The 47,622-nt window shown below is 61.5% G+C and carries 41 protein-coding genes and 1 pseudogene (1 of these 42 cut by a window edge); 12 read left to right on the top strand and 30 right to left on the bottom strand.

What is annotated here, in order from left to right; translation table 11 throughout:
- Together HMPREF2674_RS01325 and HMPREF2674_RS01320 are read right to left on the bottom strand one after the other, a co-directional pair.
- Positions 1-335: pseudogene (locus HMPREF2674_RS01325) on the bottom strand (MurR/RpiR family transcriptional regulator); the annotation flags it as partial.
- A gap of 239 nt (positions 336-574) precedes the next feature.
- Positions 575-2,215, bottom strand: coding sequence for an alpha-glucoside-specific PTS transporter subunit IIBC (locus HMPREF2674_RS01320; protein ID WP_275042415.1), 1,641 nt, complete (start codon positions 2,213-2,215; stop codon positions 575-577).
- A 428-nt stretch (positions 2,216-2,643) separates the two neighbouring features.
- On the opposite strand from HMPREF2674_RS01320, the gene HMPREF2674_RS01315 reads away from it, so the two are divergent.
- From HMPREF2674_RS01315 to HMPREF2674_RS01305, 3 genes are all read left to right on the top strand, one after another.
- Entirely contained in the window at positions 2,644-3,522 is an 879-nt protein-coding gene (locus HMPREF2674_RS01315) for an endonuclease/exonuclease/phosphatase family protein (RefSeq protein WP_070824600.1), read from the top strand.
- Positions 3,523-3,593: 71 nt separating this feature from the next.
- Complete coding sequence (locus HMPREF2674_RS01310; protein ID WP_049343366.1) at positions 3,594-5,408, top strand: glycoside hydrolase family 13 protein; 1,815 nt, start codon at positions 3,594-3,596, stop codon at positions 5,406-5,408.
- Positions 5,409-5,534: 126 nt separating this feature from the next.
- Complete coding sequence (locus HMPREF2674_RS01305) at positions 5,535-7,340, top strand: glycoside hydrolase family 13 protein (protein WP_070824599.1); 1,806 nt, start codon at positions 5,535-5,537, stop codon at positions 7,338-7,340.
- 121 nt (positions 7,341-7,461) lie between these two features.
- Here HMPREF2674_RS01305 and HMPREF2674_RS01300 read toward each other — a convergent pair whose 3' ends face one another.
- Complete coding sequence (locus HMPREF2674_RS01300; RefSeq protein ID WP_070824598.1) at positions 7,462-8,430, bottom strand: AEC family transporter; 969 nt, start codon at positions 8,428-8,430, stop codon at positions 7,462-7,464.
- Positions 8,431-8,808: 378 nt separating this feature from the next.
- Here HMPREF2674_RS01300 and HMPREF2674_RS01295 point away from each other — a divergent pair, with 378 nt between their 5' ends.
- Positions 8,809-9,285 carry a hypothetical protein gene (locus tag HMPREF2674_RS01295; protein ID WP_070824597.1) on the top strand — a complete coding sequence of 159 codons (477 nt, stop codon included), beginning with the start codon at positions 8,809-8,811 and terminating at the stop codon, positions 9,283-9,285.
- Positions 9,286-9,478: 193 nt separating this feature from the next.
- Here the strand turns inward: HMPREF2674_RS01295 and HMPREF2674_RS09355 are convergent, their stop codons facing one another.
- From HMPREF2674_RS09355 to groES, 6 genes are all read right to left on the bottom strand, one after another.
- Positions 9,479-9,643, bottom strand: a complete 165-nt coding sequence (locus HMPREF2674_RS09355) for a hypothetical protein (protein WP_160310624.1) — start codon at positions 9,641-9,643, stop codon at positions 9,479-9,481.
- Between the two features lie 204 nt (positions 9,644-9,847).
- Entirely contained in the window at positions 9,848-11,440 is a 1,593-nt protein-coding gene (guaA, locus tag HMPREF2674_RS01290) for a glutamine-hydrolyzing GMP synthase (protein ID WP_070824596.1), read from the bottom strand.
- 205 nt (positions 11,441-11,645) lie between these two features.
- Positions 11,646-12,776 carry a GuaB3 family IMP dehydrogenase-related protein gene (locus HMPREF2674_RS01285; RefSeq protein WP_049331984.1) on the bottom strand — a complete coding sequence of 377 codons (1,131 nt, stop codon included), beginning with the start codon at positions 12,774-12,776 and terminating at the stop codon, positions 11,646-11,648.
- A 145-nt stretch (positions 12,777-12,921) separates the two neighbouring features.
- A complete protein-coding gene (gene guaB, locus HMPREF2674_RS01280) occupies positions 12,922-14,439 on the bottom strand; it encodes an IMP dehydrogenase (protein WP_070824595.1) in 1,518 nt (505 codons plus the stop codon).
- 351 nt (positions 14,440-14,790) lie between these two features.
- A complete protein-coding gene (gene groL / locus HMPREF2674_RS01275) occupies positions 14,791-16,377 on the bottom strand; it encodes a chaperonin GroEL (RefSeq protein ID WP_070824594.1) in 1,587 nt (528 codons plus the stop codon).
- A gap of 103 nt (positions 16,378-16,480) precedes the next feature.
- The gene (groES, locus tag HMPREF2674_RS01270) at positions 16,481-16,768 is read right to left on the bottom strand and encodes a co-chaperone GroES (RefSeq protein ID WP_005505066.1); all 288 of its coding nucleotides are present in this window, start codon (positions 16,766-16,768) and stop codon (positions 16,481-16,483) included.
- Between the two features lie 246 nt (positions 16,769-17,014).
- Between groES and HMPREF2674_RS01265 the strand changes: the two genes are divergently transcribed.
- On the top strand, positions 17,015-18,514 hold the full coding sequence (locus HMPREF2674_RS01265) for a THUMP-like domain-containing protein (protein WP_070824593.1): 1,500 nt from the start codon (positions 17,015-17,017) through the stop codon (positions 18,512-18,514).
- Between the two features lie 293 nt (positions 18,515-18,807).
- Positions 18,808-19,956, top strand: coding sequence for a glutamate--cysteine ligase (locus tag HMPREF2674_RS01260; RefSeq protein WP_049331974.1), 1,149 nt, complete (start codon positions 18,808-18,810; stop codon positions 19,954-19,956).
- A gap of 100 nt (positions 19,957-20,056) precedes the next feature.
- Here HMPREF2674_RS01260 and tsaD read toward each other — a convergent pair whose 3' ends face one another.
- The 5 genes from tsaD to alr form a co-directional block, all read right to left on the bottom strand.
- Complete coding sequence (gene tsaD, locus HMPREF2674_RS01255) at positions 20,057-21,157, bottom strand: tRNA (adenosine(37)-N6)-threonylcarbamoyltransferase complex transferase subunit TsaD (protein WP_049345721.1); 1,101 nt, start codon at positions 21,155-21,157, stop codon at positions 20,057-20,059.
- Positions 21,158-21,252: 95 nt separating this feature from the next.
- A complete protein-coding gene (gene rimI, locus HMPREF2674_RS01250; RefSeq protein ID WP_070824592.1) occupies positions 21,253-21,822 on the bottom strand; it encodes a ribosomal protein S18-alanine N-acetyltransferase in 570 nt (189 codons plus the stop codon).
- Positions 21,823-22,611 (bottom strand): tRNA (adenosine(37)-N6)-threonylcarbamoyltransferase complex dimerization subunit type 1 TsaB, encoded by a 789-nt coding sequence (tsaB, locus tag HMPREF2674_RS01245; protein WP_070824591.1) that lies wholly within the window; start codon positions 22,609-22,611, stop codon positions 21,823-21,825.
- A 123-nt stretch (positions 22,612-22,734) separates the two neighbouring features.
- Positions 22,735-23,352, bottom strand: coding sequence for a tRNA (adenosine(37)-N6)-threonylcarbamoyltransferase complex ATPase subunit type 1 TsaE (tsaE, locus tag HMPREF2674_RS01240; protein ID WP_070824590.1), 618 nt, complete (start codon positions 23,350-23,352; stop codon positions 22,735-22,737).
- Positions 23,353-23,354: 2 nt separating this feature from the next.
- Positions 23,355-24,689: an alanine racemase gene (gene alr, locus HMPREF2674_RS01235; RefSeq protein WP_070824589.1), complete on the bottom strand. Its 1,335-nt coding sequence runs from the start codon at positions 24,687-24,689 to the stop codon at positions 23,355-23,357.
- 154 nt (positions 24,690-24,843) lie between these two features.
- On the opposite strand from alr, the gene HMPREF2674_RS01230 reads away from it, so the two are divergent.
- The 3 genes from HMPREF2674_RS01230 to HMPREF2674_RS01220 all read left to right on the top strand — a co-directional run bounded on the left by HMPREF2674_RS01230 (position 24,844) and on the right by HMPREF2674_RS01220 (position 29,102).
- Positions 24,844-26,181: a glycosyltransferase gene (locus HMPREF2674_RS01230; RefSeq protein ID WP_070824588.1), complete on the top strand. Its 1,338-nt coding sequence runs from the start codon at positions 24,844-24,846 to the stop codon at positions 26,179-26,181.
- A 65-nt stretch (positions 26,182-26,246) separates the two neighbouring features.
- Positions 26,247-27,029: a phosphatase gene (locus HMPREF2674_RS01225; RefSeq protein ID WP_070824587.1), complete on the top strand. Its 783-nt coding sequence runs from the start codon at positions 26,247-26,249 to the stop codon at positions 27,027-27,029.
- Positions 27,030-27,620: 591 nt separating this feature from the next.
- The gene (locus tag HMPREF2674_RS01220; RefSeq protein WP_070824586.1) at positions 27,621-29,102 is read left to right on the top strand and encodes a sugar transferase; all 1,482 of its coding nucleotides are present in this window, start codon (positions 27,621-27,623) and stop codon (positions 29,100-29,102) included.
- Positions 29,103-29,313: 211 nt separating this feature from the next.
- Here the strand turns inward: HMPREF2674_RS01220 and HMPREF2674_RS01215 are convergent, their stop codons facing one another.
- The 3 genes from HMPREF2674_RS01215 to glmS all read right to left on the bottom strand — a co-directional run bounded on the left by HMPREF2674_RS01215 (position 29,314) and on the right by glmS (position 33,568).
- Positions 29,314-30,900, bottom strand: coding sequence for a bifunctional ADP-dependent NAD(P)H-hydrate dehydratase/NAD(P)H-hydrate epimerase (locus HMPREF2674_RS01215; protein ID WP_049345681.1), 1,587 nt, complete (start codon positions 30,898-30,900; stop codon positions 29,314-29,316).
- A gap of 92 nt (positions 30,901-30,992) precedes the next feature.
- Entirely contained in the window at positions 30,993-31,433 is a 441-nt protein-coding gene (locus HMPREF2674_RS01210; RefSeq protein ID WP_049331954.1) for a holo-ACP synthase, read from the bottom strand.
- Positions 31,434-31,684: 251 nt separating this feature from the next.
- Positions 31,685-33,568, bottom strand: a complete 1,884-nt coding sequence (glmS, locus tag HMPREF2674_RS01205) for a glutamine--fructose-6-phosphate transaminase (isomerizing) (RefSeq protein ID WP_049331952.1) — start codon at positions 33,566-33,568, stop codon at positions 31,685-31,687.
- Between the two features lie 195 nt (positions 33,569-33,763).
- Between glmS and coaA the strand changes: the two genes are divergently transcribed.
- The 3 genes from coaA to mscL all read left to right on the top strand — a co-directional run bounded on the left by coaA (position 33,764) and on the right by mscL (position 36,355).
- On the top strand, positions 33,764-34,720 hold the full coding sequence (coaA, locus tag HMPREF2674_RS01200; protein WP_049331950.1) for a type I pantothenate kinase: 957 nt from the start codon (positions 33,764-33,766) through the stop codon (positions 34,718-34,720).
- 50 nt (positions 34,721-34,770) lie between these two features.
- Positions 34,771-35,682 (top strand): M15 family metallopeptidase, encoded by a 912-nt coding sequence (locus tag HMPREF2674_RS01195; protein ID WP_049331948.1) that lies wholly within the window; start codon positions 34,771-34,773, stop codon positions 35,680-35,682.
- A gap of 292 nt (positions 35,683-35,974) precedes the next feature.
- A complete protein-coding gene (mscL, locus tag HMPREF2674_RS01190) occupies positions 35,975-36,355 on the top strand; it encodes a large conductance mechanosensitive channel protein MscL (protein WP_049331947.1) in 381 nt (126 codons plus the stop codon).
- 178 nt (positions 36,356-36,533) lie between these two features.
- Here mscL and glmM read toward each other — a convergent pair whose 3' ends face one another.
- From glmM to map, 13 genes are all read right to left on the bottom strand, one after another.
- Positions 36,534-37,892 (bottom strand): phosphoglucosamine mutase, encoded by a 1,359-nt coding sequence (glmM, locus tag HMPREF2674_RS01185; RefSeq protein WP_049331945.1) that lies wholly within the window; start codon positions 37,890-37,892, stop codon positions 36,534-36,536.
- Between the two features lie 309 nt (positions 37,893-38,201).
- Positions 38,202-39,269, bottom strand: coding sequence for a polyphosphate kinase 2 (ppk2, locus tag HMPREF2674_RS01180; protein ID WP_049331943.1), 1,068 nt, complete (start codon positions 39,267-39,269; stop codon positions 38,202-38,204).
- A 235-nt stretch (positions 39,270-39,504) separates the two neighbouring features.
- Positions 39,505-39,996 (bottom strand): 30S ribosomal protein S9, encoded by a 492-nt coding sequence (gene rpsI / locus HMPREF2674_RS01175; RefSeq protein WP_049331941.1) that lies wholly within the window; start codon positions 39,994-39,996, stop codon positions 39,505-39,507.
- Positions 39,997-40,027: 31 nt separating this feature from the next.
- The gene (gene rplM / locus HMPREF2674_RS01170) at positions 40,028-40,471 is read right to left on the bottom strand and encodes a 50S ribosomal protein L13 (RefSeq protein WP_070824585.1); all 444 of its coding nucleotides are present in this window, start codon (positions 40,469-40,471) and stop codon (positions 40,028-40,030) included.
- A gap of 366 nt (positions 40,472-40,837) precedes the next feature.
- Entirely contained in the window at positions 40,838-41,806 is a 969-nt protein-coding gene (gene truA / locus HMPREF2674_RS01165; protein WP_070824584.1) for a tRNA pseudouridine(38-40) synthase TruA, read from the bottom strand.
- Between the two features lie 141 nt (positions 41,807-41,947).
- The gene (gene rplQ / locus HMPREF2674_RS01160) at positions 41,948-42,616 is read right to left on the bottom strand and encodes a 50S ribosomal protein L17, sunset domain variant (protein ID WP_049331938.1); all 669 of its coding nucleotides are present in this window, start codon (positions 42,614-42,616) and stop codon (positions 41,948-41,950) included.
- Positions 42,617-42,721: 105 nt separating this feature from the next.
- Positions 42,722-43,714, bottom strand: coding sequence for a DNA-directed RNA polymerase subunit alpha (locus HMPREF2674_RS01155; protein ID WP_049343386.1), 993 nt, complete (start codon positions 43,712-43,714; stop codon positions 42,722-42,724).
- Between the two features lie 136 nt (positions 43,715-43,850).
- Entirely contained in the window at positions 43,851-44,258 is a 408-nt protein-coding gene (rpsK, locus tag HMPREF2674_RS01150; protein WP_005505028.1) for a 30S ribosomal protein S11, read from the bottom strand.
- A gap of 68 nt (positions 44,259-44,326) precedes the next feature.
- Entirely contained in the window at positions 44,327-44,695 is a 369-nt protein-coding gene (rpsM, locus tag HMPREF2674_RS01145; RefSeq protein ID WP_005505026.1) for a 30S ribosomal protein S13, read from the bottom strand.
- Positions 44,696-44,870: 175 nt separating this feature from the next.
- Complete coding sequence (gene rpmJ / locus HMPREF2674_RS01140) at positions 44,871-44,984, bottom strand: 50S ribosomal protein L36 (RefSeq protein WP_004005257.1); 114 nt, start codon at positions 44,982-44,984, stop codon at positions 44,871-44,873.
- A gap of 124 nt (positions 44,985-45,108) precedes the next feature.
- Positions 45,109-45,330, bottom strand: a complete 222-nt coding sequence (gene infA, locus HMPREF2674_RS01135) for a translation initiation factor IF-1 (RefSeq protein WP_005505018.1) — start codon at positions 45,328-45,330, stop codon at positions 45,109-45,111.
- Between the two features lie 339 nt (positions 45,331-45,669).
- Positions 45,670-46,890 carry a dual-specificity RNA methyltransferase RlmN gene (gene rlmN / locus HMPREF2674_RS01130; protein ID WP_049343387.1) on the bottom strand — a complete coding sequence of 407 codons (1,221 nt, stop codon included), beginning with the start codon at positions 46,888-46,890 and terminating at the stop codon, positions 45,670-45,672.
- 67 nt (positions 46,891-46,957) lie between these two features.
- Positions 46,958-47,622: the 3' portion of a type I methionyl aminopeptidase gene (gene map, locus HMPREF2674_RS01125; RefSeq protein WP_080974911.1), read on the bottom strand. Its footprint extends 172 nt past the window's final position; 665 of the gene's 837 nt are visible here — the last part of the coding sequence; the start codon falls outside the window, past its right edge; the stop codon is at positions 46,958-46,960.

Genomic DNA, 47,622 nt, shown 5'->3' with positions numbered 1-47,622 from the left:
TAGATGCGTTTAAGCAGACCGCTCAACTCCATGTGGTCGAGGTAGTCGTAGGTGCGCTGAATATCCTCGCGGCCGCTCTCGATGAAGCGGGGGTTGAAGGGCTCACTACGGCTAAGAGAAGACTTGATGAAGTACTTCAGCTCAGCGAATCCTGAAAAGTTCAGCTTCTTCGTCAGTCGAATAATCGAACTGGTCGAGGTGTAGGTTTTGTGCGCCAAAGAATTAATCGTCGACTCCGCGACGAATTCCTCGTTCTCCAGCATGAAGGCCAAAATTTCCCGTTCAGTTTCGCTGAACCGGTGCTGATTCGCATTCACGACGTCTTGTAAATCCACTCAGAGCTCCTGAATCCGATGGTGAGCAATATATAAATATTACACGCTTCGGATTCCACAGCCCGGTTCTGCCGTATTGTTCCCGCTCACGCAGAACCTTTCGAGAGAGGCCCACAACCGGGGCCAAGGATACCCAAGATACAGCTTCGCCGGCGGCACCGGATGTATCCGGTACCGCCGGCGAAGCGGATTATTCACTGCCCGATGCGCGAACTACGCGGTGAGCAGAGGGGAGAGCTCTAGACGTTGGTCTTGGAGCTGTTCACCATGGTCTCGAAACGCTCACGGACCTGGGGAACATCCATACCGACGATCACCTGGAAGGCCTTGCCCTTGCGGACGACACCCAGGGCGCCAGCACTCTTGAACTCCGCATCCGAGGTGCTGACCAGGGACTCATCGGCCACGGAGACACGCAGGCGGGTTGCACAGTTGTTCACGGTGGTGATGTTGTCTGCGCCGCCGAGCAGCTCGAGGAAGCCAGCCGCACGGGGTGCGTACAGGTCGGCGCCTTCGGCGTCACCGGCAGCGGCTGCGCCGCCGTCCTTCTCAGCAGCCTTAGCAGCCTTGTACTCTGCCTTGCTGTAGAGCTTGGTCTCGCCGCCGTCTTCTTCACGACCGGGGGTCTTGAAGTCGAACTTCAGAATCATGAAGCGGAAGATCACGAAGTACAGGACGGTGAAGCACAGGCCCACACCAATCTGCATGAGGTAGGTGCCGGAGTGGTTTGCCCACAGCGGAATCCAGTTCTGGAACAGGAAGTCGAGCAGACCGCCACCCATGTAACCAACCAGACCCAGCTGGTACATGATTGCTGCCATGGATGCTGCCAGGATTGCGTGGACCAGGAACAGCGGGGGTGCCAGGAACAGGAAGGTGAACTCGAGGGGCTCGGTGATACCGATCAGGATCGCGGTGAGGCAGACGGGAATCATCAGAGCGAGAACTTCCTTGCGCTTCTCGGGACGAGCAGTGGTGTAGAACGCCGCTGCGATACCGATGGGTGCGAAGACCTTGGAGTTACCGTGCAGTGCGAAGCCGCCGCCGGGGAACAGTTCCTTCAGGGGCTTGTCGCTCTTTGCGAACTCGGTCAGGTGGGTCGGCCAGTCCTTAGCGATACCGTTCGGGGTAACAACGTTACCGAAGACGAACGGGGAGTAGATGAAGTGGTGCAGACCGGTCGGAATCAGGAAGCGCTCGAGGAAGGTGTAAACCCACACGCCGAGTGCGCCGGATGCGATGAAGAAGCCCTGCAGGGAGGAGATGCCGTGCTGAGCGTAGGGCCACAGCCAGGAGAACAGGAAGGCGATGGGCATCATCAGGAAGAAGCAGACGCCGTAGACGAACTGGGAACCCTGGAAGATACCGAGGAAGTCGGGCAGCTTCTTGTCGAACCAGCGGTTGTGTGCCCACACCACGATTGCGGAGATGATGATGGCACCGAAGATACCGGTGTCCATGGTCTTGATACCGGCGATCATCTTCAGACCGGTACCTGCCGCGCTCTCAGAGATGTCGGTGGTGTAGTCCAGGTCGAAGAAACCGGTGCCGCCCTTGCCCCATACCTTGAGCATGGTGCCGACGAAGTAGTTGAAGGTCAGGTAGACCATTGCAGCTTCCATCACTGCACGTGCGTTAGCGGTCTTTGCCAGTGCAATGGGCAGACCGATCACGAAGAGCAGTTCCATCTGGTTGAAGACGGTCCACGCACCGGACTCCCATACGGCCCAGAACTGGGACCAGAGGTTGTTCTTATCGGCGGCCAGGCCAATCAGCTGGTCGTTCTGCGCGATGATCGCGATACCGACCGCGAGGCCAGCGAATGCGAAGAGAAGAACGGGTGCCAGCATGGCAGAGCCGAACCTCTGTACTTTTTCCATCATGAGGCTATACGCCCTTTCGGGTATCGAGTGAGCGGGCGCAAGGGGCGGGCGGTCTTTGCCCGCCTGGGCTAACGCATCTTTATAAACACCCTTGAAAGTGTATGAGATGCACACCACACGACCTGCGCGCGCTAAGTGTCGAATGTGTTTTAGACAGAAATAATAATGCCACTTCATTCCGACCCATAGGCGCCCGAAGGACAGTTCTGAAAGAGTTTTTCACAACCTGAAACATATCCCGGCACCGGGTAAAAATACTGGGGAATAATCAAGCTTTTCCCCTGTCTGCCGGGGCCCAGACTCGATAGCATGAACATACTTGCGCGGCCGGAGACTGCCCTCCACCACTCAGAGCTTCCACAGGGAGAGCCATCCGACGCGCCCACCCCGTACCCCTACCCGAAACCCAATCGAAACTTATATATATGCGTTTCCTCACCCTCAACACCCACAGCTGGTGCGAAATCCATCAGATTGACAAGATCCGCACCCTCGCGCAGTTCATCGTTGATCAGCAGGTGGACGTTATCGCCCTCCAGGAGGTCAACCAGCTGACCTCCACCCCCGTGGTGGAACATCCCCTCCACTTCCGCGGCGGCGCGGGTATTCCGGTCCGTGAAGACAACTACGCCCTGCTCCTCGTGCGCGCGCTGGAGGCGCTCGGCGCCCGCTACGAGTGGACCCTCACCGAGACCCACCTCGGGTGGGAGCGCTACGACGAGTGCGTGGCCGTCCTCTCGCGCATGCCGATCCGCGGCATCAGGCCCATCGACATGTCCCCCGACTACACCTACTTCCAGGTGCAGCGCCGCGCCGCGCAGGCCGCCCTCATCGAGACCCCCTCCGATCCTTTCTGGTGCGCCACCACCCACATGTCTTGGTGGGACTTCGACGGTGAGCCCCTCTTCGCTCAGGAATTCACCCGCCTCTCGCAGGCTCTGGCCGAATGTGCCGAAACCGCCCCCGTACTGCTCGGCGGCGACTTCAACTCCGCCGCGCACCTGCCCGACGAGGGCTACGCCTTCGTGACCTCTACCGGCCTGATCGATACCCGCACCATCGCGAAGCACACCAAGGGTGAGAACACTGTGCACCGCGAGATTGCCGGCTGGGAGGGCTCCTCGGATGCCAAGCGCATCGATTTCGTGTTCACCGACCGCCTCGTCGACGTGGCTTCCCACACGGTGGTCTTCCGGGATAACTCCCCCGAGGCGATTTCCGATCACAGCGGCCTGCTCCTGGAGATTGACCCCGCAAGCTGGGCCCCTCAGAGCCTCCTGACGCCCCTCACCACCCAGCACTAAGGGCATCAGACTTTAGCCGCCCACAGAGCGGCCCCACACAACACTCATCCATACCAAGGAAAGGAAGAACAATGACGACCCAGATCCAGTGGTGGCAGGAACCCGTTGTCTACCAGATTTACCCCCGCTCCTTCAACGACTCCAACGGCGACGGCATCGGCGATCTGCCCGGCATTACCGAGAAGATTCCGTACCTGGCAGACCTCGGCATCGAAGTACTGTGGCTCTCCCCCATCTACGCTTCCCCGAACGATGACAACGGCTACGACATCTCCGACTACCGCGCCATCATGACCGAGTTCGGCACCATGGAAGACTTCGATGAGCTACTCGAAACCGCACACAAGCACGGCATCAAGCTCATGATGGACCTGGTCGTCAACCACAGCTCCGACGAGCACGAGTGGTTCAAGCAGGCACGCTCCTCCAAGGACAACCCCTACCGCGACTACTACATCTGGCGCGACCCCAAGGGCTTCGACGAGGACGGCAAGCCTATTCCGCCGAACAACTGGATTTCCTGCTTCAGCCCCTCCGTGTGGGAGTGGGATGAGGCAACCGGCCAGTTCTACCTGCACTACTTCTCCGTCAAGCAGCCCGACCTGAACTGGGAGAACCCGAAGGTCCGCGAAGAGGTCTACGACATCATGCGTTTCTGGCTGGACAAGGGCGTGGACGGCTTCCGCATGGACGTCATCAACCTGATTTCCAAGGACCTCTCCTTCCCCGAGGATCCGGCAGTTCTGGCTGGCGGCCTCGACAACTCCCTGGCTGTCGCAGCCAACGGCCCGCGCGTGCACGAATTCCTGCAGGAAATGAACCGTGAGGTCCTCAGCAAGTACCCGGTCATGACCGTGGGCGAAACCCCCTGCGTGACCGTCGACGACGCCGCGCTCTACACCGGTTTCGACCGCAACGAGCTGCAGATGGTGTTCCAGTTCGAGCACATGGACGTGGATGCCTCCGAGGGTGGCGTGACCGGCAAGTGGTCCGACCGCCGCTTCGACCTGGTGGACCTGAAGAAGGTGCTCACCCACTGGCAGGAGGGTCTGCACGGCCGCGGCTGGAACTCCCTGTACTGGAACAACCACGACCAGCCGCGCACCGTCTCCCGCTTCGGTAACGACTCCCCCGAGTACCGCACCGTCAGCGCCAAGATGCTCGGCACCGTTCTGCACCTGATGCAGGGTACCCCCTACATCTACCAGGGCGAAGAGCTGGGCATGACCAACGTCTTCTTCGACGATGTCAAGGACTACAACGACCTGGAGATTCACGACTCCTGGCGCAAGTACGTTGAGGAGTCCGGCCGCGTCTCCCCCGAGGACATGCTGCGCTACATCAGCGCCTCCGGTCGCGATAACGCCCGCACCCCCATGCAGTGGACCGCTGGCGAGAACGCAGGCTTCACCTCCGGCACCCCGTGGCTGAAGCTGAACCCGCGTTACACCGAAATCAACGCGGAGTCCGAGCTGGCTGACCCGGATTCGGTGTTCTACCACTACCGCGACCTGATTAAGCTGCGTCACGAGCACCCGATTGTCCTGACCGGCGAGTACCGCCTGCTGGATGAAGAGGACGACCAGGTCTACGCCTACCTGCGCGTGAACTCCGACGAGGACGCAGCCGCAACCGGCGAGCGCGCACTGCTGGTCGTCGCGAACTTCACCGATGACACCGTTCAGCTGAACTACGCGGGTGGCAACCTGGATTCGGTGGTGCTGACCAACTCGCAGGCACTCTCCCCGACCGAGCTGAAGGCTATCTCGAACGTTCCGCAGCTGATTAGCTCGAACTACCGCGATGAGAACCGCGAGTTCACCGACGAGGGAACCCTGCTGCGCCCCTACGAGGCGAAGGTGTACCTCTTCGGTAACGCCAAGTAGGCACGCCCCAAAATAATGGTGCGCGAGGGGGACCAGACGCGGACGTTCCGGTCCCCCTCGCCCTATACTTCAATCACAGACTCCTTTTTTCTCTTCGGCGTAACCCGCCGGTACAGAAAGGCAATTATGAGCAATTCCGAGGCATACGAGGTTCCCTCCTACGAAGGCCGCCAGTGGTGGAAGGAAGCCGTGGTGTACCAGGTGTACCCCCGTTCCTTCAACGACGCAAACGGCGACGGCATCGGTGATCTGAAGGGCATCACCGAGAAGCTGCCCTACCTGGCTAAGCTGGGCATCAACGTCATCTGGCTCTCCCCCGTGTTCGACTCGCCGAACGTGGATAACGGCTACGACATCTCTGACTACTTCGCCATCATGAGTGACTTCGGCACCATGGAAGACTTTGACGAGATGCTCGAAACCGCTCACAAGCACGGCATCAAGATCCTGATGGACCTGGTCGCTAACCACACCTCCGATGAGCACCCCTGGTTCAAGGAGTCCCGCTCGTCTAAGGACAACCCCTACCGCGACTACTACATTTGGAAGGACCCGAAGGGCTTCGACGAGGATGGCAAACCGATTCCTCCGAACAACTGGGCGTCCGAGTTTGGCGGCCCGGCATGGGAGTGGGACGAGGCGACTGGCCAGTTCTACCTGCACATCTTCTTCAAGGAACAGCCCGACCTGAACTGGGAGAACGAGAAGGTTCGCGAGGATCTGTACTCCATGGTCCGCTGGTGGCTGGACAAGGGCGTTGACGGCTTCCGTCTGGACGCTATCAACATCATCTCCAAGCCCGAGGGCTTCCCGGATGACCCCTCCACCGACTTCGAGAAGCACACCTCCTCGATTCCGTTCGTCATCACGAACGGCACCATGGTGCACCCGTGGATGAAGGAACTGACCCGCGAGACCTTCAGCCGCTACGATGTGATGACCGTGGGCGAGACCAGCGCAACCAGCCCCGAGGACGCTAAGCTGTGGGCTGGCTACCACACCGGTGAGCTGAACATGATCTTCCACTTCGATCACATGGGCGTGGATAACGACCCGAACGGCTCTCTGGGCGGCAAGTGGTCCTACGCGCCGTACAAGCTGACCGAGCTCAAGAGCATCCTGAACGACTGGCAGACCACCCTGGAGGGTAATGCTTGGGGTTCGCTGTACTGGAACAACCACGACCAGCCGCGTGTGGTCTCCCGTTTCGGTAACGATTCGGATGAGTTCCGCACCCTGTCCGCTAAGCAGCTGGCGACCACTCTGCACTTCATGCAGGGCACCCCGTACATTTACCAGGGTGAAGAAATTGGCATGACCAACGTGAAGTTCGATTCGATTGAGGACTACCGCGATGGTGACTCGATCCGTTTCTACGAGGACATGCACGTGGACCACAAGCGTCTGAGCCACGAAGAGGCAATGCAGGCGATCTACATCAAGGGCCGCGATAACGCTCGTACCCCGGTTCAGTGGGATGCTTCGGCAAACGCCGGCTTCAGCCCCGAGGGCGTGACCACCTGGATTAACGTGAACCCGAACTACCCGGCGATTAACGCTGAGGCTGTTCTGGCGGATGAGGATTCGATCTTCTACCACTACCAGCAGCTGGTGGCTCTGCGCCGCGGTGAGCTGAAGGATCTGATGGTTTACGCCTCCTTCGCTCCGGTGGATTCGCTCCAGGTTCCGCACGATGAGGACGAGGCCGTGTACGCCTACACCCGTACCGGTGGCGCGGATGGTTCCCCCGCTAACGAGTCTCTGCTGGTGATTTCGAACTTCACTGCCGAGAAGCAGGAGCGCGACTTCGCGGTGCTTGCTGAGGCACGCGAGTCGGGCGCCCGCGTCGAGCTGGTGAGCTCGAACTACAAGGACGATGCGGGTTCGACCCTGCGCCCCTACGAGGCAAAGGTCTACCACATCGTTCGATAGCGAAAGCTGTCCGACGGCTGCTGACCTCTAGGTCGGCGTAGAACCGCGGGAGGGCGGGGATTGTACGATCCCCGCCCTCCTTTTGCTGTACCCGCTCGTTGTGTGCTCGTTTCGGCTCCGGCTAACCGGAGAACGCAAGCTGAAGAATCGGCACCGCCAGCGCGATAAGACCGACGCTGACGACCGCCCCTGCGGCGATGACGGGGGCTGCGGTGCCCTCGTGCCGGTAGTGGGTCTCAAGGATCACGATATTGGCGGCAGGCGGCAGGACTCCCAGGATGAAGAGCACCTGCGGGTAGGCCAGTAGCTGGTCGAAGTGTACGCCCGCCGCGTCGTGCGCCCAACGGGCGAGCGCCAGCACGCCGAGGCTGTAAACGCTCACGAGCGCGGCGCGGAGCACCGCCCATCCGGCGGCCCGGGTCAGGTCTGCGCGGTGCAGCTTGGCGGCCCCGAGCCACATGCCCAGAACGATCATTCCGATAAAGCTGAAGACCCAGGTCAGCACCCGGTAGAACCCGGCCCCGTGAACGCTTAGGAAGTGCCCTGCGGGCAGGCAGAGCAGGCCGATTACCACGGCGATAACGGGCGGGCTCGTGCGCAGCCCTCGCAGTACCCTGCGGATGGTTGCGCCGCGGCTCGCGGCGGTAGCCGTACGGGGTGGGGAACCTTCACCCGATTCGGCCCTCGAGTCGCCCCGTAGCAGCGAGGTACCCAGAATATTGCCCATGATGGAGTTGCCGATATACGCGCCGATGTAGACGCGCACGGCCTCATCGCCCCAGATGCCCGCGACCACGGGGATGCCGAAGAGCCCGGCGTTTAGGTACACGAAGGCGAGCTTCTGCACGGGATCTCGGGTAATCCGCCCGGCACCGAGCACACCGAGGAGCATCATAACCATGGTGGACGCGGCAACAAAGAACAGCTCGGGGCGGCTGGTGGCAACCGTGTAGATGATGACGGCGGGAATAATCCAGCGGGTCAGCAGGGCCGAGGCCCATTCCTTGAGCCGTCTGCCCCGGTGCTCGGGCAGGGTGAGGGCCAGCGTCAGCCCTGCAACCAGGTAGATGAGGGGCAGGATGATTCCCACAAGACGCTCCTTCGGTCACCGCGTTGGCCCTTATTTTGGATGCGCACCGCGCCGTTGCGCTAAGCCGCCTTTCCATGGTCTCACGTTCGGGCACCGAGGACGGGCCGGCGAGGAATATTCTCGGGAATGTGAGCCTGTCTAATATCGCCCGCCTATACATTCAGATTAAGGTTGAGCATTTCACGGGATGCCATTTCGAAATTTTCGCGTCATATTGCATCATATTTGCCGAAACCCTCGTATTTTTTATACATCAAATTTACTCTAGAAATACGCAGAGATTGCATTTCCTACCGTATGAACTCGTCTGCCGTCCATACCCTCACGAAGCGAACTCAGCAGGATTAGTTCCCTTCAAGATCTCGCCGGGAGCACGCAATGCAGCAGCCTTACCTCTCCAACCCTTCCGACTCCGGGGGTGTCCCCTCCCCCAAGGTAGCGCGTCAGAAAACCCCGCACCGCGCCGCTCACCCCCACGCCGGGGTGCGTATCCCGTGGCGTTCCGCGTCCGCCGCTACGAGCGCCTCAGCGGTTACCCCCGCATCCCGTGTTACACCCTCAGAAGCCCTTGTCGAGGAGCGCACGTTCAGGGTCCCGCACCCGGTACTGAGCCTACTGTCCTGGTTGATTGCGGTGGCAAGCGTCGTATGGTTTGCCGTTCTGGGCGTGAACCTGACGCACCTGGTGTTCTCCGGTCTGGAACACGACTCCGATTTCTTGGTGCTGACCTACGGCGTGTACATGGCCTGCGCTTTTGGGTTCCTGTGTTTTGGGGCCTTCTTTGGTCTGCATTTTGGCCTGGGCTCGAGCGCGCATTGGCGTAGTTCGATTCGCCACCCGAATCGGCCGTATTAAATATTTCTGTCCCGCTTAGTTTTGCGGAATTTTCCGGAGTGTATTTCTTTTATTTAGACTCGCAGTTTAAAAAAATAAGCGGTTTTCTTTAATTTCGAAGAAAATATCCGTTTCGCATTAATATTTCTCTGCCCCATAGCTAAAGCCGCCCGGCGCATCCACAGCAGGATGCACCGGGCGGTTCCTTCCTAATCTAAAACTCTGGAGAAGGACGCTGCAAAGCAGAGCGTGCCACCAAGGGGAATTCTTCAGGATTTTCTACGTCATCTGAAGAGCTGGGTAAGCTGGCGAAAAATTCATATAAGGAAGATTTAGTCTCCTGCTTTTGAGCGTGCTCTTCATCGATTTTCGACGTCATCGGTCCCTCCTTATGATGTTAGGCCAGCGCTCAGCATGTATCAGGCCAACATGCATATACACATTATATTTCCATTCATCCTCGGCATCCGTAACACACATACGTATATAAGAAGCCGCCCGGCGCATCCACAGCAGGATGCACCGGGCGGCTTCTTCACGGGAGGAGCTTCACTCCCACTCGGGGATCACTCCCACGCAGGGATTACTCCCACTCAATGGTTCCCGGGGGCTTGGAGGTAACGTCCAGCACCACTCGGTTAACGTCCTTGACCTCGTTCGTAATGCGGTTCGAGATCTTAGCCAGCAGGTCGTAGGGCAGGCGCGACCAGTCAGCGGTCATCGCGTCCTCAGACGAGACCGGGCGCAGAACAATCGGGTGACCGTAGGTACGGCCGTCGCCCTGAACGCCCACGGAGCGAACGCCAGCCAGCAGAACCACGGGGCACTGCCAGATGTGCTCGTCCTGGCCAGCCGCGGTCAGCTCTTCACGCACGATAGCGTCAGCGGCACGCAGGGTTTCCAGGTTCTCGCGGTTAACCTCGCCGACGATGCGGATGCCCAGGCCGGGGCCGGGGAACGGCTGACGTGCCACAATCTTCTCGGGAACGCCGAGCTCACGACCGATGGCGCGGACCTCGTCCTTGAACAGGGTGCGCAGCGGCTCAACCAGTTCGAAGGTCAGGTCGTCGGGGAGGCCGCCCACGTTGTGGTGGCTCTTGATGTTTGCGGTGCCGTCGCCGCCGCCGGACTCGACAACGTCCGGGTACAGGGTGCCCTGGACCAGGAACTTGATGTCTGCGCCCTCTTCGCCGGCCTCTGCAATCAGCTTGCGCTGTGCCTCCTCGAAGGAGCGGATGAACTCGCGGCCGATAGCCTTACGCTTCGCCTCGGGCTCGGTAACACCCTCGAGTGCGGAGAGGAAACGCTCCGACTCGTCGATGGTGATGACCTTGATGCCCATGGATGCTGCGTAGTCCTGCTCGACCTGTTCACGCTCGCCCTCACGGAGCAGACCGTGGTCGATGAAGAAGCAGGTGAGCTGGTCGCCAACAGCCTTGTGCACAAGCGCTGCCGCCACGGAGGAGTCAACGCCGCCGGAGAGCGCACAGATAACGCGGTCGCTACCGACCTGCTCGCGGATCTTTGCGACCTGCTCTTCGATGATGTTGTTGGTGGACCAGGTGGGCTTCAGGCCTGCCACGTTGTAGAGGAAGTTCTCCAGGGCGACCTGGCCGTAGTCGGAGTGCTTCACCTCGGGGTGCCACTGCACACCGCCGAGCTTGCGGGACTCGTCCACGAATGCTGCCACGGAGGCGCCGGGGGTCTTGGCCAGAACCTCGAAGCCCTCGGGGGCCTCGGTCACGGAGTCACCGTGAGACATCCACACGTTCTGGGTGGTGGGGGTGCCGGTCAGGAAGGAGGAGTTCTCAGCGCAGACGACGGCGTCGGTTGCGCCGTATTCGCGCTGGCCGGTCTGGGCCACGGTACCGCCGAGGGTCTGGGCCATGACCTGGAAGCCGTAGCAGATACCGAAGATCGGCACGCCGGATTCGAAGAGGGCCTTATCACCCTTGGGGGCGCCGTCGGCGTAAACCGAGGAGGGGCCGCCGGAAAGCACGATGGCTGCCGGGTTCTTGGCGAGCATCTTCTCGGTGCTCATGGAGTGGGGGACGATTTCGGAGTAGATGCCGGCCTCACGCACGCGTCGAGCAATGAGCTGCGCGTACTGAGCACCGTAATCCACCACCAGGACGGGACGCTCTTCGAGCTGGTCCAGGTTCACAGAATTGGTCACGAAAATTACCTCAACGTGTTGGTGCTAATCCGCGCACTTGCGCGGGGATATATCTATTTTACGCTATCGCGGTGTGAGCTTGAACGCCCGTGGCGCGGGGACTATTCCGCCTACGACCGTTCTTTTTACGCTACAGATAGAAGGCACCGCCCGGCGGCCGCGGGGATAGCCCCGTAGCCGCCGAGCGGTGATTCATGACGCTACATTAGCCGCGGTAGGAAGGGACCACGGTCAGTTCGGCCTTCTGGAACTTCTTCAGCTCCAGGTAGCCGCAGTTAGCCATCGCGCGCTTGAGCGCACCGACAATGTTGCTGGTTCCGTCCACGTGGTGCGAAGGACCGTACAGGACCTCCTCCAGCGTGCCGACGACGCCCAGCGGGGTGCGCACGCCGCGCGGGAAGTCCAGCGAGTGCGCCTCGTTGCCCCAGTACAGGCCCTGACCGGGCGCCTCGGAGGCGCGAGCCAGCGGAGCGCCCAGCATCACGGCGTCAGCACCCAGTGCAAGCGCCTTCACCATATCGCCGGAGCGGCCCAGGGAACCGTCAGCAATCACGTGCACGTAGCGGCCGCCGGACTCGTCCAGGTAGTCCGAACGTGCCGCAGCCACATCGGCTATGGCGGTTGCCATCGGTGCGGAAATGCCCAGGCCCTGGCGGGTGGTCTGAGCGGAACCGCCGCCGAAGCCCACCAGCACACCGGCGGCGCCGGTGCGCATCAGGTGCTTAGCCTGCGAGTAACCAGCCACGCCACCGACGATGACGGGAACGTCTAGCTCGTAGATGAACTTCTTCAGGTTCAGCGGCTCGTGCGAGGTCGAAAGGTGCTCGGCAGAGACGGATGCACCGCGGATAACGAACAGCTCAACGCCGGCCTTCACCACGGTCTCGTAGTGCTCCTGAGTATTCTGCGGGCTCAGCGAACCGGCAACCACCACGCCGGAATCGCGAATCTCTTCCAGGCGTGCGGTAATCAGCTCCGGCTTGATCGGCTCGGAGTAAATCTGCTGCATGCGGGTGGTTGCGGAGGCGGGGTCCGCCTCGGGCAGCTCAACGATCTCGTCGAGCAGCGGCTGCGGGTCCTCGTAGCGGGTCCACAGGCCCTCGAGGTTCAGCACACCCAGACCGCCCAGCTTGCCCAGGGCAATAGCGGTCGCCGGGGACATGACCGAGTCCATGGGCGCACCAATAATCGGGGTGTCGAACTTGAAAGCGTCAATCTGCCAGGAGGTGTCGACATCGCGGCGATCGCGGGTACGGCGGGTGGGTACCAGCGCCACATCGTCCAGGGAGTAGGTGGGTCGGGCGCTCTTGGAGAGGCCAATCTGAATTTCAGACATGGGTGAATCCTTTCGAATTCGGTTTGAGGGGTGCCGCCGGGCGTTATTCGCACCGATGCCCGCCCCGGCACCCGGGAGGGTACGGGACGGGCTCAACGGCGCGCGGTGTGCACGCCGTGCGGCGAATCATCGTTGGTGATGCGTCTTAGCGGCGGTAGTTCGGTGCCTCAACGGTCATCGTGATGTCGTGCGGGTGCGATTCCTTCAGGCCCGCGGGGGTGATGCGCACGAACTGTCCCTTGTTCTTGAGCTCTTCGATGGTGCGCGAACCGACGTAGAACATGGTCTGGCGCAGGCCACCTTCGAGCTGGTGAATCACGGCGGAGAGCGGGCCGCGGAAGGGAACCTGACCCTCGATACCCTCGGGAATCAGCTTCTCCTCGCTGGAAACATCGGCCTGGAAGTAACGGTCCTTCGAGAAGGACTTGTGGCGGCCGCGGGTCTGCATAGCGCCCAGCGAACCCATGCCGCGGTACGCCTTGAACTGCTTGCCGTTCACGAGAATCAGGTCGCCGGGGGATTCGGTGGTGCCGGCCAGCAGGGAGCCGAGCATCACGGAGTCAGCGCCGGCCACCAGGGCCTTGCCAATCTCACCGGAGTACTGCATACCGCCGTCGGCAATCACGGGAACACCGGCGGGGATAGCTGCCTTAGCGGCCTCGTTGACCGCGGTCACCTGGGGCACGCCCACGCCCGCAATAATGCGGGTGGTGCAGATGGAGCCGGGGCCCACGCCAACCTTCACGGCGTCGGCGCCGGCGTCGATGATGGCCTGAGCACCCTGGCGGGTTGCGGCCTGACCGCCGATAACGTCCACGTGTGCGGCGGCGGGGTCCTTCTTCAGGCGGGCAATCATGTCCAGCACGCCCTGGGAGTGGCCGTTTGCGGTATCCACGAAGAGGGCGTCCACGCCGGCCTCGACCAGGGTCATGGCGCGCTCGTAGCCGTCACCGAAGAAGCCGATAGCGGCACCCGCGCGCAGGCGGCCATCCTCGTCCTTGGTGGCGAGGGGGTACTGCTCGGTCTTCACGAAGTCCTTGAGGGTGATCAGACCGGCCAGCTTGCCTGCCTCGTCCACGAGGGGCAGACGCTCAATCTTGTTGTGGGAGAGCAGGGCGAAAGCCTCGTCCTTGGAAACGCCGGGGCGGGCGGTCACCAGCGGCATGGGGGTCATGATGTCGCGAACGCGGATGTTCTCGAAGTCGCCGCGGGACATGTAGCGGATATCGCGGTTGGTGATGATGCCTTCCAGCACGCCCTCTTCGCTCACGACGGGCAGGCCGGAGACGCGGTAGTAACCGCACACCTCGTCGTACTCGGCGATGGTGGCGTCCGCACCGATGGTCACGGGGTTGATAATCATGCCGGATTCGGAACGCTTCACGCGGTCCACGTGTGCGGCCTGGTCCTCGATGGAAAGGTTACGGTGAATCACGCCGAGACCACCCAGGCGCGCCATGGCGATGGCCATAGCGGAATCGGTCACGGTGTCCATTGCCGCAGAAATGATGGGGATGTTCAGGTTAATGCGCTTGGACAGGCGAGTGGAGGTGTCAGCCTCGGAAGGAATGACGTCGGTGTTGCCGGGCAGCAGCAGCACATCGTCGTAGGTCAGGCCGGTGAAGCCGAAGGGATCCTCGGACAGAGCGGTGGGGATGGTCATTGTCTACCTTTCGGATGGTGTGCTTCGCCGGTGCGATTTTGCCGTGGGGAAGCGCTTTATACGGTGTCGCGGTATGTACCCCACTCCCCCGGCGCGAGTACCGGGCGGAGGCCCACGCGGGTTCTGAGCGGGCGCGTCCGCCGGATGCTCCGGAGGGTGCGGAAACGGACAGTCTACCTTCTATGATAAGCCGCTTAGGGTTTCTTCGCTCGGAAGATACCGAGCCGCCCGAAGAATGGCGGCGGGCACCGGGTTCTTGCACTCGAAGACACCGATGCTGCGGCGTTGAGGGGATAGCTAGTGCCCGGTACCGCCTCCAGTTCAGGGGGCAGTACCGGGCACACACACTATTTAGTCTTCTTCAGTTTCTTCGGGCTTCTCAACCACCAGGGTCTCGGTGGTCAGCACCAGAGCCGCGATGGAGGAGGCGTTCTGCAGGGCCGAACGAGTCACCTTCACCGGGTCAATCACGCCTGCCTCAATCAGGTCGCCGTACTCGCCGGTCTTGGCGTTGTAGCCATGACCCACGGGCAGCTCGGAGACCTTGGAGACGATGACGTAGCCGTCCTCGCCGGCGTTCTCCGCAATCCAGCGCAGCGGCTGGACCAGGGCGCGGCGAACGATCTGCACGCCCACGTTTGCGTCGTGGTTATCCAGCTCCAGGCCGTCCAGCGCCTTCAGTGCGTGGACCAGCGCAGAACCGCCACCGGAGACGATGCCCTCTTCCAGAGCGGCACGGGTGGAGGACACAGCGTCCTCGATGCGGTGCTTGCGTTCCTTCGCCTCAACCTCGGTTGCGGCGCCGACCTTGATGACGCCCACGCCGCCGGCGAGCTTAGCCAGGCGCTCCTTGAGCTTCTCGCGATCCCATTCGGAGTCCACGCGCTCGATTTCGCGGCGCAGCTGCTGCACACGGTCCTCGATGGCCTCGGGGTCGCCGCCGCCGTCCACGATGGTGGTGTGGGACTTGGTCACGGTCACGCGGCGTGCCGAGCCCAGGTGCTCCAGGGTGACCTGCGGCAGGTCAATGCCGAGCTCACCGGTCACGACGGTGCCGCCGGTCAGGATCGCGAGGTCCTGCATGATTGCCTTGCGGCGGTCACCGAAACCGGGGGCCTTCAGAGCAACCACGTTGATGGTGCCGCGCAGCTTGTTCACGACCAGGGCGGAGAGCGCCTCACCGTCAACGTCTTCTGCGATGATGGTCAGCGGCTTCTTCGCCTGAACGATCTTCTCGAGCACGGGCATGATCTCTGCGATGGTGGAAATCTTGCCCTGGTAGAGCAGCACCAGGGTGTTCTCCAGCACTGCTTCGCCGCGCTCAGCGTCGGTCACGAAGGAGGGCGAGAGGTAGCCCTTGTCGAACTGCATGCCCTCGGTGATCTCCAGCTCAATCTCGGTGGAGGAACCGTCTTCAATGGTGATGACGCCGTCCTGGCCGACCTTCTCGAAGGCGCGAGCCAGCAGCTCACCGATCTGCTCGGACTGGGCGGAGATAGCGGCGACGTGCGCCACCTCGGGACCCTGCACGGGACGTGCGTTCTCGAGCAGGCGTGCGGAGACAGCCTCCACGGCCGCCTCGATGCCGCGCTTGACGTCGGCGGGAGCCGCACCGCTGGTCACGTTGCGCAGGCCCTCGTTCACCAGCGCCTGCGCGAGCACGGTTGCGGTGGTGGTGCCGTCACCGGCAACGTCATTGGTCTTGGTGGCGACTTCCTTCGCCAGCTGGGCACCCAGGTTCTCGTACGGGTCGTCCAGTTCAATCTCGCGGGCAATGGACACGCCGTCGTTGGTGATGACGGGCGCACCCCACTGCTTATCGAGCACAACATTGCGCCCGCGCGGGCCAAGGGTTACCTTGACCGCGTTTGCCAGCTTATCGACGCCGGCCTGCAGGGACTTGCGGGCTGCATCGTTGAATTCAAGCTGCTTAGCCATGTGTTCGCTACTCCTAGTGCGTCACAGAAAGAAAATGAGGGGGCAGATGATAGCTCATGCGCCGTACCGGATGAGCGGTACGGCGCATGAGCATCTGAAAGTATTAGTCGACGATTGCCAGAACGTCACGTGCGGAGAGAATCAGGTACTCCTCGCCCTGGTACTTGACCTCGGTGCCACCGTAGCGGGAGAACACGACAACGTCGCCTTCCTTGATGTCAACGGGGATGCGGTTGCCCTTCTCATCCACGCGGCCGGGGCCAACGGCGACAACGCGTGCTTCCTGCGGCTTTTCCTTCGCAGTCTCGGGGATGACCAGACCGGATGCGGTGGTCTGCTCAGCCTGTTCGATCTTGATAACGACGCGGTCTTCCAGCGGCTTGATGGCCATAATCGGTTCCTCCGGATTGTGGATTAACGTTTGGTGCGAGACGGCGGCGCGGTGATGCGCCAGAAGGCCGCCTCGAGTGCTACCTCAACTCTAGTTTCACCGGTGCTTTCGGTCAAGAAAACCCGCCCTCCGCCGGAGCGTTTCACCGCAAGGCGAACAGGGGTCGGCACCGGGTCTGGGGCGGCCCGGCGGGCGGGCTCCGGCAGGGGGCGTACTTCCCCGGGCGAAGGCCCGTAAAATGGGGATATGCCCCACAGCCCTAACGCATCCCCCGGAGCTCTTCCTGCAGGAGAATCCCCGTTCGGTTTTTCTCCCGCTCCTCCGCTGCCCCTCAACGACAACGCGCTCGCGGCGGCCGATGAGCTCTACCCGCTGGGCTCCGATACCCTCGGCGCCGTCACGTCCCTGCGTTCACGCGGGTTCAGCCCCGAGGACTCCTCTGCCATCATCTCCCTGGCGCAGGCCCGTACCCGTGCGCGCACCAAGTTCGGCGAGCGCGCCCGAACCCTCATGCTCACACAGGAGGCCTCCGAGCAGGCCACCCGCCCGGTGATTGCGCACTACCGCGCCGACCGCCTCGCGCGGGTTCCAGGACTCGTGGCCGATCTGGGGTGCGGTATCGGCTCGGATACCGCCGTCTACGCCGCGGCTCGCGGTTCCGTCGTGGCGGTGGAGCTCGATCCGCTGACCGCCTCGTTCGCCGCGGCAAACCTGGCGTTCTGCCCGCGGGCACGTGTGTACTCGGGCGATGTCACCGCCTACAACCCCGCCAGCGGTGCGGGCTCGGAGGCTCCCCTCACCGATAGCGCGGGCGCCTCCCCCGCCATTCTGTGGTTGGACCCGGCCCGCCGTGAGCTGCGAGGGGCCAGGAAGGCGCAGACGGAACGCCTCTTCGACCCGGAGGCGTTCTCGCCCCCGTTCTCGTTCGTGCTGAATCTGGCGCGCACCGGCATGCCGATGGGTGTGAAGCTGGGGCCCGGTTTTCCGCACGAGGGTATCCCCTCCCCGGAGAACATTGCCTCGGAGGCGAACCCCGCACCGCGCGTTGAAGCGGAGTGGATCCAGTCGGAGGGTTCCCTCGCCGAGCTCGTCCTCTGGTTTAATGCGCTGGCCCAGGAGGGCGTGGCCCGCACCGCGACCTCGGTGCGCGAGCTGCCCGCCGACACGGCATCGCCCGCGACCGAGGCGACCGGCGAGGTTGCCGACCTGCTGCCACCCTACGAGGCGGTGAGCTTCCGTAGCGCCCTCACGGCGGCCGAGGCCGAGCGGAGCGTGGAGGTTCCCATGTCTCTGCCTCAACCCGGCGAGTACCTGCTGGAGCCCGCCCCGGCAATTGTGCGCTCGCATCTGGTCGCTGAGTTTGCGCAGAGCATCGGCGCGCGGCTGCTGGACGAGCACCTGGCCTACCTGCGTTCCGCTGAGCCGGTGGAGCATCCGCTGGTCGCCTGCTACGAGGTGCTGGAGGAGATCCCCCTGCAGGAGAAGCAGTTGAAGCGGTGGGTGCGCGAGCAGGGTTTTACCGCGCTAACGATTAAGAAGCGCGGCGTAGATATTGTTCCCGAGCAGTTGCGTGCGCGACTGCTGGGTTCGGCGGGCTCTAAGCTTTCTAAGAAGAAACAGAAAAAGAACGCTAATTCTTCCGCTGGTGCGCAGGAGTCCTCGTACCGCCCGGCAACGCTGGTCTTCACGCGCATCGGCGCGGGCAGAGATTCCCGCCGAGTTGGCTGGCACGTGCGTCCGCTCTAGCCTCGCCCAACCCCGACTGCCCAGTACCGTACTCGGTTACCGTTCGTGACGATTCGTTACGGTACCGGTTCCGGATTCTGCGCTCGACAGGGCGTTGAGCACCGCCAGACCGTACACTAGATACGGTGCCTAATAAAGATACGGGGCCTGATAAAGACATGCTGCCCAGTAGAGGTACTCCCCCGCGGAGTAGGCTCTCACCAGCTAGTCCCCTGCCGGGCAGATCTCACCGATAGCAAACTTCCGTAGTCGGCACTGTGCACGACACTATTTCCAGACGCAGGAAAGGTCCTATGATCGACTTTGCTTCCTCCCCTCAGTCTACCCTCGGCGTGGAATGGGAGATTGCACTCATCGACCGTGAAAGCGGCGAACTGACCCAGCGCGCCGCAGAGGTGCTCGGCATCCTGCGCGAGCGCCGCCCCGAACTGCTGGAGCCCGCCTCCGACCGGGCACACGTGACCGGGGAATTCCTGGAGAACACCATCGAGGTCATTACCGGCGTCTGCACGACCGTGGCGCAGGCCTGCCGCCAGCTGCAGGAGTTGACCGACACCATTCGCGAGATTACCGACGGGCTGGGTATCGAGTTCTACCCGGCGGGCACGCACCCGTTCTCCCGCTGGTCCGAGCAGCCCGTCGTGGCCAAAGAACGCTATCGGCGCGTCGTGGAGCGCGCCCAGTATTGGGGCCGCCACATGGTCATCTACGGCGTGCACGTGCACGTGGGTGTGGATTCTCGCGATAAGGTTCTGCCGCTCGTTGACGCGCTCACCAACTACGGGCCGCACCTGCTGGCGCTCTCCTGCTCCTCCCCATACTGGGAGGGCATCGACACCGGTTACGCCTCGCACCGCACCCAGCTCTACCAGCAGCTGCCGACCAACGGCCTGCCCTTCCACTTCGACACCTGGGAGCAGTACAGCGAGTACCTGGATTCACTCGTGGCGACCGACGTGATTAACGACCCGAGTGAGGACCGTTGGGATGTTCGCCCGGTTCCGCGCTACGGCACCATCGAGATGCGCTATTGCGACGGCCTGGCCTCCCTGCCGGATGTTGCCGCGGTTGTGGCGTTCACCCAGTGCCTGGTGGAGTACTTCTCCCGCCGCATTGAGGCCGGCGACAAGCCCGAGGTGCTGGCCCCCTGGCACGCGCAGGAGAATAAGTGGCGCGTGGCCCGCTACGGCCTGGAGGCAAAGATCGTGGTTTCCAACGCGCCGGAGCAGCGCACCTTGCGCGAGGACTTTGAACTGCTGCTGCCCGAGCTGGAGCCGGTGGCCCGCGACCTGGACTGCGAGGTGGAGCTGGCACAGGTGCGCCGCATCCTTGCGGAAGGTACGGGAGCCGACCGCCAGCGTGCAGTGTTCGAGCGCACCGGCTCGATGCGTGAGGTGGCGCTAGACGTTGCCGCGCAGTCTCGTGCGCGAGCGCTGCGCTAACCCCTCGCGGGAAGAAAACTTAGATACGTAAAATGCCTCGGCGCAGTCATCATGAGACTGTGCCGAGGCATTTCTACGAGCTTTTTTAGAAGCAGGCAGTTTAGAAGCAGACGGTGGTCACCGGCAGCGAGGAGTCCGTCGTGAAGTCCACGCCCGAGGGCTCGCGGCCCGCGGCGACCAGGCGGGCGCCCAGGGCGGCAACCATCGCGCCGTTGTCGGTGCACAGGGTGAACTTCGGAATGATTAGGCGCACACCCTCGGAGGCGCATCGGGCGGCCAGCAGCTCGCGCAGACGCGAGTTTGCCGCCACGCCACCGCCGAGTAGCAGGGTCTTCATGCCCTGCTCGCGGCAGGCGAGCATCGCCTTCTTGGTGATGACGTCCACGACCGCCTCCTGGAAGGAGGCGGCGATATCAGCAACCGGGACCTCTTCACCGGCGGCTTCGAAGCTCTCAATCACGCGCGCCACTGCGGTCTTCAGGCCTGAGAAGGAGAAGTCGTAGCGATGCTCTCCGGGGTTCTCGGCGGTGCCCATGAATTTGCGGTTCGACAGGCCGCGCGGGAACACGAAGGCGTTGCGGTTGCCCTCTGCGGCGGCGCGGTCGATGGCGGGGCCGCCCGGGTAGTTGAGGCCGAGCAGGCGGGCGACCTTGTCGTAGGCCTCGCCGGCGGCGTCATCCAGGGTCGCGCCGAGCAGGCGCACATCGGAGGTAATGTCGCGCACCTGCAGGATTTCGGTGTGACCACCAGAAACCAGAAGCGCGCCCAGGCCGCCCGAGCCGGCGTTGGCCAGCAGGTCGGAGCCGTCCTCGGTGCCGTTGTCCTCGAGCAGGCCAACGCCAACGTGCGCGACCAGGTGGTTAATGCCGTAGAGGGGCTTGCCGGTGGCGATGGCGAGCGCCTTTGCCGCGGAAACACCCACCATGAGGGCACCGGCCAGACCGGGACCCGCGGTCACGGCGATGGCGTCCACTTCGTCGAGGGTAATGTCCGCTTCGGCGAGTGCCGCCTTGAGGGCGGGAATCATCGCATCCAGGTGGGCGCGAGAGGCGATCTCAGGAATCACGCCGCCGAAGCGCACGTGCTCCTCCATCGAGGAGGAGATGGTGTTGCTCAGCAGCTGCGCGCCGCGCACAATGCCGATTCCGGTCTCGTCGCAGGAGGATTCAATGCCCAACACGAGGGGTTCGCGAGTGCTCATAGTTCGTCTTTCTGTCGCGCGGCCTCACGTCGGCCGCGCGTAGTAATGCTGTGGTGAAGAAAATGGCTGAGGAATGAGGGGGAATACCGTGCTATCTAGAACGCACATTCCATGATAATGGCGTCGGTCCCGTCATCGTAGTAGCGGCGGCGCACGTGAATCTGGCGGTAGCCGTTACGTTCGTAGAGGCGCTGGGCGCGCGGGTTGTCGGCACGCACCTCCAGCAGGATGCGCTCGGCCCCCAGCTCGCTGGCTCTCGCGTGCATCTGCTCGAGCATGGCCCGGCCGAAGCCGTGCCCCTCGTACTCGGGAAGCACACCGATGGTCTGCACGTCAGCGGTATCGGCGACCACCATGGTGCCGCAATAGCCGATAGCGAGCCAGGTATCTTCCCCATCGGTGAAGTACCGTTCGGTAACGGCCTCCGGGCCATCACCCACCGCGTTCTTCGCGGGGATCTCCAGCAGGTAGTACGTGCGGGTCGGGTGGGTGATTTCCGCCAGGAACATGTCGATGTGCCAGGCGTCGGCGGGGAATAGGGTGGTCTCCATGGCATGCATGGCCTGCACATCGGGCAGCTCAGCCACGCGCAGGCGAGCACCTATGGCCAGACCGTCCCGCACGATGTTTTCAGAGTTCTCAGTGGAGTTCTCGGCTGCGCTCATTTAGCCCTCCTTCTGCCCGACAGTTTGTGCGGTAGCCCGTGCGGCCTGCTTCTGCTGGCGGGCCAGCATCGCGGCGGGGATCTTCGCATCGGAGTCACGCAGGTACAGAGCTGAGGTGTCGGGGCTCAGGGCGTCAAGGCCCCGTCGTGCCGCGGCAGCCAGCAGGTACTCGGCGTGGGGGTGGATTCCCTCCCCCGCTTCCACAAGATCCCAGCCCAATTCGCGCAGGGTTTCGGCGTACAGGCCGGCACCGTAGCCGTAGGCGTAGGAGGGGCCCTCACCGGGCAGAATTTCGGAGGCGGGGCTCACGGTCGGCCCGTCCACCAGGCTGTAGCCCTCGGCGTTGACGCGGTAGCGTGCGGAGTAGACCTCGCGGCGGCGCGCATCGGAGGCGACCAGCAGCTCAGCGCCTTCCGCCTCGCCGGCTCCCCCGCCCTGAGCGAATACCCGTTCTTGATAGGCACGCTCGGCCAGAGCGGTCAGACTCATCATGCCGTACACGGGCACGGACCAAGCAAATCCCAGGGCGCGTGCGGTGACAATACCGGCGCGCAGGCCGGTGAAGGGGCCGGGCCCGGTACCGGTCAGAATCGCGTCCAGCTCCTCACCGCGCACGCCGGCCTCCTGCAGGGCGGCGCGGGCGAAGGGGGCCATGACTTCGGCGTGGGAGCGGGTATCTTCGCTCTCGAAGCGGGCCAGGATATCAAAGGACGCACCGGCTTCGGAGCCGTGCACGCGGGCGAGCGCCACGGATGCGGTGGCGGATGAATCAAGGGCAAGTACTAGCACCCTCCCATTCTAACGCGCACCCGCCGAGGCCCCCGGCGGGTGCGCCGGGAGCGATACGCGGTACCCGAGGGGCTCCGGGAGGCTTATCCCTCAGCGGGCCGCCCGCCATATCTGTGCGGGGGGCTACGCCTCGCGGAGTCGGTCGGCGAGCTCCTCGAAGGTACCCTCCCAGCGGGGGCCGAAGGCGCGCACGCGCAGCAGGCGAGGCTCGGGCACATCCGCCTCGAGGTCCTCACCATCCGAGCCGTCCTCGGCTACGCTCTCAGCTTCGTCGTCCCAGCTGAATTCCTCCGAGTAGGCAAAGCGCGCATCGGCACCGGTCAGGCGGGTAAAGTCCAGCTCTAGGCGGGAATCGCTCAGGTGCTCGGCCTTGCCGCGACCCCACTCGATGACGGTCACCGAGCGCGGCAGGGAGAACTCCAGGTCCAGGTCGTCGAGCTCCTCGGCGCTGGAGAGGCGGTAGGCGTCCACGTGCACCAGGTCGGGGCCGCCGGGCCGGGGGCCCTCCGGCAGGTTCGGGTGCACGCGGGAGAGCACGAAGGTCGGGGAGATAACGCCCTCGCGCACGCCCAGCCCCTCCCCCAGGGAGCGGGTGAACGTGGTCTTGCCCGCGCCAAGCTCACCGGAGAGTAGGAGCACGTCCCCGGCCTTGAGGTATTCCGCCAGGGCGAGCGCCAGGCGGCGCGTGTGCTCGGGCCCGGTCACGTCCAGGTCGAGGGCGGCGGAGACATACTCAGACATCTTTACCCCTCGCGCTCTTCGTTTGCGGTCTCGGCGGTCTCGGTGCCCCAGAGCCCGTCGAGTTCGGCCTCCACCCAGGAGCCGCCCACGTACACGCGGGGCACGCGGTACGAAATGCGGGTCACGATTTCGTAGTTAATGGTCTGCGCGGCCTCGGCCCATTCTTCGACGGGAGGGTTCTCGCCGGCTCCGAAGAGAACCACCGGGGCTCCCAGGTAGCCCAGAGCGGGGTCGCTCAGGCCCGCCTCGCCCAGGTCGACAACCATCTGGTCCATGGCGATGCGACCCACCACTCGGTAGTTCTTACCCTCCGGTCCCGCGGGGATACGCCCGGCCGCTTCGTCCTGTGCGCCGGGGTAGATGCGCACCGGCGCGTTCTCCGCGATGCGGGGCACGCCGTCGGCGTAGCCGAGGGGCACCAGAGCCAGGGTCGTGGGCTTCTCGGTGTGGTAGCGCAGCCCGTAGGAAACGCCCTGACCTGCGGGAACTTCCTTCACGTTGGCGATGTAGCTGCTCACCGTCATGGCCGGTTCAAGCCCCAGGTCCGCGGAGGTCGCCTCGGGAAGCGGAGAGAGGCCGTAGAGGGCCAGGCCGCAACGCACGCCGTCGACGAGCAGGCTCTCGTCGGCCTGCCAGCCGTCCAGGGCGGCGGTCAGGGTTGCGGGAGAGTTGGCCAGGTGCACGAGCTCGGGAGTCAAACCCGCATCCTTCGCCCGTGCGACGAAGCCCTCCAGAACCTTCAGCTGCTCCGCGGTTTCGGAGCGGAGGGGTTCGTCGGCCACGGCCAGGTGGCTGAAGATTCCCTCCACGCGGACCAGGCCCTCGCGTTCCAGCTGGGCGGCGCGGGCCACGAGGGCCGGCCACTCTTCGACCGTGGCGCCGTTGCGGCCCAGGCCGGTATCGGCCGCCAGATGCACGATGGCGCGCTCGCCGGTGCGTTCGGCGGCGGCGGCAACCGCCTCCAGGTCCCAGCCGGAGACGCCCAGGCGAACGCCCTCGCGCAGGGCCGCGTCAAAGTCGGTGGAGGGGGTGTGCAGCCAGGCGATGAGGGGGGCTTCGATACCGTCGGCACGCAGCTCCAGGGCCTCGTTGACGTGCACGAGACCGAGCATGTCGGCGCCGGCGGCCAGAGCGGAACGAGCCACCGGGTAGGCACCGTGGCCGTAGGCGTCCGCCTTGACGATGGCGATGAGCACGCGGGGGCCAATCAGCTCCTTGAGGCGGCACACGTTGTGCTCGATGGCGTCGAGGTCAATGTACGCGGTGCGTTCCTCACGCTCGGGGGTGCAGGGCGGGCAGTACAGCGGTGCGGCCTGTTGCTCGGAGGGGTGGGTCATGTCCGTCGAGGTCTTTCTCGTGGTGAGTTCTTTCGTGGGCCGCCGTGGGGCGGCCGGTCTGTACTAAATTCTAGACCTCCCGACGTGCGAAAGTCCTGTCGCGATACACTAGGCGGGTAGGTCTTTGCGCTGTGCTATAGAGAGGAAAGCGTCGATGAGTAGCCCCGAGGCAGTCCGAACGGTTCACGTGTACTCTATGCACACCGACCCCTTTGCACAGCCCGGTAGTGGGGATGCGGGCGGCATGAACGTCTACATCGCGCAGTCCGTGCGGGCCATGCTCACCATCAATCCTCAGCTGAAGGTCGAGGTTTTTACGCTGAACCGCACCCCGCAGGCTCCCGAACGGGCGCACGTCGAGGACCCCGAGTGGGGTTCGCGCCTGGTACGTCACTACATTGACGTTCCCGCGGCGCGCGAAGCGACAAAGAACGATCTTGCCGAATACCTGGAGGACTTCGCCCAATCCTGCGTCACCCACGCCATGAATGTTCCCGATGTGATTCACGCGCACTATTGGCTCTCCGGCTGGGCTGCGGTGCAGGCAGAGGGCGCGTGGAGCCGCAGGCTCTTTCCCGGGCGGGTTCCCAACGGAGCCGACGACTCCGGTAGCTCCGATGGTTCCGGCGAGCATCGCCTCTCGACCAGGGCCGTCGCAATTTTCTTCACCCCGCACACCACCGCGGCCGCCAAGGATGCGCGGCGCGGCCCGGGCGAGCCCGCCGAACCGCGTATTCGCCACAGCATCGAGAACCGGTTACCGGCCTTCGTGGACGGGTACATTGTGAACACCCCGCTGGAGGCCGAGGAACTGGCGCAAAGCCACCCCAGCCTCTCCGGGCGAATCAGCATTATCACCCCGGGAGTTGATACCGATATCTTCCGCCCGCTCCCCGGCGTTCACCCCGATCACGACACCTCCGAGACCCGGTGCCGCATCGTGTTTGCCGGCCGACCCCAGCCGTTGAAGGGGCCGCACCTGCTCGTGGAGTCGCTCGCCCTGCTCCCCCGGGACCTCCAGGTGGAGCTCGATATTATTGGCCGTTCCGAGTCGGACTACGAGCAGCGTCTGCTGGAGCGCGCCGCCGAGCTCGGCCTCGCCGATCAGGTTCGACTGAAGGATCCGGTACCGCCGGAGGAGCTCGCCCGCATCTTCCGCAGTGCCGACATCGTGGCCTGCCCTTCCTCGTCTGAGACCTTTGGCCTGGTCGCTCTGGAGGCGCAGGCCTGCGGTGCGGCGGTCCTCGCCTCCGACGTTGACGGCCTGCGTTTTGCCGTGGAAAACCACCGTACGGGTCTGCTTGTGGCGCCCCGCACCGCCGAACGCTGGGCGGTGGCTATCGAACGCCTCGTGCGCGCCCCGTACCTGCGCCACTCCCTAGGAGCGAACGCGGCGGCCCGCGCCCGTTCGATGAGCTGGGAATCCACGGCCCGCAAGACTCTGGACGTCTACGAGACCGCTGTGCCGGTGCCTCGGCCCGCTGAAACATAGCCGCTTCGCGAAGCTTACATCACCCTCGACTTTTCTACTTCCACCAATTCCCCAAAGGAGCTTTCATGTCCTTTTCCATGAGCCGCGATGAATTCGCCGCTTACCTGGACTCCGCCCGCATTACCGGCGAGGTGGCAACCCCCCGCGAAAACAACCTGGACCATATTCAGGGTTTCCTTGACGGCAACGAGCACCTCGAGTTTGGCGTGCAGTGGACCCGCGATTGGGACTACGACTCTGTGTTTGAGGTGATGGTTCGCCGCGCCGGTCTGAACCCCGACCGCTCCCACACACACGGCCAGGACACGATCGGTGCGGAGCAGTGCATCAGCGCCTTGGAGGAGTACGCCCGTATCTTCGGTGATGCGGTGCGCTCCGGCTCCCGTATCCTGTTTGCGACCGGTCACCCGGCGGGCCTCTTCCCAATTTATGCGGTGCTGGCCGCGGCGGCCCGTGCCGCGGGTGCCGAGGTCCTTCAGATTGAAGAGGACGAGCGTTTCCTGGACGGCGATGTCCGCCAGATTATGGACGTCGTGATGTTCGAGCAGTACGGCAATCTGCAGCACACGCACTTCCCCGGTCCGATGCGCATCGCCCTGGACCAGTTGCAGGCCCGCGGCGTGGTCCCCGATCTGGTGGTTTCCGATCACGGCATGGCCGGCTACGCCTCGTCGACTCGCAAGCTGCTGACGATTGGTATCGCCGATTGTAACGATCCGGGCCTGTTCGTGGCCGCGGAGCAGGGGGATTTGCCGGTGTGCGTGCCGATGGACGATAACGTCCCGCCGCGCCGTTACGAGCCGATGATTGATTTCATCCTGGACCGCGCGGGCCTCGAGCGCCCCTAGTAGGTTCTCGCCGTTTTCGTCATGGTTTACCCCGCTGATCGGGCTGCCGTGTGTAACTCGATACCCCGGATTCGCAGGTTCCCGCCTCGCAAGGTCCGGGGTATCGTTTGTTGTCGCTGTTCCTCGTACTCGACCTACCGCGGACGGGCTTTTACGCTGTTCTGAGACCCCCCGGAAAGATACACGCGGGTGCCAAATATAGCGCCCATCATTTAGTTATCTCCTAGTCGAGAAAGCTTATACATCTTTCACCCTCTGTGATTGATTTCATCACTATAGGCGACAGATATCGCTATCGTTCTTCGGGACGGAAGACCCATAAACCCGTAGAATAGTTTACGGAACACGTTATTGTGCTTCTTGCTCGATATAACGCTCCATTAGGCGCCTCACCAGCGCCTTTACCGTAATCCCTGCCATTGTTTACTCAGCACGGTTACTGTTCACTCATTCAACAGACAAAGATAAGAATACGGCTCCTTGCACCGATATTTAGGGGTAAATGTGCCTATTCGCCGCTCTCTGTCCGCAGCACAGGACAAATTTCCGGGGAAGATTACACCGTTGAAAGTACAAGATCGTCTCAAAAAAATGTGGGGTGCAGACTTCGTTGTTAAACGAAGCTGGCACCCGAAGGTTCAGCGTGCCCTCTACCTGGGTGATTTTGCATCCATCACCCTGGGGGTTCTCGCTGCCCACCTTATTCGCTTCGGCGTAGAAAACGCAGACCTGCCCTACGTGAATGTCTGGCCCATTAACGTTCTGGACGGCCGAGTGCCCGCTCTGGATTACATTTTCCTGGGCGTCGGCATGATTATCGGCTGGTGGATTATCCTCCAGCTCAATGGCTCTCGTAGCCTGCGCATCATGGGCTTCGGCACCGAGGAGTACCGCCTCATCACTCGCGGTACTACCTACTTCTTCTGCGGGCTTATTATTCTGGCGTTCTTCCTCAAGGTTGACGTCACCCGCATGTACTTGCTGATTGCTTACCCGCTGGGCCTTCTCCTCCTGCTCATCGAGCGTTGGATGATTCGTCAGGGCCTGGTGCGTTCCCGTATCCGCGGTCGCGCGCTCACTCGCGTCATGATTATTTCCGATGTGACAACCGGTCAGCACCTGTATAAGAACCTGGAGGGCGTGGTTGCTTCCGGCCTCTCCCCCGCAGCGTTCTATCTGCCCGGTTTCACCCCCGGCACCACCGTGGCCGGCGCTCCGATTCCGGTGCTCGGTTACAGCACCTCCCCGGCCGATATTATGGATGCCATCCGCGAGAACGACATTCATATGGTCGCCATTACGAACGGTCATCACCTGAGCCCGGATCAGGTGCGTCTGCTGGGTTGGAAGCTCGCGGACGCCCACATCTCACTGATTATGGCTCCCGCTACGACCGATATCGCCGGCCCCCGTATGCACATGCAGCCGCTGAACGGCCTGCCGCTGGTGCACGTGTCGACCCCGCGCATCACCGGCTTGTCGGCCTTCTTCAAGCGCGCCGTGGACGTCATTGCTTCGAGCCTGGGTTTGATTCTGCTCTCTCCGCTATTCCTGGTGGTGGCTCTGCTGGTGAAGCGTGATGGTGGCCCGGTCTTCTTCCTGCAGAGTCGTGTGGGTCTGAACGGTGAGCTGTTCAAGATGGTGAAGTTCCGTTCCATGCGCACCGATGCGGAAGAGGTCAAGAAGCGCCTCATGGAGCAGAACGAGGGTAACGGCGTGCTCTTCAAGATGAAGGATGACCCGCGTATTACCCCTATTGGTAAGTTCATCCGCAAGTACTCGATTGACGAGCTGCCCCAGCTGTGGAACGTGTTCATCGGCGATATGTCGCTGGTGGGCCCCCGCCCGCCGCTGGTGGAAGAGGTCGAGCAGTACGAGGATATCGCGTACCGTCGCCTGCTGGTGAAGCCCGGTATTACGGGCCTGTGGCAGGTGTCGGGTCGTAGCGACCTCTCTTGGGAAGAGTCGGTTCGCCTGGACCTCTACTACGTTGAGAACTGGTCGCTGACAGGCGACTTCATCATTCTCCTACGCACCGTTCGTGCGGTCTTTGCGAAGGAGGGCGCGTACTAAGATACGCCGTGGGTTTTCCCACCGGTGTGTATGCCGCTCTAGAGAGGTTGTCCCGGCACAGGCATCTCGAGCATCGCACGCCGATACGTAAATGCGTCGAAGGGGCGCGAACCCGTTGGGTTCACGCCCCTTCTGCGTTTATCTGCCGTATTCATGCTGCGATTGAAAGCTTCAATCGTTTAGGCAGTGGGCCGCGCGGGAGATTCTTTCCCTAATCCGCGAGGAGTCGTGCGATTACCTCCGGCAACATCTGAGCCACTCGAGTGGCGGGTGCGGGCCCATCCAGGGGGTCTGCGGTATTTCCGGTGACGCTGGCTCGGGCGGCCTGACCGTGCAGGTAGACGGCGAGGGCGCCCACTGCGGAGTAGGTGCACACCTCGATGGGCTCGTCGCCGGCGTTGAGCACTGCAATGGTTTGGGCCAGCAGAGCGCCGTAGATACCGGTTAGGGTATCTCCGCTACCGGCGGTGGCCAGCCAGGGGGTTCCGCCGGCCACGCTGTAGGTGGCGCCGTTGGGGGCCGCGATAATCGTGTATCCGCCCTTGAGCATGACGGTTGCGCCGGAGAGCTCGGAGGCGGCACGCGCCCAGCGGAAGGGTTCAGCGTCGATATCGCGGCGGCTGGGCACGATGGCATCCCCCAGATGAGCTTCCCAATCGCTGGGAGCGACCTCGTGCACGATGCGCAGGAAGCGTTCAAGCTCGCCGGCGTGCGGGGTCAGAATCTTGTGGGGTCCGAGGCGCTTACCGGTGGCCAGGTATTCAGCGGCCAGGTCGCAGGCACCGGCATCCAGGATGGCCGGCTCCGGCGCGTGCAGTAGGTAGCGGTTCTTATCCAGCGAGTCGTGGCCGGATCCGGAGCCACCGGCCCATACGGTCACCCGCTGCACTGCGGGGGTTCCGGAGAAGTAGACGGCCTCGGGGTTGTGGGCAATCATGAGCTGGCGTAGCTCGTGGGAGTTCGTGCCAAAACGTACCATGCCCACGCCGCAATTGAGCGCGGCGCGCACGCTCATCAGGGCCGCCCCCGGGTACTCGAGGCTTCCGGTGAGCATACCGAGCACCCCGCGGGTGTACTTATGAGAGTGGGCGTTGGGGACCTCGAGGGTATCGCGGAAGTCTTGTCGTTCCATGACGCGCATGGCGGGCTTGAAGCGGTTGAGGGCTTCCGGCACACCCAGGGTGTAGAGCTTAACGTCGCCGGCGTGCTCGCTGTGAACGGTTCCGAGCGGTAGCTTACGGCCGATGAAGGTGACGGTGCGGTCGGCGCGCAGAACGGGTTCGTGAACGGTCCCTCGGTTGTTGTCGATACCAGAGGGGGTGTCAACGGCAAGCACTCGGCCGAGGCGGCCCTTCTTCTGGGTTGCGCACAGGGTACGCAGGAACTCCCCCGCTTCTCCTCGCACGGCCCCGCTCGAGCCAGTTCCGAGGATGCCGTCAATGATGAGGTCGTATTCCTTCACCTGTTCCAGGGCTTTGGCGGGGTCGAGCACCCGCGTGCCTTCGCCGCCCTCACGGGCGATAAGCTCTAGGTTCTTTTCGCTGGGTTCGAAGACCACGGCGTCCACACGGTGCCCGTTAGCGCTCAGTCGAGCGCCGGCATAAACGGTGTCAGATCCGTTGTTGCCCGGGCCAACGAGCAGGAGTACGGAGGCTCCCTGTCGGCCATCGAGCAGGCCAATGGCTTCGGTAGCGACCGCGTCGGCGGCACGCTGCATGAGGTAGCCGTCGTAGTTGGGTGCCTCGATGTAGGGCTTTTCCGCTTCGCGAATCTGGGATGCGGTGTAGATAAGCTTCATTGCTGTCTCCTTAGTGGCGACGGATGGACCGGGGTGTCGCGGGGCGCGGCGGGTGGGACCTGCGGCTAAACGATGGCGCGAAGAATCCTCTTCTACCCCTCGTCAGCGGAGGTTTCGGTGATGACGCTGAGCCGGTAGCTTTCGGGGTTGAACTTCCGCAGGTGCTCCAGCTCGGCGTCGCTCAGATACTCTGCGGTAGCGATGGCAATAGCCATGGGCTCATCGTGGGTGAGTGAAAGGTGGATGCGGTTAATCCCGAGCTTTCGAGCGCGGTCGGCGATAGTACCGCGAATGATGAGGTAGGGCTGCCCGCTTTCGGCGGTGGCGACCTCGCAGTCCTGCCAGTTGAGCCCGGCGGGCGCTCCGAGAACCTTGGCGACGGCTTCCTTGGCGGCGAATCGCACAGCTTGGGAACGCACGTTACGGCTTCGCTCGTTGGGGGTGAAAATGCGGCGTACGAAGGCCGGTGTTTCGGTGATGATCCGTTCGAAACGCTCAATATTGACGGTATCTACGCCGATTCCCATGATCATGAGGTACACCTTCCCTTGGCGGGTACTACGGCCGCGGTCGTTGCGGCTTCTCTTGTTTTAAGTCTAGCGAGCTTCCACGCTTCTGTACGGCTAAGCGTCAAATATGACGCGTTTCAAATCTCCTGATGTTCCTGTTCGGTTGCTCTGTGCGTTGTCTTGTACTCGTCTTTCGGATAAACGCAAAGGGCGGTGGTTGAGTTCCCTAGGGAACTCAACCACCGCCCAAGCGTTACAGCGTTCGAACCGTGTGATTACTCCACGGTCACTGACTTTGCGAGGTTACGCGGCTGGTCAACGTCCAGACCCTTGGCTTCAGCCAGTGCGCAGGCGAAAATCTGCAGGGGCACGGTGGCCAGCAACGGCTGCAGCAGCGAGGGACAAGCCGGGACGGTGATGAGGCGGTCTGCGTAGGGCTTGACTGCCTCGTCGCCTTCCTCAGCAATGACGATGGTGAAGGCGCCACGAGCGCGCACCTCCTGGATGTTGGAGACGACCTTGCCGTGCAGGGAGTCGCGTCCGCTTGCGGAGGGAACCACAATAATCACGGGCTGGCCCTCGTCAATCAGAGCGATCGGGCCGTGCTTGAGCTCGCCAGCGGCGAAGCCTTCAGCGTGGATGTAGGTGATCTCCTTGAGCTTGAGTGCGCCCTCCATAGCAACGGGGAAGCCCACGTGGCGGCCGAGGAAGATGACGGAGGAGGCATCCTTCATCTCGACGCCCAGTTCCTTAACCGGTGCGTCGTTGTCGATGACCTTCTGAATCTTCTCGGGCATCTGCTGCAGCTCAGAGAGGATCGAAGCAATCTCGTCCTTGTACTTGTTGCCGCGCAGCTGTGCCAGGTACAGGCCGAGCAGGTATGCTGCGGTAATCTGTGCCAGGAACGCCTTGGTCGAGGCCACTGCGATTTCGGGGCCGGCGTGGGTGTACAGCGCGGCGTCGGATTCGCGGGGCAGGGTCGAACCGTGGGTGTTGCAGATGGAGATAACCTTTGCGCCCTGTTCGCGTGCGTGGCGCACGGCCATCAGGGTGTCCATGGTTTCGCCAGACTGCGAGAGGGCCACAATCAGGGTCTTCTCGTTCACGATCGGGTCGCGGTAGCGGAACTCGTGGGCGAGCTCAACCTCGGTGGGGATACGGCACCAGTGTTCGATGGCGTAGCGTGCCACCTGGCCCGCGTATGCGGCGGTACCGCAAGCAACCACGATGATCTTGTCAATCGAGCGCAGCACCGAGTCGTCGATGTTCAGCTCGTCGAGGGTCAGATTACCATTCTCGTCGAGGCGGCCCATGAGGGTCTGCTCAACGGCGGTCGGCTGCTCGTGGATTTCCTTCTCCATGAAGGAGTTGTAGCCGCCCTTTTCGGCTGCGGCTGCGTCCCACTCGATGTGGAAGGGCTTACCCTCTGCGGGATTGCCCTCGAAGTCGATAATCGAGTAGTCGGTTGCGGTGATGGTCACGATCTGGTCCTGACCCATCTCCACGGCTTCCTTGGTGTAGTCGATGAACGCGGAGACGTCCGAACCGAGGAAGTTCTCGTTGCGGCCCAGACCAATCACCAGCGGAGAGTTGCGGCGGGTTGCCACAACACGGTCCGGGTGGTCGGCGTGGATAGCCAGGATGGTGAAGGCACCCTCGAGGCGGTTGGAGGCGATACGCACGGCCTCGGTGAGGTCACCGGTACCGAGCTTGTTGTAGATGCTTGCGATAGTTGCGGCGGCTACCTCGGTGTCAGTCTGAGAAGTGAACTCCACGCCCTCGGCGAGCAGCTCAGCACGCAGTTCTGCAAAGTTTTCGATAATACCGTTGTGGACGACGGCGAGGCGGCCGTTGTCAACAACGTGGGGGTGAGCGTTGACGTCGGTGGGTCCACCGTGGGTTGCCCAACGGGTGTGACCGATACCAATCTGGGATTCCGGCAGGGGGTGTTCCTTAACCTCGTTCTCGAGGTTCAGGAGCTTGCCTGCCTTCTTACGGAATTCGATACCGTCGGGGCACACCAGTGCCACGCCGGCAGAGTCGTAGCCGCGGTATTCCTGGCGGCGCAGACCTTCGAGGACCACATCGTATGCGTTGTGGTCAAACTTGTTACCGTCCGGAGCAGTGTCCAGACCTACATATCCTACGATTCCACACATGCTATAAGTTTATCTCATGGTCCAGGTTATCCGCGCAGGGTGAAAATCTGTTATTCGTCACGCTGGGAGCCATTTTTCTAACGCATCTTTTATTCTCTTTTGCTGCGTCCTCCCTTATTTCTTTACGCTTCTCTTTTGCCGGGTTTTATCCGATTGTATTTTCCCCGTGGACGTAAAGTTCGTACACTTGTATAAATGAGCTCCGCACCGTATTTTTCCGGCGATGACCGCTTTATGCGTCTCGACCGCTCTCGCTGGTCGCACCTGGCCGATGAGATTTCCGTTCCCCTCAGCGCAGAGGAGATTGAGTCCCTGCGCGGCCTGGGCGAAACAGTTGACCTCGAGGAGGTTCGGCGTATCTATCTACCTATTTCACGTCTTCTGAACCTCTACGTCACCGCGGCGTCTTCCCTAAACCACATGACGAACGATTTTCTGCATCTGTCCCAGCGCAGGGTACCGTTTATTATCGGCGTGGCGGGCTCGGTCGCCGTGGGAAAATCAACCACGGCACGCATCCTACAAGCGCTTTTGAGCCGCTGGCCCTCCACTCCAAACGTTCAGCTGGTGACGACGGACGGATTTCTATACCCCAAGGCGGAGTTGCAGCGACGCGGCATCATGCACCGCAAGGGATTCCCGGAGTCCTACGATCGTCGAGCCCTGCTGGAGTTCGTTTCTAGGGTCAAGGCGGGTGCTGAGCGTGTCACGGCACCGAAGTATTCGCATCTGTACTACGACATCATCCCCGACGAGCGCATTGAGGTAACCGCCCCGGATGTCCTTATCCTCGAGGGTCTGAATGTCCTGGCTCCTTCGCACGCGGAGGGCCCGGAAACCTCCGATCTGACCCTCAGCGATTTCTTTGATTTTTCCATTTACGTGGATGCGCGCACCGAGGATATTGAGCGTTGGTACGTCGACCGTTTTCTGGCCTTGCGTTCTTCCGCTTTTACGAATCCCGAGTCTTATTTCAAGCGATATGCCGAGCTTAATGACGAGCAGGCCGTTGAGGTAGCAACGGGTATTTGGAAAAGCGTGAACGAGCCAAACCTCGTACAAAATATATTGCCCACCCGCGCTCGCGCCCACCTTATTCTTCAGAAAGGTCCGGAGCATACGGTGGATCAGGTTCTTTTGCGCAAGAATTAGTCCACCCCGCCTAACACAATACGTACGAATAGTTATCTTCAGGAGCTACCGTGGGACCGCACCCGCATCATCACCACTCTTCGCCTTTTCACAACAGCATCATGACCCGCCGCGCCGCTCTGAGCGTGGCGTTGGGGTCTGCCGGTGCGGCCCTGCTGGCCGCCTGTGGCACCCGGGGCTCCGAGGGCTCTTCTGCGTCTTCTACGGGTTCTTCCCCTGCCTCGTCGCCGAGCGTTTCTCCCCTTGCCTCTTCTGCACCTGCTGAAGGCTCCGCTACCCCAACCGAGAGCGCCACGCTGTCGGATTCTCCGAGCGCAACGCCGAGCGGTTCTCCGTCAGAATCGCAGACTGCCTCTGCCTCTCTGGCGGCTGCTCGTCCGAGCGTGGAGTCATCGCCCGAGTCTTTGCGTTGCATGGTGAATAAGATGCGCCCCTTCGCCCAGATAGATTGGGAGCCGAACGACCTCGTGGATTTCGAGGGTCAACAATTGCGGGCAGAGGCCGCGCGGGCCGCGCGCACCATGATGGATGCGGCCAAGGCCGAGGGCGTCACCCTCACGGTCTCGAGCGCGTACCGCTCCTACGCGGTGCAGCAACAGACCTATCAGCACTGGGTTTCGGTCAACGGCCAGCGGTTGGCGGATCAGCTTTCGGCCCGTCCCGGTTATTCGGAGCACCAGACGGGCCTTGCCATCGATTTTTCTTCCCCCGAGGGTTGCCGTCTGGAGGAGTGTTACCGCGATACGCTGGCTGGTCAGTGGTTGGTGAAGAATGCTCCGCGTTACGGATATATTTTGCGTTTCCCTGATGGTCGTCAGTCGGTGACCGGTTATCGTTTTGAGCCGTGGCATTACCGTTATGTGGGTGTGCAGATTGCTCAGGAGTATGTGTCTTCGGGTGCGAAGACTTTTGAGGAGTTTATCGGTACGGGTGCGGCACCCAATTATGCAAGTGCGAGCTAGGGTCTGGGCTAATCTTTCGGCTTTGGTCGGTGCGCCAAGTGGTGATGCGTGTCGTATTTCTGGCTTCCGTGTCAGAAATAAATAGGCACAGTAGATGCATATTTTTTCGCGTACACGCCGCGTAAATCCGCGATTTTTCGCAGGTTTCAGAGATTTTTACTCACCTTTATGTGACCTAGACCTTAAGTATTGGGTACCACAGAACCACTGTGAAGAAAAACACATGCTTTACAACGAAAATTTTCTCAGAATATGGCATTTTCTGAGGCGAAAAGGCGCTATTCTATATCTCATGCTTAAGGGTTTTAAAGATTTTGTAATCCGCGGTAACGTCATCGATCTCGCAGTTGGTCTGATTATGGGTACCGCCTTCACCGCTGTGGTGACCTCGCTTGTCCAGGCCGTCCTGATGCCGGCTATCTCCATGCTGGTTGGCTCCCCCAACTTCGACAACTTCCTGGTCTTCGGCCAGATCAAGGTTGGCGTGTTCCTGACCGCTATTGTCAACTTCATCCTGATTGCAGTTGCTGTGTACTTCGCAGTTGTTGTGCCCACTCAGAAGCTGACTGAACTCGCGCTGGCTAAGAAGAAGGCTGAAGACGAGGCTATTGAAAAGGAAGAGACCGAGCTTGACCTCCTGAAGGAGATCCGCGACGCTCTGGCAAAGAAGTAATTTCTCTGCTCTCTACCACTAATTTTTTAGACCCCCGTATCCCCTGTGGATACGGGGGTTTTCCGTATCCTCGTCCCCCCTCCCCCGCCCAAGATAACGAAGAAGGGCTGGGAAGGTGTTACCTTCCCAGCCCTTTCTCTATCCTCCATTCCGGTCTTCGCGCCGGAAGAGAATACGTTTAGAGTGCCAGTTCCTTAGCCACGACGTCAGCCAGCTGCTGAGCAACCTCATCGGCCTGTTCCTGGGTTGCAGCTTCAACCATCACGCGAACCAGAGGCTCGGTGCCGGATGCACGCAGCAGCACGCGGCCGCTCTCACCCAGTACGCCTTCAGCCTCGCTCACGGCGGTGGCGAGTGCCTCGTTGGTCTTGACCGCCGCACGGTCAACACCCTTGACGTTGATCAGGCGCTGCGGGGTGGGCTGCATGCGGGCTGCCAGCTCGGAAAGAGTCTGGCCGCTACGAGCCACCTCTGCGGCCAGCTGAATACCGGTCAGCACGCCGTCACCGGTGGTGGCGTAGTCGCTCATGATGACGTGGCCGGACTGCTCGCCGCCCAGGTTGTAGCCGTGCTCGCGCATCGACTCGAGGACGTAGCGGTCACCCACGGCGGTGCGCTCAAGGTTAATGCCGTGCTCGCGCAGGTACAGTTCCAGGCCCAGGCTACTCATCACGGTTGCAACCAGGGTGTCCTTGGCGAGCTTGCCTTCGCGCTTGGCGGCAACGGCAAGAATTGCCATAATCTGGTCGCCATCCACCAGGTTGCCCTTCTCGTCCACTGCCTGGCAGCGGTCGGAGTCGCCGTCGTGCGCAATACCGAGGTTCGCGCTGTGCTCAACCACGGCTGCCTGCAGCTTCTCGGGGTGGGTGGAGCCCACGCCGTCGTTGATGTTGGTACCGTCGGGATTAACAGCCAGGGCAATGACCTCGGCGCCCAGTGCTTCAAAAGCAGCCGGAGATGCCGCGTAGGCCGCACCGTTTGCGCAGTCCAGAACAATCTTCTGACCGGCCAGGGGCTTGTCCTCAGAGAGGGTAGAGACCAAGTGCTTCACGTAGGCCTCGGTACCGTTTTCCAGGGGCTTGACGGTGCCCACAGCGCCACCGGTCGGGTAGCGGAAGGCCTTCTCGCGGTAGACGCGCTCGATAGCGTCCTCAACGGAATCCTCCAGCTTCTGACCGCCACGGGCCAGGAACTTAATGCCGTTGTCCGCTGCGGGATTGTGCGATGCAGAAATCATCACGCCGAAGTCGGCACCGGTGTGCGCCACCAGGTAGGCTGCTGCGGGGGTGGGGACGATACCGGCATCCAGCACGTCAACGCCTGCGCTAGCGAAACCAGCCTTCATCGCAGAGACGATAAAGTCTGCAGAGGATCGGGAGTCATTTGCAATCACGGCACGGGGACGTACGCCCTCTTCTACCGTGTCAAAACCCAGCACAATAGAGGCCGCCTGAGCGAGCTCCATAGCGAGGGCGGGGGTAATTACATCGTTTGCCAGACCGCGTACGCCGTCGGTTCCAAAAAGTCGTTCAGTCACCCTTTTATTTTACGGTGCGCGTAAGTTTCTCCGCGCCCATACACCGCATTTTTTCGAGATGAGATAGTGATTTTCAGTGCGTTCGTAGTTGCTTCTCAGCCCCAAACTAGAGCGGAAGTTCCTTTCGTCATCTCGATAGATGCTTAAGAACTACTTCCTCTCCCCGCACAACAGAATGTCCGTTCACGACCCATGAGAGAACGGGAACGGACATTCTATGTGCAGTATGGTACGGATTGCGGCTAAAGGCTTTCCCGAAGGTTCGCACCGATGAGGGCAACACCTCAGCCTTTTAGACCGATGTGCCGGTTACTTGACGACGGGGAAGCCGTCGGGCGAGTCGCCAGACTCATCCTCGAAGACATCCGATGCGGAGCGAACGATCAGCGAGTCGAGCTCGCCCACGACTGCCTCGTCCTTGGAGGGGTAATCGAACTGGGAGAGCACGTAACGCATTGCTTCCAGACGTGCGCGCTTCTTGTCGTTCGACTTGATAACGGTCCAGGGGGCGTCACCGGTGTGGGTGTAGAAGAACATTGCTTCCTTTGCCGCGGTGTAGTCGTCCCACTTGTCCAGGGATGCCAGGTCGGTGGGGGAAAGCTTCCACTGGCGTACCGGGTCGGTACGGCGAGAGGTGAAGCGTGCCAGCTGCTCTTCACGGGTGACGGAGAACCAGAACTTGATGATGTGGATGCCAGAGTTCACCAGCATACGCTCCAGGTCGGGAACTTCGCGCATAAATTCGAAGTACTGTGCCTGGGTGCAGTAACCCATCACGCGCTCAACACCGGCACGGTTGTACCAGGAGCGGTCCATCAGGACGATTTCGCCGCCGGAGGGCAGGTGCTTGATGTAACGCTGGAAGTACCACTGGGTCTGCTCGATGTCGGTCGGCTTCTCCAGCGCCACAACGCGAGCGCCACGGGGGTTCAGGTGCTCGGTGAAGCGCTTGATGGAGCCGCCCTTACCTGCTGCGTCGCGGCCTTCGAAGATAATCAGAATCTTTTGACCGGTGGACTTCGCCCAGAGCTGCAGCTTCAGCAGCTCAATCTGCAGGGCGCGCTTTTCCTTCTCGTATGCCTTACGGCTGAGCTTGGTGTCGTAGGGGTAGCCCTTCTTCCATGCCTGCGAGGTTTCGTCGTCCTTCTTGTCCTTGCCGAGGGCGCGGGTAAGGGAAGCCATTTCGTCCAGCTCTGCCGAGTAGTCCTCGACAACGGAGGTGCGGCGTGCCTGGGGCTTCAGGGCTTCCTTGATGGCTTGTTTCTTCTCAGAACCGGTGTGTGCGTGTGCGCCTTCAGCGGCATGGTGGTGGGATTCAGTCTGAGGAGCCTCCACTGCCTTCTCTTCGGGCTGGGTGGAGGGATTCTGCTCTGCCATGAGTACTCTTTTCTTCCTGTCTGCTTTGACTCTTTAACTCTACCGGTGTGCTCTTCGATGAACAAACGTAACAGTTAGGGGCACCCTATACCCTAGAGAGGAAATCGTCCGAGAGCTCTCGGTGGAGCAGACGAGACCCCAGTTCCTCCCCCAGTTCTCAGAGTTCAATCCGGGTACGCAAAACGCCCCGCTCTCTAGGGAGAGACGGGGCGTAACGCTTCGTGAAAACCAGCGATTAACGCTTGGAGAACTGCGAAGCCTTGCGTGCCTTCTTAAGACCAGCCTTCTTACGCTCAATGACGCGTGCGTCACGGGTCAGGTAGCCAGCCTTCTTCAGTGCGGGGCGGTTGTTCTCGCGGTCGATCTCGTTCAGTGCACGAGCGATACCCAGGCGCAGAGCACCTGCCTGGCCGGAGGGGCCACCACCGTTGATGCGTGCGATGACGTCGTATGCGCCCTCAAGCTCGAGGAGCTTGAAGGGCTGGTTGACGTCCTGCTGGTGCAGCTTGTTGGGGAAGTAGTCGTCCAGGCTACGGCCGTTGATGGTCCAGTTGCCGGAACCGGGCACAACGCGAACGCGTGCCACTGCTTCCTTGCGGCGACCAACTGCTGCGCCTGCAACAGTCAGGGCCGGGCGTGCTGCCTTAGCCGCTGCGGGAGCAGCGGACTCCGAGGTGTAGCTGGTCAGCTCTTCCTCGACTACGATCAGCTCTTCGTTCTGAGCCACGATTTCTCCTATTGTTTCTCGTAGGCCCGAATTACTGGGCGACCTGGTTGAATTCGTAGGTCTTGGGCTGCTGTGCCGCGTGCGGGTGCTCGGGGCCAGCGTAGACCTTCAGCTTCTTGAGCTGCTGTGCAGCAAGCTTGTTCTTGGGCAGCATGCCCTTGACAGCCTTCTCAACCGCGCGAACGGGGTTGGTCTCAAGCAGCTCTGCGTAGTTCACGGACTTCAGACCGCCGGGGTAACCCGAGTGGCGGTATGCACGCTTCTGCTCGAGCTTTGCACCGGTCAGGGTGACCTTCTCAGCGTTCACGATGATAACGAAGTCACCGGTGTCAACGTGGGGAGCAAAAGTCGGCTTGTGCTTACCGCGCAGCAGGATAGCGGTCTGGCTTGCGAGGCGGCCGAGAACAACGTCGGTGGCGTCAATGACGTGCCACTGGCGCTCGACTTCGCCGGGCTTAGGAGTATAAGTGCGCAAAATATTGGCCTTTGTCTCGAAATGTACATACGGCGCTTAGTTGGGTATCGCGCCTTTTACTTACGTGCATGACGAACACCCGGGTGAGGACCGAGCTGCCGCCCGTTCTGCCCGTACTCTAGACCGCCTTAACGTCCTGCAACTAGACAGCGGTTAGAGCGCGCTCGGGTAGAACACGCACAACATATCAAGACTATACAGGACGGGACGGCCTTAATCCACCGCCTTCACCTTAAAAATCGGGGTTTTTGGCTTAAAACACGTTTTAAATTCCATCCGTGTAATTCGAATGGAGGTGCTTAGGGCCCGGCGGCCAGGTGAAGGTCCCTCTCCCTCTCTTTCCCTCCCCTGCGTTGAACGTCATTGCTAGGTCAGCTCACTTTCCTCACGACGAGAGCGAGCCCTCTCAGCCTGCGTTCCGTAAAGCTCGGGATGCGGGTAGTAAATCTCCGCCAGAGCCAAGGCATGCGGAGGTGCCAGAGTCAGCGACGCCTCGCGCCCGGGATTCTCAATCCGCTCACGCAGCCAAGCCGCATCGCGCCTACCCGTACCGTACAGTACCAGGGCGCCGACGAGGGAACGCACCATGTGGTGGCAAAAAGCGTCGGCAACTACCCGCACCTCGATGATCCCGCTATCGTTGCGGCTAAAGCTCAGCTCCCGTAGCTCACGAATCGTGGTCGCGCCCTCGCGCGGTTTGCAGAAAGAAAGGAAATCTCGCAGGCCCAGTAGCTGGGTTGCGGCCTCGTTGAGCTGCCTACAATCCAGCGGCTCGGTAACAGCCCAGGTGTAGGTGCGGTGCAGGGGGTTCACGCCGTTAGCGCTCCCGTCAGCAATGCGGTACACGTAGCGGCGGCCCGTGGCTGAAAAACGTGCGTCAAATTCGAAAGGCACCTCGCTTACCGAGTGCACCTGAATCGCCCCCTGCAGAATACCGGCCAGGTTTTTCGGAAGGCCGAGGTGTTCCTCCGCGTCGTAGAGGCAACGCCGCAGAGCACCCTGCAGGCGGCGTGCCAGCGCGGGGGCCGGGTCGTCATCCCCGGTACGTCCCTTCAGACGATCCCAATCAGCCTCGGTCAAGTCGCAGTGTACGGTCTGCGCCTCAGCATGCACTCCGGCGTCAGTACGACCTGCAACCACCACACGATGCGGGCTACGCAGAATAAGCTCCAGCGCGCTCTCGAGCACACCCTGTACAGTAACCAGGTGTGGCTGAGCCGCCCAGCCGCTGAAGAGCGAACCGTCGTAGGCACAATCAATGCGCACGCGATGTGCAGCCACCAGGGGCCTTTCGACGGAACTATTTTTGGGTACGCCCTCTGATACGTTGAGCATAAATGCCTTTCGACGGTCGGTACGTTCGTGGAAGTAGCTCCATGATGCTTCGGTCAGATGTAGATACGCCGATCCGCCGCCCGCAGAAGCGGACGGCGGATCGGCAATATTTAGGCTAGGCCTACGTCAGAGGAATCCGAATTACTCGGACACCTTCTGAGCTGCTGCGCCACCGGCGGGGGCGTAACCTGCAGCCTCTGCAGACTCAGCGGAGTCGAACCAGATCTCAGCCTTGGTGCTGGAGTACCAGCGGGAACCGGGCACGTGGTACTTCATGGAGTCGGCGTTACCCTTAACCTCGAAGCCCTCGGGAGCCTCGCCGGACTCCAGGGGTGCGTGGGAACCGGCGGGCTGGCCCTCAGCAGCCTCAGCCTTGGGGGCCTCAGCCTTGGGAGCCTCTGCTGCCTTCTCAGCAACCTTGGTTGCCTCGGCAACGGCGCCCTTGGATGCTACGGGCTCCATCACGAGCTCGATGACAGCCATGGGAGCGTTGTCACCCTTGCGGTTACCGATCTTGATGATGCGGGTGTAACCACCGGGGCGCTCTGCCATTGCGGGAGCAATGACGGTGAAGAGCTCGTGCACGACGGACTTGTCGGCAATCGAACGCAGCACGCGACGGCGAGCAGCCAGGTCGCCCTTCTTACCGAAGGTGATGAAGCGCTCAGCCACCGGACGCAGGCGCTTTGCCTTGGTCAGGGTGGTGGTGATGCGCTTGTGCTGGAACAGCTGCGCCGACAGGTTGTTGAGCATGTGGCGCTCGTGGGTCGGGGAACCGCCGAGGCGGGGACCCTTAGTGGGAGTAGGCATAGTTAAATCTCCATAGTTGCGTTCCCTAACGCCCCAGCAGCGGAGCCTCTTAGGGAATCAAGTTTGACTGATCCCGGTGGAACCGGGTGAACTATTCGGCCGAAATTATTCGCCGGAACCGTCTTCGTCATCAAGCGGGCGTGCGGCGGGCTCGAAACCGGGAGGGGAATCCTTCAGGGCCAGGCCGAGCTCGGTGAGCTTTGCCTTAACCTCGTCAATGGACTTAGCACCGAAGTTACGGATGTCCATCAGGTCAGCTTCGCTGCGGGTCACGAGCTCACCCACGGTGTGGATGCCCTCGCGCTTGAGGCAGTTGTAGGAGCGGACGGACATGTTCAGGTCCTCGATCGGCAGGGCCAGATCGGCGGCCATAGACTCGTCGGCGGGCGACGGGCCAACTTCGATACCCTCAGCAGCAATGTTCAGCTCGCGGGCCAGGCCGAAGAGCTCGACCAGGGTGCTGCCGGCAGAGGCAACAGCGTCACGCGGTGCGATGGCTTCCTTGGTCTCGACGTCCAGGGTCAGGCTGTCGAAGTCGGTGCGCTGCTCAACACGGGTCGCATTCACGCTGAAGGTGACCTTCAGAACCGGAGAGTAGATGGAGTCAACCGGAATACGGCCAATCTCACCGTCGCCGACCTTGTTCTGTGCAGCGGTCACGTAGCCGCGACCACGCTCAATAACCAGCTCAGCGTTGAAGTTTGCCGAGGCGTTCAGGGTTGCCAGGTGCAGGTCCGGGTTGTGGATCTCCACGCCAGCGGGAACCTCAATGTCGCCTGCGGTCAGTTCACCTTCGCCCTGCTTGCGCAGGTAGGCTACGACGGGCTCGTCGTTCTCAGAAGAGATGGAGAGCTTCTTGATGTTCAAGATGATCTCGGTGACGTCCTCGGTCACGCCGGGAACAGTGCTGAACTCGTGCAGTACACCATCGATGCGGACGCTGGTAACAGCGGCGCCAGGAATGGAGGACAGCAAAGTACGGCGGAGGGAGTTACCCATGGTGTAGCCGAAACCGGGCTCCAGAGGCTCGATGGTGAAGCGCGAGCGGTTGGGCGCTACGACCTCTTCAGTCAGAGTGGGGCGCTGTGCAATGAGCACTTTGTTTCCTTTCGGTGAGCTCCGCTATATGAGCCCACAGGTTGGGGAAAACATATCTTAGGAAGCAGACGGGTGTCTGTGCTCTCCGGGTACGCTCCGTGGAGTGTACCCGTCGAGGGATTAGGACGAAACCTAATTAGACGCGGCGACGCTTCGGAGGACGGCAGCCGTTGTGTGCAACGGGGGTAACGTCCTGAATCGAACCGACCTCGAGGCCTGCAGCCTGCAGGGAACGGATTGCGGTTTCGCGACCGGAACCGGGGCCCTTGACGAAGACGTCGACCTTGCGGACGCCGTGCTCCTTGGCGCGGTTTGCAGCGGCCTCGGCAGCCAGCTGAGCGGCGTAGGGGGTGGACTTACGGGAGCCCTTGAAGCCCATGTCGCCAGCGGAGGACCAGGAAATCACTGCACCGGTGGGATCGGTGATGGAGACGATGGTGTTGTTGAAGGTCGACTTGATGTGAGCCTGACCAGCAACGATGTTCTTGCTAACCTTGCGGCGGTTGGTCTTACGAGCTGCCGCAGCGCGAGTCTTGGGAGGCATTTTTGATTCTCCTACAAAGGTTTACTAATACGTTGGTCGGGTAGAGATACCCAACAGAGCAACGTGTCTTACTTCTTCTTACCTGCGACGGTACGCTTCGGGCCCTTACGGGTACGTGCGTTGGTCTTGGTGCGCTGACCGTGAACCGGCAGGCCGCGGCGGTGGCGCAGGCCCTGGTAGGAGCCGATTTCGACCTTGCGGCGAATGTCAGCTGCAACCTCGCGGCGAAGATCACCTTCAACCTTGTAGTTGCCTTCGATGAAGTCACGAAGTGCCACGAGCTCCTGGTCGGTCAGGTCCTTGACGCGGGTGTCAGGGTTGACGCCGGTAGCAGCGAGGGTTTCGTGTGCACGGGTCTTACCCACGCCGTAGATGTAAGTGAGAGCAACTTCCACGCGCTTTTCGCGGGGAATATCAACTCCAGCGAGACGTGCCATACTGGCTTCTCCTTGTTGTTTTCCAGAGGTCTTTAGCATCACTGCCCGGGTTGTTCTGTCCCGGTCCCCGGCCTCTGAGTCCGGAGGTATCCGAAGTCGCCACATTGGACGCTACTTCGGAGCGGTGCCTATGACAATTCCGCCCGTAGGCGGTTATGAAGTCAGCTGCTAGGGATTAGCCCTGGCGCTGCTTGTGGCGCGGGTTTTCGCAGATCACCATGACCACACCGTGACGGCGGATCACCTTGCACTTATCGCAGATCGGCTTAACGCTCGGCTTGACCTTCATCGCATTCCTTTTGATTGCAACTTGATTACTGGCGAGATAAGAGGTTCCCTCACTTACGTTGGGGAACTATTTATCCCTTTGAACACGATTTAAACGCCGCCGGTGGGCGACGTTTATCTCGGGTTTACTTGTAACGGTAGACGATACGACCTCGGGAAAGGTCGTAGGGGCTCAGTTCCACTACCACTCGGTCCTCAGGCAGGATTCGAATATAGTGCTGACGCATCTTGCCCGAGATGTGTGCGAGAACCTTGTGGCCGTTATCCAGCTCAACACGGAACATCGCGTTGGGCAGAGCTTCAACCACAGAGCCTTCGATCTCGATGACGCCGTCTTTCTTAGCCATATCCTCCGCTAACGTCGGTGCCCGGCGCAGTTGCGTCGGACAAATGTATCTTCTGTTTATGAGCTCACCGAGGTGAGGTGCAGGCGTTTTAAGGCGCACTTAACACCGGCATAAACAACCAACTCATAACTCTACGGCAAATCATCTTTAAAAACAACCGTGATATTTATGACATCTGGCACTTAACCCGCAATGCCAAGAGGTAAAGCATCCCGCATATCACGACTCCGCGGAAGACAGAAGGGCGGCCCCCCTCACCCGGCTCATTCCCGAGCAAGTCCCCGAAAAACGCCTTGACATTTTTCAAGGAGGAGGGGCACCGCCCCGTCCACACGTCTGCTACTCTTCCTCTTCCTTAGCAGCAAGCTGGCCGCATGCACCGTCAATATCGGAACCGCGAGTATCGCGAATCGTCGTCGGAATACCGTGGGCACGCAGGCGCTCCACGAAGTTCTGCTCCACGCCCTTGCGAGAAGCCGTCCACTTCGAACCCGGGGTCGGGTTCAACGGAATCGGGTTCACGTGTACCCAACCGCGGCCGCGCTGCGCCAGTTTCTTGCCCAGCAGATCAGCGCGCCAGCCCTGATCGTTAATATCGCGAATCAGCGCGTACTCAATCGAGATGCGACGACCGGTCGTGCGGTAGTAGTCGTAGGCGGCGTCCAGAGTCTCGTCGACCTTCCAGCGCTGGTTAATCGGGATCAGCTCGTCACGCAGCTCATCATCCGGCGCGTGCAGAGACAGCGCCAGAGTGATGGGCAGCTTCTCCATCTCGAACTTGCGGATACCCGGAACCAGGCCCACGGTCGACATGGTCAGACCGCGCGCCGAGATACCCAGGCCCTCCGGAGCCGGATCAATCAGGCGGTGAATGGCCCCCATCGTCGACTTGTAGTTAGCGAGCGCCTCGCCCATGCCCATGAAGACAATGTTGGAAACACGCAGCGGACGGGTATCCTCAGAACCGCCTTCTGCTTCTTCCAGGCCCTTCATCTGCTTCAGATATCGGGCACCAGCTACGACCTGCTCCACAATTTCTGCAGTAGAGAGGTTACGGGTCAAACCCTGCTGGCCGGTTGCACAGAAGGGGCAGTTCATACCGCAGCCAGCCTGCGAGGAGATGCACATGGTCACGCGGTTGTCATAGCGCATAATCACGGACTCAATGAGCGCACCGTCAAAGAGGCGGTGCACGACCTTGATGGTATCCCCACCGTCTGCTTCCAGCGTGCGTACCGGAGTCAGCAGTCGGGGCATGGCCTGCGCGACCATCTGCTCGCGTTCCTTGGCGGGCAGATCCGTCATCTCGGCGGGGTCGGTCACCAAACGCTCAAAGTAGTGCTTCGATAGCTGGGACGCACGGAAGGGCTGGTAACCCAGTTCCTTCAGAAATTCACGGCGGCCGGCCATGTCGAAATCCGCAATATGCTTCGGCGGTTTCGTGCGGCGCGGGGCCTTGAGGGTAATCTGCCCGGGCTTGGGGCGGGTGGTGGAGATTTCGACCGGTACCTTCGTCGAGGTAGGCTCGGTTTTCTCGCACCCGGTAAGAGTTTCGCTCATGGAGCTTCTTCCTGTGTGGTTGATGCTTGGGATGCGTCGCGTGGGCTACTTCCCACTGGCGACTGTATTAGGCGGGGATGGACACGGGGGTGATGCCGAAACGGGCCAGCTCGCTTGCGCCACCGTCTTCTGCAGTCAGAACCCAGATACCTTCGCTGTGCACGGCAACCGAGTGTTCCCACTGGCAGGCATCGGATCCGTCAACGGTCACAACAGTCCAATCATCAGAAAGGACCTTAGTTTCAATGGACCCGGTGACAAGCATCGGCTCAATAGCGAAAGCCATACCGGGCTTAATTCGGGGGCCCAAGTCGCGCACGGCGTAGTTCAGCACATCCGGAGCCATGTGCATCTGCGAACCGATACCATGGCCCACGTAGTCTTCAATAATGCCGTACTTATCGCCGTATTCTTCGGTAACGTATGCTTCGATAGCCAGGCCGATTTCACCGACCTTCTTTGCCGTGGCCAGTGCGGCGATACCGTGCCACATGGCTTCGCGGGTAACGGCGGACAGCTCGGCGCGGGCTTCGCTCGCGTTGCCGATCAGTACGGTGCGTGCAGAATCGCCGTGCCACTGACGGTTGGTGGCGGGGTCAATCACATATGCGCCACCGTCAATCGAAAGGATATCGCCGTCCTTCAGAACATAGTCGCCGGGGATTCCGTGCACCACCTCGTAGTTGACGGAGGTGCATACGGTAGCCGGGTAGTCGTAGTACCCGTAGAAGT

Origin of the sequence: Rothia sp. HMSC062F03 (assembly GCF_001836905.1) — a bacterium.
GTDB classification, from domain to species: domain Bacteria; phylum Actinomycetota; class Actinomycetes; order Actinomycetales; family Micrococcaceae; genus Rothia; species Rothia mucilaginosa_A.
The sequence above is the reverse complement of the archived record's forward strand: the minus strand, read 5'-3'. Positions and strand labels throughout refer to the sequence as shown.

What these genes read in the sequence shown, in the direction of transcription:
- HMPREF2674_RS01230 (WP_070824588.1), top strand. Translation starts at nt 24,844, where the DNA reads ATGAGTAGCCCCGAGGCAGTCCGAACGGTTCACGTGTACTCTATGCAC.
- rpsK (WP_005505028.1), bottom strand. Translation starts at nt 44,258, where the DNA reads ATGCCTCCCAAGACTCGCGCTGCGGCAGCTCGTAAGACCAACCGCCGC.
- alr (WP_070824589.1), bottom strand. Translation starts at nt 24,689, where the DNA reads ATGACCCACCCCTCCGAGCAACAGGCCGCACCGCTGTACTGCCCGCCC.
- HMPREF2674_RS01285 (WP_049331984.1), bottom strand. Translation starts at nt 12,776, where the DNA reads ATGTCTGAAATTCAGATTGGCCTCTCCAAGAGCGCCCGACCCACCTAC.
- HMPREF2674_RS01260 (WP_049331974.1), top strand. Translation starts at nt 18,808, where the DNA reads ATGATCGACTTTGCTTCCTCCCCTCAGTCTACCCTCGGCGTGGAATGG.
- rimI (WP_070824592.1), bottom strand. Translation starts at nt 21,822, where the DNA reads ATGAGCGCAGCCGAGAACTCCACTGAGAACTCTGAAAACATCGTGCGG.
- HMPREF2674_RS01310 (WP_049343366.1), top strand. Translation starts at nt 3,594, where the DNA reads ATGACGACCCAGATCCAGTGGTGGCAGGAACCCGTTGTCTACCAGATT.
- HMPREF2674_RS01320 (WP_275042415.1), bottom strand. Translation starts at nt 2,215, where the DNA reads ATGGAAAAAGTACAGAGGTTCGGCTCTGCCATGCTGGCACCCGTTCTT.
- glmS (WP_049331952.1), bottom strand. Translation starts at nt 33,568, where the DNA reads ATGTGTGGAATCGTAGGATATGTAGGTCTGGACACTGCTCCGGACGGT.
- HMPREF2674_RS01265 (WP_070824593.1), top strand. Translation starts at nt 17,015, where the DNA reads ATGCCCCACAGCCCTAACGCATCCCCCGGAGCTCTTCCTGCAGGAGAA.
- mscL (WP_049331947.1), top strand. Translation starts at nt 35,975, where the DNA reads ATGCTTAAGGGTTTTAAAGATTTTGTAATCCGCGGTAACGTCATCGAT.
- HMPREF2674_RS09355 (WP_160310624.1), bottom strand. Translation starts at nt 9,643, where the DNA reads ATGACGTCGAAAATCGATGAAGAGCACGCTCAAAAGCAGGAGACTAAA.
- infA (WP_005505018.1), bottom strand. Translation starts at nt 45,330, where the DNA reads ATGGCTAAGAAAGACGGCGTCATCGAGATCGAAGGCTCTGTGGTTGAA.
- guaB (WP_070824595.1), bottom strand. Translation starts at nt 14,439, where the DNA reads ATGACCATCCCCACCGCTCTGTCCGAGGATCCCTTCGGCTTCACCGGC.
- HMPREF2674_RS01315 (WP_070824600.1), top strand. Translation starts at nt 2,644, where the DNA reads ATGCGTTTCCTCACCCTCAACACCCACAGCTGGTGCGAAATCCATCAG.
- coaA (WP_049331950.1), top strand. Translation starts at nt 33,764, where the DNA reads ATGAGCTCCGCACCGTATTTTTCCGGCGATGACCGCTTTATGCGTCTC.
- HMPREF2674_RS01305 (WP_070824599.1), top strand. Translation starts at nt 5,535, where the DNA reads ATGAGCAATTCCGAGGCATACGAGGTTCCCTCCTACGAAGGCCGCCAG.
- groL (WP_070824594.1), bottom strand. Translation starts at nt 16,377, where the DNA reads ATGGCTAAGCAGCTTGAATTCAACGATGCAGCCCGCAAGTCCCTGCAG.
- tsaD (WP_049345721.1), bottom strand. Translation starts at nt 21,157, where the DNA reads ATGAGCACTCGCGAACCCCTCGTGTTGGGCATTGAATCCTCCTGCGAC.
- rplQ (WP_049331938.1), bottom strand. Translation starts at nt 42,616, where the DNA reads ATGCCTACTCCCACTAAGGGTCCCCGCCTCGGCGGTTCCCCGACCCAC.
- HMPREF2674_RS01210 (WP_049331954.1), bottom strand. Translation starts at nt 31,433, where the DNA reads ATGATCATGGGAATCGGCGTAGATACCGTCAATATTGAGCGTTTCGAA.
- HMPREF2674_RS01295 (WP_070824597.1), top strand. Translation starts at nt 8,809, where the DNA reads ATGCAGCAGCCTTACCTCTCCAACCCTTCCGACTCCGGGGGTGTCCCC.
- rlmN (WP_049343387.1), bottom strand. Translation starts at nt 46,890, where the DNA reads ATGAGCGAAACTCTTACCGGGTGCGAGAAAACCGAGCCTACCTCGACG.
- truA (WP_070824584.1), bottom strand. Translation starts at nt 41,806, where the DNA reads ATGCTCAACGTATCAGAGGGCGTACCCAAAAATAGTTCCGTCGAAAGG.
- ppk2 (WP_049331943.1), bottom strand. Translation starts at nt 39,269, where the DNA reads ATGGCAGAGCAGAATCCCTCCACCCAGCCCGAAGAGAAGGCAGTGGAG.
- rpmJ (WP_004005257.1), bottom strand. Translation starts at nt 44,984, where the DNA reads ATGAAGGTCAAGCCGAGCGTTAAGCCGATCTGCGATAAGTGCAAGGTG.
- rpsM (WP_005505026.1), bottom strand. Translation starts at nt 44,695, where the DNA reads ATGGCACGTCTCGCTGGAGTTGATATTCCCCGCGAAAAGCGCGTGGAA.
- groES (WP_005505066.1), bottom strand. Translation starts at nt 16,768, where the DNA reads ATGGCCATCAAGCCGCTGGAAGACCGCGTCGTTATCAAGATCGAACAG.
- HMPREF2674_RS01215 (WP_049345681.1), bottom strand. Translation starts at nt 30,900, where the DNA reads ATGAAGCTTATCTACACCGCATCCCAGATTCGCGAAGCGGAAAAGCCC.
- HMPREF2674_RS01225 (WP_070824587.1), top strand. Translation starts at nt 26,247, where the DNA reads ATGTCCTTTTCCATGAGCCGCGATGAATTCGCCGCTTACCTGGACTCC.
- HMPREF2674_RS01220 (WP_070824586.1), top strand. Translation starts at nt 27,621, where the DNA reads ATGTGGGGTGCAGACTTCGTTGTTAAACGAAGCTGGCACCCGAAGGTT.
- tsaE (WP_070824590.1), bottom strand. Translation starts at nt 23,352, where the DNA reads ATGTCTGAGTATGTCTCCGCCGCCCTCGACCTGGACGTGACCGGGCCC.